The 41,936-nt window shown below is 55.1% G+C and carries 50 protein-coding genes and 4 tRNA genes (1 of these 54 cut by a window edge); 1 reads left to right on the top strand and 53 read right to left on the bottom strand.

What is annotated here, in order from left to right:
- From GIR22_RS18070 to GIR22_RS18080, 3 genes are all read right to left on the bottom strand, one after another.
- Positions 1 to 112 carry the 5' end (the start) of a hypothetical protein gene (locus GIR22_RS18070; protein ID WP_154744662.1) on the bottom strand. 326 nt of this gene lie to the left of the window's left edge, so the window shows 112 of its 438 coding nt (coding positions 1-112); its start codon is at positions 110 to 112; its stop codon lies beyond the left edge, outside the window.
- Between the two features lie 179 nt (positions 113 to 291).
- The gene (locus tag GIR22_RS18075) at positions 292 to 807 is read right to left on the bottom strand and encodes a single-stranded DNA-binding protein (RefSeq protein WP_154744663.1); all 516 of its coding nucleotides are present in this window, start codon (positions 805 to 807) and stop codon (positions 292 to 294) included.
- 9 nt (positions 808 to 816) lie between these two features.
- Positions 817 to 2,211 (bottom strand): MFS transporter, encoded by a 1,395-nt coding sequence (locus tag GIR22_RS18080; RefSeq protein ID WP_154744664.1) that lies wholly within the window; start codon positions 2,209 to 2,211, stop codon positions 817 to 819.
- Between the two features lie 177 nt (positions 2,212 to 2,388).
- On the opposite strand from GIR22_RS18080, the gene uvrA reads away from it, so the two are divergent.
- Entirely contained in the window at positions 2,389 to 5,223 is a 2,835-nt protein-coding gene (gene uvrA, locus GIR22_RS18085; protein ID WP_154744665.1) for an excinuclease ABC subunit UvrA, read from the top strand.
- 64 nt (positions 5,224 to 5,287) lie between these two features.
- On the opposite strand, the gene bfr is transcribed toward uvrA, so the two are convergent.
- The 50 genes from bfr to birA all read right to left on the bottom strand — a co-directional run bounded on the left by bfr (position 5,288) and on the right by birA (position 41,842).
- On the bottom strand, positions 5,288 to 5,752 hold the full coding sequence (gene bfr, locus GIR22_RS18090; RefSeq protein ID WP_154744666.1) for a bacterioferritin: 465 nt from the start codon (positions 5,750 to 5,752) through the stop codon (positions 5,288 to 5,290).
- Between the two features lie 155 nt (positions 5,753 to 5,907).
- Positions 5,908 to 7,356, bottom strand: coding sequence for a catalase (locus GIR22_RS18095; protein ID WP_154744667.1), 1,449 nt, complete (start codon positions 7,354 to 7,356; stop codon positions 5,908 to 5,910).
- A 218-nt stretch (positions 7,357 to 7,574) separates the two neighbouring features.
- Complete coding sequence (gene rplQ, locus GIR22_RS18100) at positions 7,575 to 7,961, bottom strand: 50S ribosomal protein L17 (RefSeq protein ID WP_007918448.1); 387 nt, start codon at positions 7,959 to 7,961, stop codon at positions 7,575 to 7,577.
- 41 nt (positions 7,962 to 8,002) lie between these two features.
- On the bottom strand, positions 8,003 to 9,004 hold the full coding sequence (locus GIR22_RS18105; protein ID WP_003176403.1) for a DNA-directed RNA polymerase subunit alpha: 1,002 nt from the start codon (positions 9,002 to 9,004) through the stop codon (positions 8,003 to 8,005).
- Positions 9,005 to 9,026: 22 nt separating this feature from the next.
- Positions 9,027 to 9,647: a 30S ribosomal protein S4 gene (rpsD, locus tag GIR22_RS18110; RefSeq protein WP_003210056.1), complete on the bottom strand. Its 621-nt coding sequence runs from the start codon at positions 9,645 to 9,647 to the stop codon at positions 9,027 to 9,029.
- A gap of 18 nt (positions 9,648 to 9,665) precedes the next feature.
- Positions 9,666 to 10,055: a 30S ribosomal protein S11 gene (gene rpsK / locus GIR22_RS18115; RefSeq protein ID WP_002555466.1), complete on the bottom strand. Its 390-nt coding sequence runs from the start codon at positions 10,053 to 10,055 to the stop codon at positions 9,666 to 9,668.
- A 30-nt stretch (positions 10,056 to 10,085) separates the two neighbouring features.
- The gene (rpsM, locus tag GIR22_RS18120; protein WP_154744668.1) at positions 10,086 to 10,442 is read right to left on the bottom strand and encodes a 30S ribosomal protein S13; all 357 of its coding nucleotides are present in this window, start codon (positions 10,440 to 10,442) and stop codon (positions 10,086 to 10,088) included.
- A 129-nt stretch (positions 10,443 to 10,571) separates the two neighbouring features.
- Positions 10,572 to 10,688, bottom strand: coding sequence for a 50S ribosomal protein L36 (gene rpmJ, locus GIR22_RS18125; RefSeq protein ID WP_002555468.1), 117 nt, complete (start codon positions 10,686 to 10,688; stop codon positions 10,572 to 10,574).
- A gap of 27 nt (positions 10,689 to 10,715) precedes the next feature.
- The gene (gene secY / locus GIR22_RS18130) at positions 10,716 to 12,044 is read right to left on the bottom strand and encodes a preprotein translocase subunit SecY (protein ID WP_154744669.1); all 1,329 of its coding nucleotides are present in this window, start codon (positions 12,042 to 12,044) and stop codon (positions 10,716 to 10,718) included.
- Complete coding sequence (rplO, locus tag GIR22_RS18135) at positions 12,045 to 12,482, bottom strand: 50S ribosomal protein L15 (protein ID WP_003210066.1); 438 nt, start codon at positions 12,480 to 12,482, stop codon at positions 12,045 to 12,047. It abuts the gene before it with no gap.
- A gap of 3 nt (positions 12,483 to 12,485) precedes the next feature.
- Positions 12,486 to 12,662, bottom strand: coding sequence for a 50S ribosomal protein L30 (rpmD, locus tag GIR22_RS18140; protein WP_028621547.1), 177 nt, complete (start codon positions 12,660 to 12,662; stop codon positions 12,486 to 12,488).
- A 2-nt stretch (positions 12,663 to 12,664) separates the two neighbouring features.
- Positions 12,665 to 13,165, bottom strand: coding sequence for a 30S ribosomal protein S5 (gene rpsE / locus GIR22_RS18145; RefSeq protein WP_003186035.1), 501 nt, complete (start codon positions 13,163 to 13,165; stop codon positions 12,665 to 12,667).
- A 3-nt stretch (positions 13,166 to 13,168) separates the two neighbouring features.
- Positions 13,169 to 13,519: a 50S ribosomal protein L18 gene (rplR, locus tag GIR22_RS18150; protein WP_154744670.1), complete on the bottom strand. Its 351-nt coding sequence runs from the start codon at positions 13,517 to 13,519 to the stop codon at positions 13,169 to 13,171.
- A 10-nt stretch (positions 13,520 to 13,529) separates the two neighbouring features.
- The gene (gene rplF / locus GIR22_RS18155; protein ID WP_003176412.1) at positions 13,530 to 14,063 is read right to left on the bottom strand and encodes a 50S ribosomal protein L6; all 534 of its coding nucleotides are present in this window, start codon (positions 14,061 to 14,063) and stop codon (positions 13,530 to 13,532) included.
- A 12-nt stretch (positions 14,064 to 14,075) separates the two neighbouring features.
- Positions 14,076 to 14,468, bottom strand: coding sequence for a 30S ribosomal protein S8 (rpsH, locus tag GIR22_RS18160; RefSeq protein WP_017848802.1), 393 nt, complete (start codon positions 14,466 to 14,468; stop codon positions 14,076 to 14,078).
- 209 nt (positions 14,469 to 14,677) lie between these two features.
- Positions 14,678 to 14,983 carry a 30S ribosomal protein S14 gene (gene rpsN, locus GIR22_RS18165; RefSeq protein ID WP_003176414.1) on the bottom strand — a complete coding sequence of 102 codons (306 nt, stop codon included), beginning with the start codon at positions 14,981 to 14,983 and terminating at the stop codon, positions 14,678 to 14,680.
- Positions 14,984 to 14,996: 13 nt separating this feature from the next.
- Complete coding sequence (rplE, locus tag GIR22_RS18170) at positions 14,997 to 15,536, bottom strand: 50S ribosomal protein L5 (protein WP_003210069.1); 540 nt, start codon at positions 15,534 to 15,536, stop codon at positions 14,997 to 14,999.
- A gap of 20 nt (positions 15,537 to 15,556) precedes the next feature.
- The gene (gene rplX / locus GIR22_RS18175; RefSeq protein ID WP_007896770.1) at positions 15,557 to 15,871 is read right to left on the bottom strand and encodes a 50S ribosomal protein L24; all 315 of its coding nucleotides are present in this window, start codon (positions 15,869 to 15,871) and stop codon (positions 15,557 to 15,559) included.
- A gap of 11 nt (positions 15,872 to 15,882) precedes the next feature.
- Complete coding sequence (gene rplN / locus GIR22_RS18180; RefSeq protein ID WP_011063774.1) at positions 15,883 to 16,251, bottom strand: 50S ribosomal protein L14; 369 nt, start codon at positions 16,249 to 16,251, stop codon at positions 15,883 to 15,885.
- Positions 16,252 to 16,274: 23 nt separating this feature from the next.
- Entirely contained in the window at positions 16,275 to 16,541 is a 267-nt protein-coding gene (gene rpsQ / locus GIR22_RS18185) for a 30S ribosomal protein S17 (RefSeq protein WP_003176419.1), read from the bottom strand.
- Positions 16,542 to 16,543: 2 nt separating this feature from the next.
- Entirely contained in the window at positions 16,544 to 16,735 is a 192-nt protein-coding gene (rpmC, locus tag GIR22_RS18190) for a 50S ribosomal protein L29 (protein ID WP_002555481.1), read from the bottom strand.
- A complete protein-coding gene (rplP, locus tag GIR22_RS18195; RefSeq protein ID WP_021209374.1) occupies positions 16,735 to 17,148 on the bottom strand; it encodes a 50S ribosomal protein L16 in 414 nt (137 codons plus the stop codon). The genes rpmC and rplP overlap by 1 nt, the downstream gene beginning before the upstream one ends.
- 12 nt (positions 17,149 to 17,160) lie before the next feature.
- Entirely contained in the window at positions 17,161 to 17,847 is a 687-nt protein-coding gene (gene rpsC / locus GIR22_RS18200) for a 30S ribosomal protein S3 (protein WP_003176422.1), read from the bottom strand.
- Between the two features lie 13 nt (positions 17,848 to 17,860).
- Positions 17,861 to 18,193, bottom strand: a complete 333-nt coding sequence (gene rplV / locus GIR22_RS18205; protein ID WP_003103908.1) for a 50S ribosomal protein L22 — start codon at positions 18,191 to 18,193, stop codon at positions 17,861 to 17,863.
- 11 nt (positions 18,194 to 18,204) lie between these two features.
- On the bottom strand, positions 18,205 to 18,480 hold the full coding sequence (gene rpsS, locus GIR22_RS18210; protein WP_002555486.1) for a 30S ribosomal protein S19: 276 nt from the start codon (positions 18,478 to 18,480) through the stop codon (positions 18,205 to 18,207).
- A 16-nt stretch (positions 18,481 to 18,496) separates the two neighbouring features.
- Entirely contained in the window at positions 18,497 to 19,321 is an 825-nt protein-coding gene (gene rplB / locus GIR22_RS18215) for a 50S ribosomal protein L2 (RefSeq protein WP_154744671.1), read from the bottom strand.
- Positions 19,322 to 19,335: 14 nt separating this feature from the next.
- On the bottom strand, positions 19,336 to 19,635 hold the full coding sequence (gene rplW / locus GIR22_RS18220; RefSeq protein WP_002555488.1) for a 50S ribosomal protein L23: 300 nt from the start codon (positions 19,633 to 19,635) through the stop codon (positions 19,336 to 19,338).
- Complete coding sequence (rplD, locus tag GIR22_RS18225; protein ID WP_003210082.1) at positions 19,632 to 20,234, bottom strand: 50S ribosomal protein L4; 603 nt, start codon at positions 20,232 to 20,234, stop codon at positions 19,632 to 19,634. Before rplD ends, rplW begins: the two co-directional genes overlap by 4 nt.
- 12 nt (positions 20,235 to 20,246) lie before the next feature.
- Positions 20,247 to 20,882, bottom strand: a complete 636-nt coding sequence (rplC, locus tag GIR22_RS18230; RefSeq protein WP_003186059.1) for a 50S ribosomal protein L3 — start codon at positions 20,880 to 20,882, stop codon at positions 20,247 to 20,249.
- Positions 20,883 to 20,963: 81 nt separating this feature from the next.
- Positions 20,964 to 21,275: a 30S ribosomal protein S10 gene (gene rpsJ / locus GIR22_RS18235; RefSeq protein ID WP_003186070.1), complete on the bottom strand. Its 312-nt coding sequence runs from the start codon at positions 21,273 to 21,275 to the stop codon at positions 20,964 to 20,966.
- A gap of 141 nt (positions 21,276 to 21,416) precedes the next feature.
- Positions 21,417 to 22,610 carry an elongation factor Tu gene (gene tuf / locus GIR22_RS18240; RefSeq protein ID WP_178122344.1) on the bottom strand — a complete coding sequence of 398 codons (1,194 nt, stop codon included), beginning with the start codon at positions 22,608 to 22,610 and terminating at the stop codon, positions 21,417 to 21,419.
- Positions 22,611 to 22,640: 30 nt separating this feature from the next.
- The gene (gene fusA / locus GIR22_RS18245; protein ID WP_154744672.1) at positions 22,641 to 24,746 is read right to left on the bottom strand and encodes an elongation factor G; all 2,106 of its coding nucleotides are present in this window, start codon (positions 24,744 to 24,746) and stop codon (positions 22,641 to 22,643) included.
- Positions 24,747 to 24,776: 30 nt separating this feature from the next.
- Positions 24,777 to 25,247, bottom strand: a complete 471-nt coding sequence (rpsG, locus tag GIR22_RS18250; protein WP_002555493.1) for a 30S ribosomal protein S7 — start codon at positions 25,245 to 25,247, stop codon at positions 24,777 to 24,779.
- A 118-nt stretch (positions 25,248 to 25,365) separates the two neighbouring features.
- Entirely contained in the window at positions 25,366 to 25,737 is a 372-nt protein-coding gene (gene rpsL, locus GIR22_RS18255) for a 30S ribosomal protein S12 (RefSeq protein ID WP_002555494.1), read from the bottom strand.
- A gap of 216 nt (positions 25,738 to 25,953) precedes the next feature.
- Positions 25,954 to 30,153, bottom strand: a complete 4,200-nt coding sequence (gene rpoC, locus GIR22_RS18260) for a DNA-directed RNA polymerase subunit beta' (RefSeq protein ID WP_154744673.1) — start codon at positions 30,151 to 30,153, stop codon at positions 25,954 to 25,956.
- A gap of 64 nt (positions 30,154 to 30,217) precedes the next feature.
- Complete coding sequence (rpoB, locus tag GIR22_RS18265; RefSeq protein ID WP_154744674.1) at positions 30,218 to 34,291, bottom strand: DNA-directed RNA polymerase subunit beta; 4,074 nt, start codon at positions 34,289 to 34,291, stop codon at positions 30,218 to 30,220.
- A 220-nt stretch (positions 34,292 to 34,511) separates the two neighbouring features.
- Complete coding sequence (gene rplL / locus GIR22_RS18270; protein WP_154744675.1) at positions 34,512 to 34,877, bottom strand: 50S ribosomal protein L7/L12; 366 nt, start codon at positions 34,875 to 34,877, stop codon at positions 34,512 to 34,514.
- Positions 34,878 to 34,955: 78 nt separating this feature from the next.
- Positions 34,956 to 35,456, bottom strand: a complete 501-nt coding sequence (rplJ, locus tag GIR22_RS18275) for a 50S ribosomal protein L10 (protein WP_084379721.1) — start codon at positions 35,454 to 35,456, stop codon at positions 34,956 to 34,958.
- Positions 35,457 to 35,654: 198 nt separating this feature from the next.
- Positions 35,655 to 36,350 carry a 50S ribosomal protein L1 gene (gene rplA / locus GIR22_RS18280; protein WP_154744676.1) on the bottom strand — a complete coding sequence of 232 codons (696 nt, stop codon included), beginning with the start codon at positions 36,348 to 36,350 and terminating at the stop codon, positions 35,655 to 35,657.
- Positions 36,350 to 36,781 (bottom strand): 50S ribosomal protein L11, encoded by a 432-nt coding sequence (gene rplK, locus GIR22_RS18285; protein ID WP_003210097.1) that lies wholly within the window; start codon positions 36,779 to 36,781, stop codon positions 36,350 to 36,352. The genes rplA and rplK overlap by 1 nt, the downstream gene beginning before the upstream one ends.
- Positions 36,782 to 36,898: 117 nt before the next feature.
- Entirely contained in the window at positions 36,899 to 37,432 is a 534-nt protein-coding gene (gene nusG, locus GIR22_RS18290) for a transcription termination/antitermination protein NusG (protein WP_003176436.1), read from the bottom strand.
- 9 nt (positions 37,433 to 37,441) lie between these two features.
- The gene (secE, locus tag GIR22_RS18295) at positions 37,442 to 37,810 is read right to left on the bottom strand and encodes a preprotein translocase subunit SecE (RefSeq protein ID WP_010174463.1); all 369 of its coding nucleotides are present in this window, start codon (positions 37,808 to 37,810) and stop codon (positions 37,442 to 37,444) included.
- Between the two features lie 45 nt (positions 37,811 to 37,855).
- Positions 37,856 to 37,931 (bottom strand) — tRNA-Trp (locus tag GIR22_RS18300).
- A 53-nt stretch (positions 37,932 to 37,984) separates the two neighbouring features.
- The gene (gene tuf / locus GIR22_RS18305) at positions 37,985 to 39,178 is read right to left on the bottom strand and encodes an elongation factor Tu (RefSeq protein WP_154744677.1); all 1,194 of its coding nucleotides are present in this window, start codon (positions 39,176 to 39,178) and stop codon (positions 37,985 to 37,987) included.
- Positions 39,179 to 39,263: 85 nt separating this feature from the next.
- Positions 39,264 to 39,339: transfer RNA gene (locus GIR22_RS18310), tRNA-Thr, on the bottom strand.
- Between the two features lie 26 nt (positions 39,340 to 39,365).
- Positions 39,366 to 39,439: transfer RNA gene (locus tag GIR22_RS18315), tRNA-Gly, on the bottom strand.
- Between the two features lie 23 nt (positions 39,440 to 39,462).
- Positions 39,463 to 39,547, bottom strand: a tRNA-Tyr gene (locus GIR22_RS18320).
- Positions 39,548 to 39,689: 142 nt separating this feature from the next.
- Positions 39,690 to 40,136 carry a hypothetical protein gene (locus GIR22_RS18325; RefSeq protein WP_154744678.1) on the bottom strand — a complete coding sequence of 149 codons (447 nt, stop codon included), beginning with the start codon at positions 40,134 to 40,136 and terminating at the stop codon, positions 39,690 to 39,692.
- Positions 40,137 to 40,143: 7 nt separating this feature from the next.
- Positions 40,144 to 40,893, bottom strand: coding sequence for a pantothenate kinase (locus tag GIR22_RS18330; protein WP_154744679.1), 750 nt, complete (start codon positions 40,891 to 40,893; stop codon positions 40,144 to 40,146).
- Positions 40,883 to 41,842 (bottom strand): bifunctional biotin--[acetyl-CoA-carboxylase] ligase/biotin operon repressor BirA, encoded by a 960-nt coding sequence (birA, locus tag GIR22_RS18335; RefSeq protein WP_154744680.1) that lies wholly within the window; start codon positions 41,840 to 41,842, stop codon positions 40,883 to 40,885. The genes GIR22_RS18330 and birA overlap by 11 nt, the downstream gene beginning before the upstream one ends.
- Positions 41,843 to 41,936 lie beyond the last annotated feature (94 nt).

Here is a 41,936-nt window from a genome sequence, read left to right on the forward strand (position 1 = left end):
GGCCAAGCTCCTCAATTAGGCTGGTCAAGTCAGCCTCGGTAAGTTGTTTACCTGAGCGAATGCGTTCATAGATGTTAAAGCGACGCTTACGCGCCCAACGATGAATGAACATTACTTCATTGGCATTGCGAGAGAGGGTGGCAAAGGCAAGGTGGCGCCGGAGCAGGAGCCATTCACACGCAAAAAAAACCTCCAGTATCCTTTACGAATATTGGAGGTTCTTCTCGTAATAAGCCGTAGCTAATCAGTCAGTTATGGAAAAAACCTTTACATAAAAGACTTTTATCCGGGTTAGAACGGAATATCGTCGTCAAAGCTGTCGAAGTCTGCTGCCGGCTGCGGTGCGGCCTGCTGTGGCGCTGGACGCGACTCACGCTGTGGCTGCTGGTTTGGCTGCGGACGGGACTGCTGTGGGCGCGGTGCCGAGTTGGACATGCCGCCCTGATTCTGTTGATCGCCCTGCGGACGGCCACCCAGCAGTTGCATGGTGCCTTGCATGTCGACCACGATTTCAGTGGTGTAACGCTTGATACCGTCTTTTTCCCACTCGCGGGTCTGCAGTTTGCCTTCGATGTAGACCTGCGAACCTTTGCGCAGGTATTCACCAGCGATCTCTGCAACCTTGCCGAACATCGACACACGGTGCCATTCGGTTTTCTCGACCTTCTGGCCGGTTTGCTTGTCGGTCCACTGCTCGCTGGTCGCCAGACTCAGGTTGGTCACGGCGTTACCGTTCGGCAAGTAGCGAACTTCGGGATCCTGGCCGCAAGTACCGACCAATATGACTTTGTTAACCCCACGGGCCATAACGTTCTCCTAGGCTGGGCGCGCTGTCGGCACTGGGTTGACCAGTTGCTCAAGCGTCGCGCGATCCAATAATTCGGTGTCCAATTTGATGTAGATGGCGGCTTCTTCGGTGACAACCACAGCATCCGTAACCCCAACGACGGCCTTCAGGCGCTCGACCAGACCGGCTTCGCGGATCGCTTCGGGCGACAACGGCAGGCGCAGGCTTGTGACGTATGGAGGTTCGCGCATGGTAACAGCAAAGACCAGCCAAAGTGCAGCCAGCCCGGCGCATCCAAGGAACACAACCGACAAACCGCCATGCTGGAACATCCAGCCACCCATGATGCCGCCCAGTGCAGAACCGAGGAACTGGCTGGTGGAATACACGCCCATCGCCGTGCCTTTGCCGCCGGCCGGTGAAACCTTACTGATCAGCGAAGGCAACGAAGCCTCCAGCAGGTTGAACGCGGTGAAGAACACCACCGTGCCGATCACCAGCGCCCGCAGGCTATCGCCGAACTGCCAGAAGAATAGCTCAGTGAGCATCAGCGTCGCGACGGCGCCGAGCAGAACTCGTTTCATTTTGCGTTTTTTCTCGCCATAGATGATGAACGGGATCATGGCGAAGAACGAAATCAACAGCGCTGTAAGGTAGACCCACCAGTGCTGTTCCTTGGGTAGGCCGGCTTTTTCCACCAGCGCCAGGGGCAAGGCGACGAAGCTGCACATCAGCATTGCGTGCAACACGAAGATACCTAAATCCAGGCGCAGCAGGTCCGGGTGCTTGAGGGTTGGTAGTAATGCTTGCCGAGCCACACCCGATTCACGGTGCTGCAGCGGCCCGGTGGAGTGCGGCACCATAAAGGCAACGATCAGGATACCGAACAGTGCCATCCCGCCGGTGGCCAAAAATAAGCCGTGCAAGCCAAACGCACGAGTAAGCAGCGGGCCAACCACCATGGCCACGGCGAACGACAGGCCAATGGTCATGCCGATCATGGCCATGGCTTTGGTACGGTGCTGCTCGCGAGTCAGATCAGAAAGCAGTGCCATAACCGCTGCAGAAATCGCCCCGGCGCCTTGTAGGACACGTCCGGCGATCACGCCCCAGATCGAATCGGCATTGGCGGCCAATACACTGCCAAGGGCAAAGACGATCAGCCCCAGGTAAATCACCGGTCGGCGGCCAATACGGTCAGAAATGATCCCGAACGGAATCTGGAAAATCGCCTGGGTCAGGCCATAGGCGCCAATGGCCAGGCCGATCAGTGCGGGGGTCGCTCCTGCGAGATCCATTCCATAGGTCGCCAATACCGGCAACACCATAAACATGCCAAGCATACGGAAGGCGAACACCAGTGCCAGACCGCTTGCCGCGCGGGACTCGCTGCCACTCATGCGTTCGCTGTGGGGATCGTGCATGGAAAAACCTCGTGTGAACCGGCCGCGATTCTACCAGTCCCATCGATTGAGAGGGTATATGCGGCGCTTTGCCGCGCAGCTTTCATGTAAGGCTGCACCCGGCATTTTGGCAGTGTATATTCATCCAGTCTTTAGCCGTATACTCCTGCATATTTACGCCCGCCGTGCGAGGCCATCTTGGACAAGATCCTGATTCGTGGGGCTAGAACCCACAACCTGAAGAACATCGACCTGACCCTGCCCCGGGACAAACTGATTGTCATCACCGGCTTGTCGGGGTCCGGCAAGTCGTCCCTGGCATTTGACACGCTGTATGCCGAAGGCCAGCGCCGTTATGTGGAGTCGCTGTCGGCTTACGCCCGGCAATTCCTGTCAATGATGGAAAAGCCTGATGTCGACACCATTGAAGGTCTGTCGCCAGCGATTTCCATCGAGCAGAAATCGACGTCCCACAACCCGCGCTCTACCGTGGGCACCATTACCGAGATCTACGACTACCTGCGCCTGCTGTATGCACGGGTAGGTATTCCGCGTTGCCCTGATCACGACATCCCTCTGGAAGCCCAGACCGTCAGCCAGATGGTCGACCTGGTGCTGACCCAACCGGAAGGCGCCAAGCTGATGCTGCTCGCGCCGGTGATTCGGGAGCGCAAGGGCGAACACCTTTCGGTCTTTGAAGAGTTGCGCGCCCAGGGTTTCGTTCGTGCGCGGATCAACGGCAAGCTCTATGAATTGGACGAAGCGCCCAAGCTCGACAAGCAGAAGAAACACTCCATTGATGTGGTGGTCGATCGTTTCAAGGTACGCGCCGATCTGCAACAGCGCCTGGCGGAGTCGTTCGAAACTGCATTGAAGCTGGCAGACGGTATCGCCCTGGTGGCGCCGATGGACGACGAGCCCGGCGAAGAGATTATCTTCTCCGCACGCTTCGCCTGCCCGATCTGCGGCCACGCCATCAGTGAGCTGGAACCCAAGCTGTTTTCCTTCAACAACCCGGCCGGCGCCTGCCCGACCTGTGATGGCTTGGGGGTGAAGCAGTTCTTCGACATCAAGCGCCTGGTCAACGGCGACCTTACGCTGGCAGAGGGGGCGATACGTGGCTGGGACAGGCGTAACGTCTACTACTTCCAGATGCTCGGGTCCCTGGCCTCGCACTACAAGTTCAGCCTGGAAGTGCCATTCAACGAGCTGCCGGCCGAACAGCAGAAAGTCATCCTGCATGGCAGCGGTTCGCAGAACGTCGATTTCAAGTACCTGAACGATCGCGGCGATATCGTCAAACGCTCCCATCCATTCGAAGGCATCGTGCCGAACCTTGAACGTCGCTACAGGGAAACTGAGTCGGCCAGCGTGCGTGAAGAACTGGCCAAGTTCCTCAGCACCCAGCCATGCCCGGATTGCCGTGGCACCCGCCTGCGGCGCGAGGCGCGTCATGTGTGGGTGGGTGAGAAAACATTGCCGGCGGTGACCAACCTGCCGATTGGCGATGCCTGCGAATACTTCGGTGGGCTGAAGCTGACCGGGCGCCGCGGGGAAATCGCCGACAAGATCCTCAAGGAAATCCGCGAACGCCTGCAGTTCCTGGTCAACGTCGGCCTCGACTATCTATCGCTGGACCGCAGCGCTGACACCCTTTCCGGTGGTGAAGCACAGCGGATTCGCCTGGCCAGCCAGATTGGCGCCGGCCTGGTGGGCGTGCTGTACATCCTTGATGAACCGTCCATTGGTTTGCATCAACGGGACAACGACCGCCTGCTCGGCACACTGAAGCACCTGCGTGATATCGGCAACACGGTGATCGTGGTCGAGCACGATGAAGATGCAATTCGCCTGGCGGACTATGTGGTCGACATCGGCCCAGGTGCGGGCGTGCATGGCGGCCATATCGTGGCTGAGGGCACTCCGGCCGAGGTCATGGCCCATCCTGACTCCTTGACCGGCAAATACCTCTCTGGCCGAGTAAAGATCGCAGTACCGGCCAAGCGGACACCCCGCAACAAGAAGATGGCCCTGCACCTCAAGGGCGCCCGCGGTAACAACTTGCGCAATGTCGACCTGGAGATCCCACTGGGCCTGCTGACCTGCGTGACGGGTGTGTCCGGCTCCGGTAAATCGACACTGATCAACAACACCCTGTACCCCCTCAGCGCCACTGCACTGAACGGTGCAACCACCCTGGAAGCTGCCGCCCACGACAGCATCAAGGGCCTGGAGCACCTGGACAAAGTAGTTGATATCGATCAAAGCCCGATTGGTCGCACGCCGCGCTCCAACCCTGCGACCTATACCGGGCTGTTTACACCGATTCGCGAACTGTTCGCCGGCGTACCGGAGTCGCGCTCCCGTGGCTACGGGCCCGGGCGTTTCTCTTTCAACGTCAAGGGCGGGCGCTGCGAAGCCTGTCAGGGCGATGGTTTGATCAAGGTAGAGATGCACTTTCTGCCGGATATCTACGTGCCGTGCGACGTGTGCAAGAGCAAGCGCTATAACCGCGAAACCCTGGAGATCAAATACAAGGGCAAGAGCATCCACGAAACCCTCGAGATGACCATCGAGGAAGCGCGGGTGTTCTTTGATGCGGTCCCGGCATTGGCGCGCAAACTGCAGACATTGATGGATGTCGGCCTCTCGTACATCAAGCTGGGCCAGTCGGCGACGACACTGTCTGGCGGTGAAGCACAGCGGGTGAAACTGTCTCGCGAGCTATCCAAGCGCGATACGGGCAAGACGCTGTATATTCTCGATGAGCCGACCACCGGCCTGCATTTCGCCGATATCCAACAGTTGCTCGACGTGCTGCATCGCCTGCGCGACCACGGCAATACCGTGGTTGTGATCGAGCACAACCTGGACGTAATCAAGACTGCCGACTGGCTGGTGGACCTTGGCCCCGAAGGCGGCTCCAAGGGCGGGCAGATCATTGCAGTGGGTACTCCGGAACAGGTGTCCGAGATGCCGCAGTCTCACACTGGTTACTACTTGAAACCGTTGCTGGCTCGCGACAAGGCTTGACCCCGGCCCATGAAAAAGCCCCTGTCACCGTTGAGTGACAGGGGCTTTTTTGTAGCCTACGGAATCAGAACTGCGATTGCAGGTAATTCTCCAGGCCAATCAACTTGATCAGGCCCAGCTGCTTTTCCAGCCAATAGGTGTGATCTTCTTCGGTATCGTTCAACTGTACTCGCAAAATTTCCCGGGTGACGAAGTCGCTGTGCTGCTCGCAGAGCTCAATGCCCTTGCATAGCGCGGCGCGAACCTTGTATTCCAGGCGTAAGTCGGCTGCCAGCATGTCAGGTACCGTGGTGCCGACATCGAGGTCTTCGGGACGCATGCGCGGCGTACCTTCGAGCATCAGGATACGGCGCATCAGTGCATCGGCGTGCTGTGCTTCTTCTTCCATTTCGTGGTTGATACGTTCATAAAGCTCGGTAAAGCCCCAGTCTTCGTACATCCGCGAATGAATAAAATATTGGTCACGAGCTGCCAGTTCGCCCGTCAGCAACGTGTTGAGATAATCGATTACGTCGGGGTGACCTTGCATCGCCCTACATCTCCCTGCTTGAAAGACTGTAGTTTGAACCATGATTACCCGGAGGTCACGGGACCAACGGCAGAAAAGTGAAGATTTCCTGAGAAAAGTAGCTTAAATAACGCAAAAACCGCCCAAATGAGGGCGGTTCTGCTTATCGTTTAGAGTTAGTTAAGCGATACACCCAGTGCAGATGCGATCCCTTCTCCATAAGCAGGATCTGCCTTGAAGAAGTACTGCAATTGGCGCTGAACCACATCGCTGGAAACACCCGCCATGGCACCGGCGATGTTATTGATCAGCAGGGTTTTCTGCTCATTATTCATCAGGCGGAACAGCGCACCCGCGTGGCTGAAGTAATCGGTGTCTTCACGGTGATCGTAACGGTCCGCCGCACCGCTCAGGGCCAATGCCGGCTCAGCGTATTGCGGAGCCTGCTTCGGTGCATCGGCATAGCTGTTTGGCTCGTAGTTGGGAGCTGCACCGCCATTACTACCGAATGCCATCGAACCATCACGCTGGTAGCTGCTGACCGGACTGCGTGGCGCGTTCACCGGCAACTGCTGGTGGTTGGTGCCTACGCGGTAGCGGTGAGCATCCGCATAAGCGAATACACGACCTTGCAGCATGCGGTCTGGCGAGAGGCCAACACCGGGAACCATATTGCTTGGGCCGAAAGCCGCCTGCTCAACCTCAGCAAAGTAGTTCAACGGATTGCGGTTGAGCTCCAATTCACCGACTTCGATCAGCGGGAATTCTTTCTGCGACCAAGTCTTGGTCACGTCGAAGGGATTCTCATGGTGAGCGTTAGCCTGCGCCTCGGTCATGACCTGAATGCACACGCGCCATTTCGGGAAGTCACCGCGCTCAATGGCACCAAACAGATCACGCTGGGCGTAGTCAGGATCGGTACCGGCCAGGCGTGCGGCGTCGGCGGGCGTCAGGTTCTTGATGCCCTGCTTGGTTTTGTAATGCCACTTCACCCAATGCCGCTCGCCTTGGGCGCTGAGCAGGCTGTAGGTGTGGCTGCCGAAGCCGTGCATGTGACGGTAACCGTCGGGAATGCCTCGATCCGAAAACAGGATGGTGACCTGGTGCAGCGCCTCTGGAGAGTGCGACCAGAAGTCCCACATCATCTGCGCACTTTTAAGGTTGCTTTGCGGCAGGCGTTTTTGGGTATGGATAAAATCAGGAAACTTCAGCGGATCACGGATGAAGAACACCGGGGTGTTATTACCAACGATGTCCCAGTTGCCTTCTTCGGTGTAAAACTTCAACGCAAAGCCACGCGGGTCGCGCTCGGTATCCGCCGAACCACGCTCGCCACCCACGGTGGAGAAACGCAGAAAGGTCGGGGTCTGCTTGCCCACAGACTCGAACAACTTGGCGCTGGTGTACTGGGTAATATCTTTAGTAACGGTAAATGTACCGTAAGCCCCCGACCCCTTGGCGTGAACACGACGCTCAGGAATATTTTCACGGTTAAAGTGAGCAAGCTTCTCGATCAGGTGAAAATCGTCAAGCAGCAGCGGGCCGCGAGGGCCGGCGGAACGGGAATTCTGATTGTCAGCAACAGGAGCGCCGCTGGCGGTGGTAAGCGTTTTATTCTGGCTCATGCTCAATCTTCCTCAGTCAGTCTTGGAACTGCCGGCTAATCGGCTGAGAAGGAGTATTGACCAGGAAGATGACGTCATCAAATTTATTAAATTACAGGCATCGATAGATAATTACTAACAGCCTTGTCCTGCGGATAACCAAAGCCTAAAAACTTTACTTATCAAACGCCCACAAAAAACCGGGCGCTAGGCCCGGTTCTTCGTTACAGACTATCGTCTTACTCGGCGGATACAGCTTCGCCAGCAGTAGCACGATCAACCAACTCGACGTACGCCATAGGCGCGTTGTCGCCAGTGCGGAAGCCGCACTTGAGGATGCGCAGGTAGCCACCCTCACGGGTAGCGTAACGCTTGCCCAGGTCGTTGAAGAGCTTACCAACGATAGCTTTCGAGCGAGTACGGTCGAAAGCCAGACGGCGGTTAGCCAGGCTGTCTGTCTTGGCCAAAGTGATCAGCGGCTCAGCAACGCGACGCAGTTCTTTGGCTTTCGGCAGTGTAGTTTTGATCAGCTCGTGCTCAAACAGCGACACCGCCATGTTTTGAAACATAGCCTTACGGTGCGAGCTGGTACGGCTCAGGTGACGACCACTTTTACGATGACGCATGGTTCATTCCTTACCAAACTCACGTTCGGTGATTACGACGATCAGGCAGTCGCCTTGTCGTCCTTCTTAAGACTTGCAGGCGGCCAGTTGTCGAGGCGCATGCCGAGGGACAGACCGCGGGAGGCCAGAACGTCCTTGATTTCAGTCAAGGATTTCTTGCCCAGGTTCGGAGTCTTCAACAGTTCTACTTCGGTACGCTGAATCAGGTCGCCGATGTAGTAAATGTTTTCCGCCTTAAGGCAGTTAGCCGAACGTACAGTCAGTTCCAGATCGTCAACCGGGCGAAGCAGGATCGGATCGATCTCGTCTTCTTGCTCGATTACCACTGGTTCGCTGTCACCTTTGAGGTCGACGAACGCAGCCAACTGCTGTTGCAGAATGGTTGCAGCACGGCGGATAGCCTCTTCAGGATCCAGGGTACCGTTGGTTTCCAGATCAATAACCAGCTTGTCCAGGTTAGTACGCTGTTCGACACGGGCGTTTTCCACCACGTATGCGATACGGCGAACCGGGCTGAACGAAGAGTCAAGCTGCAAGCGACCAATGCTGCGGCTTTCATCTTCATCGCTCTGACGCGAGTCGGCCGGTTCATAACCACGACCACGAGCTACGGTGAGCTTCATGTTCAGGGCGCCGTTAGACGCCAGGTTAGCGATTACGTGATCGGGGTTAACGATCTCGACATCATGATCCAGCTGAATATCGGCAGCGGTAACCACCCCCGAACCCTTCTTCGACAAGGTCAGCGTAACTTCGTCACGGCCGTGCAGCTTGATAGCCAGACCTTTAAGGTTTAACAGGATTTCAATTACGTCTTCCTGTACACCTTCGATGGCGCTGTACTCGTGGAGCACACCGTCAATCTCGGCCTCGACTACTGCACAGCCGGGCATTGAGGACAACAGGATGCGGCGCAGCGCGTTGCCCAGGGTGTGGCCAAAACCACGCTCGAGAGGCTCGAGAGTGATTTTGGCGCGGGTTGGACTGACAACCTGCACATCAATGTGGCGGGGTGTCAGGAACTCATTTACCGAAATCTGCATGGATGCACCTATTTTCTAGCCCTTACTTGGAGTAGAGCTCGACAATCAGGCTTTCGTTGATGTCGGCGGACAGATCACTGCGAGCAGGAACGTTCTTGAAAACGCCCGACTTCTTCTCAGTGTCTACTTCTACCCATTCTACGCGGCCACGTTGGGCACACAGATCGAGAGCTTGGACAATGCGAAGTTGGTTTTTTGCTTTCTCGCGAATCGCGACCACGTCACCAGCACGAACCTGGTAGGACGGGACGTTAACGGTTTGGCCGTTTACGCTGACGGATTTGTGCGATACCAGCTGACGGGATTCGGCACGAGTCGAACCAAAGCCCATACGGTATACAACGTTGTCCAGACGGCATTCGAGCAGTTGCAGCAGGTTTTCACCGGTTGCACCTTTCTTGCCAGCAGCTTCTTTGTAGTAGCCGCTGAATTGACGCTCGAGAACGCCGTAGATACGACGGACCTTCTGCTTTTCACGCAGTTGGGTGCCGTAATCGGACTGGCGACCGCGGCGTTGGCCGTGGATACCAGGTGCTGCTTCGATGTTGCACTTCGATTCGATCGCGCGCACGCCGCTCTTCAGAAAGAGATCGGTGCCTTCGCGACGAGCGAGTTTGCATTTTGGACCAATGTAACGAGCCATTCTTTACAATCTCCTGGATTACACGCGGCGCTTCTTCGGCGGACGGCACCCGTTGTGCGGGATTGGCGTCACGTCGGTGATGCTGGCGATCTTATAGCCACAGCCGTTCAAAGCACGGACAGCAGACTCACGACCTGGACCTGGACCTTTGACATTGACGTCGAGGTTTTTCAGGCCATATTCCAGCGCAGCTTGACCAGCACGTTCAGCAGCTACTTGAGCAGCAAACGGGGTGGACTTGCGGGAACCGCGGAAACCCGAACCACCGGAGGTAGCCCAAGAAAGCGCGTTACCTTGACGGTCGGTGATGGTCACGATTGTGTTGTTAAAAGAAGCATGGATGTGGGCGATGCCATCAACCACTGTCTTTTTAACTTTTTTACGAGGACGAGCAGCAGGTTTTGCCATGATAATTTTCCTGTCGATTCGCTGGGGCGATTACTTGCGGATCGGCTTACGCGGACCTTTACGGGTACGCGCGTTAGTCTTGGTACGCTGACCGCGCACTGGAAGACCACGACGATGACGCAGACCGCGATAGCAACCGAGGTCCATCAAACGCTTGATTTTCATGTTGACTTCACGACGCAGGTCACCTTCAGTGGTGAACTTCGCCACTTCGCCACGCAGCTGTTCAATCTGCTCGTCGCTCAGATCCTTGATCTTTGCGGCTGGGTTTACCCCAGCGTCTGCGCAAATTTTCTGCGCAGTAGTGCGACCGACACCAAAGATGTAGGTCAGCGAGATAACAGTGTGCTTGTTATCTGGAATGTTAACGCCTGCAATACGGGCCATTCAGTGGGACTCCAATTGACAGCTACCTACGCCCCGGAAGCCAAGAAATAGGGCGCGAGATAATATCGCTGTAATAACAAATAATCAACCCGGCAGCGCACTAGCTGCCGAGCTTCAAGCGGATCACACTCAGCCTTGGCGCTGTTTGTGACGCGGTTCCGCGCTGCAAATTACTCGAACAACACCTTCGCGGCGAATAATTTTGCAGTTACGGCACAGCTTTTTCACCGATGCACGAACTTTCATCACCAACTCCTCGAACCTTATGGGTACTCAGCGCAACATGCCGCTGCCGTAACCCTTCAGGTTGGCTTTCTTCATCAGGGATTCGTACTGGTGCGAAACGAGGTGCGATTGTACTTGGGACATGAAGTCCATCACAACCACGACCACGATCAGCAACGAGGTCCCGCCAAGGTAGAACGGAACGTTTGCTGCAACCACCAGGAACTGGGGAAGCAGGCACACGGCCGTCATATATAGAGCACCGAACAGAGTCAAGCGAGTCAAAACGCCATCAATATAGCGTGCCGACTGCTCACCTGGACGGATACCCGGAATAAAGGCACCGGACTTCTTCAGGTTTTCCGCTACGTCTTTCGGATTGAACATCAACGCCGTATAGAAGAAGCAGAAGAAAATAATCCCTGCACTAAACAGCAGAATATTCAACGGCTGACCAGGAGCGATCGACTGCGAGAGGTCCTGCAACCAGCCTAGACCATCAGACTGACCGAACCAGGCACCCAACGAAGCCGGGAACAGCAAAATGCTGCTTGCGAAAATAGCCGGAATAACACCAGCCATGTTCACTTTCAGCGGCAAGTGGCTAGTCTGCGCAGCAAAAACCTTACGGCCCTGCTGACGCTTGGCGTAGTGAACAGCAATACGACGCTGACCACGCTCAATGAACACCACAAAACCGATAATCGCTACTGCCAGCAAACCGATGGCAATCAGAGCGAGGATATTGATATCACCCTGACGTGCAGACTCGAAAGACTGCCCGATTGCCCTCGGAAGACCGGCGACGATACCTGCGAAAATCAACATCGAGATACCGTTGCCAACTCCGCGCTCAGTAATCTGCTCACCCAGCCACATCATGAACATCGCGCCAGCCACAAACGTGGATACCGCAACGAAATGGAAGCCAAAGTCACCAGTGAACGCTACGCCCTGCCCTGCCAGGCCAATGGACATACCAATGGCCTGGACAAGAGCAAGAGCGACAGTGAGGTAGCGGGTGTACTGGCTAATCTTGCGACGACCAGCTTCACCTTCCTTCTTCAACTGCTCCAGCTGCGGGCTCACGGCGGTCATCAGCTGCATGATGATCGATGCCGAGATATACGGCATGATCCCCAGTGCAAAGATGCTCATCCGCTCCAGCGCGCCGCCGGAAAACATGTTGAACAAGCTAAGAATGGTCCCCTCATTCTGTCGAAACAGGTCTGCGAGTCGGTCCGGGTTGATACCTGGAACCGGGATGTGTGCGCCTATTCGGTAGACGATAATCGCCAGGAACAGAAAACGCAGACGAGCCCAAAGTTCAGACATACCGCCTTTGCCGAGCGCTGAGAGAGCACCTTGCTTAGCCATTTATTCCTCGAACTTGCCGCCAGCTGCTTCGATAGCCGAACGCGCACCTTTGGTGGCGCCGATTCCCTTGCCGATAGTGACAGCGCGAGTCACTTCACCGGACAGCATGATTTTCACACGCTGTACGTTGACGTTGATCACGTTGGCATCTTTCAGGGTCTGCACGGTAACGATGTCGCCTTCCACTTTAGCCAGCTCGGACAAACGCACTTCTGCGCGATCCATGGCCTTCAGGGAAACGAAACCGAACTTCGGCAGACGACGATGCAGCGGCTGTTGACCGCCTTCAAAGCCTGGAGCGATGGTGCCACCGGAGCGGGAAGACTGACCTTTGTGGCCACGGCCACCGGTCTTGCCCAAACCACTACCGATACCACGGCCCGGACGATGCTTTTCGCGACGGGAACCCGGCGCTGGACTCAGATCATTGAGTTTCATCGATTAACCCTCGACACGCAGCATGTAGTAAGCCTTGTTGATCATCCCGCGATTCTCGGGAGTATCAACTACTTCTACAGTGTGACCGATGCGACGCAGACCCAAGCCCTTAACGCACAATTTGTGGTTAGGGATGCGGCCGGTCATGCTTTTGATCAGCGTTACTTTAACGGTAGCCATGATCAGAAGATCTCCTTGACGCTTTTGCCACGCTTGGCGGCAATGGATTCAGGAGACTGCATAGCCTTCAAACCTTTAAAAGTGGCGTGAACCACGTTTACCGGGTTAGTCGAGCCGTAGCACTTGGCCAGAACGTTCTGAACGCCAGCAACTTCGAGGACAGCACGCATAGCGCCGCCAGCGATGATACCGGTACCTTCAGAAGCAGGCTGCATGTACACCTTCGAAGCGCCATGGGCGGACTTCATTGCGTACTGCAGAGTGGTACCGTTCAGATCAACTTGGATCATGTTGCGACGAGCAGCTTCCATTGCCTTCTGGATCGCGGCAGGCACTTCACGTGACTTACCACGGCCGAAGCCAACACGCCCTTTACCATCACCCACCACGGTCAACGCGGTGAAAGTGAAGATACGGCCGCCTTTAACGGTTTTGGCTACGCGGTTAACTTGAACCAGCTTCTCAATGTAGCCTTCGTCGCGCTTTTGGTCGTTATTTGACATAACTTAGAACTCCAGCCCAGCTTCACGAGCAGCATCAGCCAGCGCCTTGACGCGACCGTGGTACTTGAAGCCAGAGCGGTCGAAAGCCACCTGCGAGACGCCAGCGGCTTTAGCACGCGTAGCGACCAGCTGGCCAACCTTAGTGGCCGCGTCGATGTTGCCAGTGGCAGCATCACGCAGTTCTTTATCCAAAGTCGAGGCGCTTGCCAGGACTTTGTTGCCGTCGGCCGAGATGACCTGGGCGTAGATGTGCTGCGACGAGCGGAACACGCAGAGACGCACGACTTCGAGTTCGTGCATTTTCAGGCGTGCTTTGCGAGCGCGACGCAGTCGAGTAACTTTTTTGTCGGTCATTTGCTATGCCCTACTTCTTCTTGGCTTCTTTACGACGGACGACTTCGTCCGCGTAGCGCACACCTTTGCCTTTGTACGGCTCTGGTGGACGGAAGTCGCGGATCTCAGCAGCCACCTGACCTACCAGTTGCTTATCGATACCCTTGATCAGGATATCGGTCTGGCTTGGGGTCTCAGCGGTGATGCCTTCCGGCAGTTCGTAATCCACTGGGTGCGAGAAGCCAAGGGCCAGGTTCAGCACCGTGCCTTTTGCTTGCGCTTTGTAACCAACACCGACCAGCTGGAGCTTACGCTCGAAGCCTTGGCTTACGCCCTGGACCATGTTGTTTACCAACGCACGAGTGGTACCGGCCATTGCGCGAGTTTGTTGATCGCCATTGCGAGCAGCGAAACGCAGCTCACCAGCTTCTTCAACGATCTCAACGGACGAATGGATGTTCAGTTCCAGAGTGCCCTTGGCACCCTTCACCGAAAGCTGTTGGCCTGCGAATTTGACTTCGACACCGGCTGGCAGCTTAACGGGGTTCTTAGCGACGCGTGACATGCTTATCCCCCCTTAGAACACTGTGCAAAGAACTTCGCCGCCGACACCGGCAGCGCGCGCAGCACGATCCGTCATCACACCTTTGTTGGTGGAGACGATAGACACACCGAGACCGCCACGAACTTTCGGCAGATCTTCGACGGACTTGTACTGACGCAGGCCTGGACGGCTAACGCGCTTCACTTCCTCGATGACCGGACGGCCTTCGAAGTACTTCAGCTCGATGGACAGCAGAGGTTTGATTTCGCTGCTGATCTGATAACCCGCAATGTAGCCTTCGTCTTTCAGGACTTTGGCAACAGCTACCTTCAACGTGGAAGATGGCATGCTTACGACGGACTTTTCAGCCATCTGGGCATTACGGATACGAGTTAGCATGTCCGCTAACGGGTCCTGCATACTCATGGGCTAGACGCTCCTAATACAAAAAAATTAGCCTTGCGGCTACTACGTGTCGCCGAGAATCTCCGAGGATAGAAAACACGGGCTCAGGCGAGCCGCGTATTTTAGACACACTGCAGAAATGAAACAAGCCCCAAAAGGGGCTTGTTCCAGATTCTAGGCCACCGGTGGTCAGTATCTTGCGATCCTGGCCACCTGGACTTCGAAAGTACTTACCAGCTGGCTTTAACCAGACCCGGTACGTCACCACGCATTGCCGCTTCACGCAACTTGTTACGGCCGAGGCCGAACTTGCGGTAAACGCCGTGTGGACGACCGGTCAGGCGGCAGCGGTTACGCATGCGCGAAGCGCTTGCATCACGTGGCTGCTTCTGCAGGGCAACTGTAGCTTCCCAACGTGCTTCTGGACTTGCGTTCAGATCAACGATGATAGCTTTCAGTGCTGCACGCTTCTTGGCGTACTTGGCAACCGTGAGCTGACGTTTCAGCTCGCGGTTTTTCATGCTCATCTTGGCCATGGTCCTACTCCAATCAGTTGCGGAACGGGAATTTGAACGCACGCAGCAGAGCGCGGCCTTCATCATCGTTCTTGGCAGTGGTGGTCAGGGTGATGTCCAGACCGCGGAGAGCATCGATCTTGTCGTAGTCGATTTCCGGGAAGATGATCTGCTCTTTCACGCCCATGCTGTAGTTACCACGACCATCGAAGGACTTGGCATTCAGGCCGCGGAAGTCGCGAACCCGAGGCAGGGAGATCGACAGCAGACGATCCAGGAATTCGTACATACGCTCACGGCGCAGAGTCACTTTGACGCCGATCGGCCAACCTTCACGGACTTTAAAGCCAGCGATGGATTTCCGAGCGTAAGTCACAACGACTTTTTGACCGGTGATCTTTTCCAGGTCAGCAACAGCGTGCTCGATGACTTTTTTGTCGCCGATCGCTTCGCCCAGACCCATGTTCAGGGTGATTTTGGTAACGCGCGGAACTTCCATCACGTTCGAAAGCTTAAGTTCTTCCTTAAGTTTCGGTGCGATTTCCTTCCGGTAAATCTCTTTTAGTCGTGCCATGGTCTTCTACCTAGCAGTGTTCAAGCATCAACCGCTTTTTGGGTCGACTTGAAGACACGAATTTTCTTACCGTCTTCTACTTTGAAACCAACGCGGTCAGCCTTGTTGGTTTCGCCGTTGAAGATGGCGACGTTAGAAGCGTGCAGTGGCGCTTCTTTCTCGACGATACCGCCTTGTACGCCCGACATCGGGTTAGGCTTGGTATGACGCTTGACCAGGTTCAGACCACCAACAACCAGACGGTCGTCAGCGAGAACCTTCAGCACCTTACCGCGCTTACCTTTGTCTTTGCCGGCGATCACGATGATCTCGTCGTCACGACGAATCTTTTGCATGTCGGATCTCCTTACAGCACTTCTGGGGCGAGCGAGACGATCTTCATGAACTTCTCATTACGAAGTTCACGGGTCACTGGCCCAAAGATACGGGTGCCGATCGGCTCTTGCTTGTTGTTCAGAAGAACAGCAGCGTTGCCATCAAAGCGGATAATAGAACCATCTGCACGGCGAACGCCGTGACGAGTGCGGACTACAACAGCAGTCATCACTTGGCCTTTTTTCACCTTACCGCGAGGAATTGCTTCCTTCACGGTAACTTTGATGATGTCACCGATACCAGCGTAACGACGATGGGAGCCACCCAGCACCTTGATGCACATAACGCGGCGTGCACCGCTGTTATCGGCCACATCGAGCATGGATTGAGTCTGAATCATATAATTTCTCCGACCCCTAGTCCTTAGACTTCCACAGCGCGTTCGAGAACATCAACCAGTGCCCAAGACTTAGTCTTGGCCAGGGGACGAGTTTCACGAATAGTGACTTTGTCGCCGATGTGGCACTGATTGGTTTCGTCGTGCGCGTGCAGCTTAGTCGAACGCTTAACATATTTACCGTAGATCGGGTGCTTAACGCGGCGCTCGATCAGAACGGTGATGGTTTTGTCCATCTTGTCGCTGACAACACGGCCAGTCAGCGTACGGACAGTTTTTTCGGCTTCAGCCATGATCACTTACCTGCCTGCTGGTTGAGCACAGTTTTCACGCGAGCGATGTCACGCTTAACTTGCGAGAGCAGATGAGACTGCCCCAACTGGCCAGTTGCTTTCTGCATACGCAGATTGAACTGGTCGCGCAGCAGGCCGAGCAGTTGCTCGTTCAGCTGCTGTGCGGATTTTTCACGAAGTTCATTCGCTTTCATCACATCACCGTCCGTTTAACAAAGGAGGTGGCGAGCGGCAGCTTTGCAGCAGCCAGGGCGAAAGCCTCACGCGCCAGCTCTTCAGAAACACCCTCGATTTCATACAGGACTTTGCCTGGCTGAATCTGGGCAACCCAGTACTCCACGTTACCCTTACCTTTACCCATCCGAACTTCGAGTGGCTTCTTGGTTACAGGCTTGTCCGGGAATACACGGATCCAGATCTTGCCGCCACGTTTAACGTGACGGGTCAGTGCACGACGCGCTGACTCGATCTGACGAGCGGTGAGACGACCACGAGCTACAGACTTCAGCGCGAACTCGCCGAAGCTGACTTTGCTACCGCGCTGAGCCAGACCACGGTTGTGGCCTGTCATCTGCTTGCGGAACTTCGTACGCTTTGGTTGCAACATTTGGCGTACCCCTTACTTAGCAGCTTTTTTACGAGGCGCTGGTGCTTGTGGCTTCAGTTCTTCTTGGCGACCACCAATTACTTCGCCTTTGAAGATCCAAACCTTTACACCGATCACACCGTAAGTGGTGTGAGCTTCGTAGTTGGCATAGTCGATGTCGGCACGCAGGGTGTGCAATGGCACACGACCTTCGCGATACCATTCAGTACGTGCGATTTCAGCACCGCCGAGACGACCGCTCACTTGGATTTTGATGCCTTTGGCACCAATGCGCATGGCGTTCTGTACTGCGCGCTTCATAGCGCGACGGAACATTACGCGACGCTCCAGCTGCTGAGCTACGCTCTGCGCAACCAGCATACCGTCGAGCTCCGGCTTACGGATCTCTTCGATATTGATGTGCACAGGCACACCCATTTGCTTGGTCAGGTCCTGACGCAGTTTCTCAACATCTTCACCTTTCTTCCCGATAACGATACCTGGACGAGCGGTGTGGATGGTGATACGTGCAGTTTGGGCCGGACGATGGATATCGATACGGCTTACGGACGCGCTTTTTAGTTTGTCTTGGAGATACTCGCGCACCTTCAGATCAGCGAACAAATAGTCCGCATAAGTCCGACCGTCTGCGTACCAGACGGAGGTGTGCTCCTTGACGATTCCCAGGCGAATGCCAATGGGATGTACTTTCTGACCCATCTCTTCGACTCCGTTACTTGTCAGCAACCTTGACAGTGATATGGCAAGACCGCTTGACGATGCGATCAGCACGGCCTTTGGCACGCGGCATGATACGCTTCAGCGAACGCCCTTCGTTGACGAAAACAGTGCTGACCTTCAGGTCATCAACGTCTGCGCCTTCGTTATGCTCGGCGTTGGCTACGGCCGACTCCAGCACTTTCTTCATGATCTCGGCGGCTTTCTTACTGCTGAAAGCCAACAGGTTGAGCGCTTCGCCCACCTTCTTCCCGCGGATCTGGTCGGCGACCAAGCGGGCTTTCTGGGCGGAGATTCGAGCGCCCGACAACTTAGCGGCTACTTCCATTTCCTAACCCCTTAACGCTTGGCTTTCTTGTCTGCCACGTGCCCACGATAAGTGCGGGTACCGGCAAACTCGCCTAGTTTGTGGCCGACCATGTCTTCGTTAACGAGAACCGGGACGTGTTGGCGACCGTTGTGTACAGCGATGGTCAAACCGACCATTTGTGGCAGGATCATCGAACGACGCGACCAGGTTTTAACTGGTTTGCGATCATTCTTTTCCGCCGCCACTTCGATCTTCTTCAGTAGGTGAAGATCAATAAAAGGACCTTTTTTCAGAGAACGTGGCACTGTCGTATCCCTCTATTTACTTGCGACGACGGACGATCATTTTGTCGGTACGCTTATTACCACGAGTCTTCGCGCCCTTAGTCGGGAAGCCCCATGGCGATACCGGATGACGACCACCAGAGGTACGACCTTCACCACCACCGTGTGGGTGGTCAACCGGGTTCATGGCAACACCACGAACGGTTGGGCGAACGCCACGCCAGCGTTTGGCACCAGCTTTACCCAGCGAACGCAGGCTGTGCTCGGAGTTCGAGACTTCGCCCAAGGTCGCACGGCATTCAGCCAATACTTTACGCATCTCACCAGAGCGCAGACGCAGGGTCACGTAGACACCATCACGAGCGATCAACTGAGCCGAAGCACCAGCGGAACGAGCGATTTGCGCGCCTTTACCCGGCTTCAACTCGATGCCGTGTACGGTGCTACCAACTGGAATGTTACGCAGCTGCAGAGCGTTGCCCGGCTTGATCGGCGCCAAAGCACCTGCGATCAGCTGGTCACCAGCACTCACGCCTTTAGGGGCGATAATGTAGCGACGCTCGCCATCTGCGTACAGCAGCAAAGCGATGTGAGCAGTACGGTTTGGATCGTATTCGATACGCTCGACAGTGGCAGCGATGCCATCTTTGTCGTTACGACGGAAGTCGACCAGACGATAATGCTGCTTATGGCCACCACCGATGTGACGAGTGGTAATACGACCATTGTTGTTACGACCACCAGTCTTCGATTTCTTCTCGAGCAGCGGTGCGTGAGGAGCGCCTTTATGCAGCTCCTGGTTGACCACCTTGACCACAAAACGGCGGCCAGGGGAAGTCGGTTTGCATTTAACGATTGCCATGATGCACCCCTTCCTTACTCAGCACTGCTGCTGAAATCGAGATCTTGGCCTGGCTGAAGGGAGATAACCGCCTTCTTCCAGTCATTACGCTTGCCCAGACCGCGAGCAGTGCGCTTGCTCTTACCCAGAACATTCAGGGTAGTAACACGCTCTACTTTCACGCTGAACAGGCTTTCGACGGCCTTCTTGATTTCCAGCTTGGTTGCGTCAGTTGCAACCTTGAAAACGAACTGGCCTTTCTTGTCAGCCAAAACCGTAGCCTTTTCGGAAACGTGCGGGCCAAGCAGAACTTTAAATACGCGTTCCTGGTTCATCCCAGCAGCTCCTCGAATTTCTTCACGGCCGACACGGTGATCAACACCTTGTCGTATGCGATCAGACTAACTGGATCGGAACCTTGCACGTCACGTACATCAACGTGTGGCAGGTTGCGAGCAGCCAGGTACAGGTTCTGATCAACAGCTTCAGACACGATCAGGACGTCAGTCAGGCCCATGCCATTCAGCTTGTTCAGCAGATCTTTGGTTTTCGGTGCTTCAACAGCGAAGTCCTGAACCACGACCAGACGATCAGTACGCACCAGTTCAGCAAGGATGGAGCGCAGTGCTGCGCGATACATCTTCTTGTTGAGCTTCTGAGTGTGATCCTGTGGACGAGCTGCGAAAGTGGTACCGCCGCCACGCCAGATTGGGCTACGGATAGTACCGGCACGAGCACGGCCAGTACCTTTCTGACGCCAAGGGCGCTTACCGCCACCACGAACGTCGGAACGGGTCTTTTGCTGCTTGCTACCTTGACGGCCGCCGGCCATGTAGGCCACGACTGCTTGGTGAACCAGCGTCTCGTTGAATTCGCCGCCAAATGTCAGTTCGGAAACTTCGATCGCTTGAGCGTCATTTACATTTAATTGCATGTCAGCTTCCCCTTAACCGCGAGCCTTGGCCGCTGGACGTACAACCAGGTTGCCGCCAGTAGCGCCAGGAACAGCACCCTTGACCAACAACAGATTGCGTTCAGCGTCGACGCGCACTACTTCGAGGGACTGCACGGTCACGCGCTCAGCGCCCATATGACCGGACATTTTTTTGCCCTTGAATACACGACCAGGAGTCTGGCACTGGCCAATAGAGCCCGGGACGCGGTGGGAAACGGAGTTACCGTGAGTGTTGTCTTGACCACGGAAATTCCAACGCTTGATCGTACCCTGGAAGCCTTTACCCTTGGACTGACCGGTTACATCAACCAGTTGACCAGCGGCGAAGATTTCAGCGTTGATCAGATCGCCGGCCTGGTACTCGCCTTCTTCAAGGCGGAATTCCATTACGGTACGACCAGCTGCAACGTTTGCTTTAGCGAAGTGACCTGCTTGAGCAGCAGTCACGCGCGAAGCACGACGCTCGCCGACAGTGACTTGCACTGCACGATAGCCATCGGTCTCTTCAGTTTTAAACTGGGTGACGCGATTCGGTTCGATCTCAATGACCGTGACCGGAATGGAGACACCTTCTTCGGTGAAAATACGGGTCATACCGCATTTACGACCGACTACACCAATAGTCATGTTGTAAACCTCATGAGTGTACGGGGCTTTCACCCGCTATGGCCGCCCATTTCAGAGCGTTACACGACTAAGACCCAAGTCTTAGCCGAGGCTGATCTGCACTTCCACACCGGCCGCCAGATCAAGCTTCATAAGTGCATCAACGGTTTTATCCGTTGGCTGGACGATGTCCAGTACGCGCTTATGAGTACGGATCTCGTACTGGTCACGCGCGTCTTTGTTGACGTGCGGGGAGACCAGAACGGTGAACCGCTCTTTACGGGTAGGCAGTGGAATTGGACCACGCACTTGAGCACCAGTACGTTTCGCGGTTTCCACGATTTCCTGGGTGGATTGGTCGATCAGGCGATGGTCAAAAGCCTTCAACCTGATACGGATTTGCTGATTTTGCATTGGATTTCAGACTCCGGCTGCTATTCCCACCGGACGCAATGCGCCCGTTAAAAGGAGGCGCAATTCTATAGACGCCCAAGATAGGTGTCAACCCAATAAAAAAGCCCCCGCTAGGCGGGGGCTTTTTCAAGTCATCGCTTATTAAGCGATGATTTTGGCTACGACGCCAGCGCCGACGGTACGACCGCCTTCACGGATAGCGAAACGCAGACCATCTTCCATTGCGATGGTTTTGATCAGGGTGACAACCATTTTGATGTTGTCGCCCGGCATTACCATTTCAACGCCTTCCGGCAGTTCGCAGTTACCGGTCACGTCAGTGGTCCGGAAGTAGAACTGTGGACGGTAGCCTTTGAAGAACGGAGTATGACGACCGCCTTCTTCTTTGCTCAACACGTACACTTCGGCTTCGAAGGTAGTGTGCGGCTTGACCGAACCTGGCTTGACCAGAACCTGGCCACGCTCAACGTCGTCACGCTTGGTACCGCGCAGCAGAACGCCGCAGTTCTCGCCTGCACGACCTTCGTCCAGCAGTTTACGGAACATTTCAACACCGGTGCAGGTGGTGACGGTAGTGTCACGCAGACCAACGATTTCCAGTGGATCTTGAACCTTAACGATACCGCGCTCGATACGGCCAGTCACAACAGTACCGCGACCGGAGATCGAGAATACGTCTTCGATTGGCATCAGGAACGGCTTGTCGATAACACGAACTGGATCTGGGATGTAGCTGTCCAGAGTCTCAACCAGTTTACGAACGGACGTGGTGCCCATTTCGTTATCGTCTTTACCTTCCAGAGCCATACGAGCAGAACCGATGATGATCGGAGTGTCGTCGCCCGGGAAGTCGTAAGTACTCAGCAGATCGCGCACTTCCATCTCAACCAGTTCCAGCAGCTCAGCGTCGTCTACCAGGTCAGCCTTGTTCAGGTAAACCACGATGTACGGAACGCCAACCTGACGGGACAGCAGGATGTGCTCACGGGTTTGTGGCATCGGACCATCAGCGGCCGAACAAACCAGGATCGCGCCGTCCATCTGGGCAGCACCAGTGATCATGTTCTTCACATAGTCAGCGTGACCTGGGCAGTCAACGTGAGCGTAGTGACGAATGTGCGAGTTGTATTCAACGTGCGCAGTGTTGATGGTGATACCACGAGCTTTTTCTTCTGGCGCGCTGTCGATCTTGTCGAAGTCAACGATAGCCGAACCGAAAATTTCGGAGCAAACACGAGTCAGAGCAGCAGTCAGCGTAGTTTTACCATGGTCAACGTGACCGATGGTGCCAACGTTGACGTGCGGTAGGGAACGATCAAATTTTTCTTTAGCCACGACAATTAACTCCTTGCCTAAAGGACTGAATCAGCCTTGTTTTTTAGTAACAGCTTCGGCGACGTGCGACGGAGCGGTATCGTATTTTTTGAATTCCATAGAGTAGCTTGCGCGACCCTGGGACATGGAACGAACGTCGGTCGCATAACCGAACATCTCACCCAGCGGAACTTCGGCACGAATTACTTTGCCGGAGACCGTGTCTTCCATACCCTGGATCATGCCGCGACGACGGTTAAGGTCGCCCATCACATCACCCATATAGTCTTCAGGCGTAACAACTTCTACCGCCATGATCGGCTCAAGCAACTCACCACCGCCCTTCTGGGCCAGTTGCTTGGTAGCCATGGAAGCAGCCACCTTAAACGCCATCTCGTTGGAGTCGACGTCGTGGTAAGAACCATCAAAAACGGTTGCCTTCAGGCCGATCAGCGGATAGCCGGCAACAACACCGTTCTTCATCTGCTCTTCGATACCCTTCTGGATAGCCGGGATGTATTCCTTAGGAACCACACCACCCACTACTTCGTTCACGAACTGCAGACCTTCCTGACCTTCGTCAGCAGGAGCAAAACGAATCCAGCAATGGCCGAACTGGCCACGACCGCCGGATTGGCGAACGAACTTGCCTTCGATTTCACAGCTCTTCGTGATGCGCTCACGATAGGAAACCTGAGGCTTACCGATGTTGGCTTCGACGTTGAACTCACGGCGCATCCGGTCAACCAGGATGTCCAGGTGCAACTCGCCCATGCCAGAGATGATCGTTTGACCAGTCTCTTCATCAGTTTTGACGCGGAAAGATGGATCTTCCTGAGCAAGCTTACCCAGAGCGATACCCATTTTTTCCTGGTCATCCTTGGTCTTAGGCTCAACGGCAACCGAAATAACCGGCTCCGGGAAGTCCATGCGAACCAGGATGATTGGCTTGTCAGCGTTGCACAAGGTTTCACCAGTGGTGACATCCTTCATGCCAATCAAGGCCGCGATGTCACCAGCGCGTACTTCCTTGATCTCTTCACGGGCGTTTGCGTGCATTTGCACCATACGACCCACGCGCTCTTTCTTGCCCTTAACCGAGTTGATTACGCCGTCGCCGGAGTTCAACACGCCCGAGTAAACACGGACGAAGGTCAAGGTACCCACGAATGGGTCGGTAGCGATCTTGAACGCCAGAGCCGAAAACGGCTCGTTGTCGTCCGCATGACGCTCCAGCTCGATAGTCTCGTCATCCGGGTCAGTACCCTTGATGGCAGGAATATCAACTGGTGCCGGCAGGTAGTCGATCACAGCATCGAGAACCAGGGGAACGCCCTTGTTCTTGAACGAGGAACCGCAAACAGCCAAGACGATCTCACCAGCGATAGTACGCTGACGCAGAGCGGCCTTGATTTCCACGTTGGTGAGTTCTTCACCTTCGAGGTACTTGTTCATCAGCTCTTCGTTGGCTTCGGCCGCAGCTTCAACCATGTTGTTGCGCCACTCGTCAGCCAGCTCCTGCAGTTCAGCAGGGATAGGCTTGCGAACAGGAATCATGCCTTTGTCAGCATCGTTCCAGTAAACAGCTTCCATGGCCAGCAGATCGATCTGCCCCTGGAAATTGTCTTCGGAACCGATAGCCAACTGGATTGGCACTGGAGTGTGACCCAGACGCTTCTTGATCTGCTCGATCACACGTAGGAAGTTCGCACCAGCACGGTCCATCTTGTTTACATAAACAAGACGCGGAACGCCGTATTTGTTGGCCTGACGCCATACGGTTTCCGACTGAGGCTCAACGCCCGAAGTGCCGCAGAACACAACAACAGCGCCGTCGAGTACGCGCAGGGAACGCTCAACTTCAATGGTGAAGTCTACGTGGCCCGGGGTATCGATGACGTTGAAGCGGTGCTCGTCCTTGTACTGCTTCTCGGAACCTTTCCAGAAGGCGGTAATAGCAGCAGAAGTAATGGTAATACCACGCTCCTGCTCCTGCACCATCCAGTCTGTGGTCGCGGCGCCGTCATGCACCTCGCCCATCTTGTGGCTTTTGCCGGTGTAAAAAAGGACGCGCTCGGTGGTGGTGGTTTTACCAGCATCCACGTGAGCGACGATACCGATGTTACGGTAGCGACTAATCGGAGTAGTACGAGCCATAAAGCCCTCGCAAAATTAGTGAAGCTGAAATTAGAAGCGGTAGTGCGAGAAAGCTTTGTTAGCTTCGGCCATACGGTGCACGTCTTCACGCTTCTTAACAGCAGCACCCTTACCTTCAGCAGCGTCCAACAGCTCGCCGGCCAAACGCAGGGCCATAGACTTCTCGCCGCGCTTACGGGCGAAGTCTACCAACCAGCGCATTGCCAGGGCGTTACGACGGGACGGGCGAACTTCAACCGGAACCTGGTAAGTAGCACCGCCTACACGGCGCGACTTCACTTCGACCAGCGGAGCGATGGCGTCGAGAGCTTTCTCGAAGATTTCCAGGGGGTCGCTGTTCTTGCGTTCTTTAACCTTTTCCAGCGCGCCATAAACGATACGCTCGGCAACGGCTTTCTTGCCGCTTTCCATCACGTGGTTCATGAACTTGGCCAGAATTTGGCTTCCGTATTTTGGATCGTCAAGCACTTCGCGCTTGGCTGCTACGCGTCTTCTTGGCATGGATAAGCCCTCAAACGGTCTTCAGGTTCGTTCGGAATCGGTGCCCTTGCGGGACGCCTCCGACCTTACTCTTATCGACTCAGAAAATAAGATGATTCAGTTTTACAAAAAGCCGCTACTACTTAGGCTTCTTGGTACCGTACTTCGAACGACCCTGGTTACGACCTTTAACGCCGGAAGTATCCAAGGAGCCGCGTACGGTGTGGTAACGAACACCTGGCAAGTCTTTTACACGACCGCCACGGATCAGTACCACGCTGTGCTCTTGCAGGTTGTGACCTTCACCACCGATGTACGAGGAAACCTCGAAACCGTTGGTCAGGCGCACACGGCATACTTTACGCAGTGCCGAGTTAGGTTTTTTCGGCGTAGTGGTATACACACGAGTGCATACGCCACGACGTTGCGGGCAGTTCTGCAGCGCAGGTACGTCGGATTTCTCGACGATACGCTTACGCGGCTGACGTACCAGCTGGTTGATAGTTGCCATCTACTAGCTCCACTGTTGTCTTGCGACGCTATTGTCTTGCAAGAAAAGCAAAATGGCAGGAACGAATTCCCGCCAAATTTAGGGGTACAAGAGTCTAAAGAGGATCTTGTCCCCAGTCAAGACAAGGCCCCGACCTCCCCTTCCATCGAACCGGGACAAAACTGTCTCGATCCGACGAACGGGGCTGCCAGGGCCCGGACTTATTTATCGCAGAACTCAGTTACCGCTTGAGTTCAGCGCTTCGGTCAGTGCAGCTTCCACTTCACTGGCGCTTACGCGCAGCGGCTTGTCAGCATCACGGCGACGCTTGCGCTCGCTGTGGTAAGCCAAACCAGTACCGGCCGGGATCAGACGACCCACAACCACGTTTTCTTTCAGGCCACGCAGGTAATCGCGCTTGCCGGTTACCGCTGCTTCGGTCAGTACGCGAGTGGTCTCCTGGAAGGAGGCCGCCGAGATGAACGACTCAGTGGACAACGACGCCTTGGTGATACCCAGCAGTACACGAGTGAACTTGGAAACGAATTTCTCGTCGCCGGCCAGACGCTCGTTCTCTACCAATACGTGAGTCAGTTCCATCTGGTCGCCCTTGATGAAACTGGAATCGCCGGATTCAGCGATTTCAACTTTACGCAACATCTGACGCAGGATGGTCTCGATGTGCTTATCGTTGATCTTCACGCCTTGCAGACGGTAAACGTCCTGGATCTCGTTAACGATGTACTTGGCCAGCGCACTCACACCCAGCAGACGCAGGATGTCGTGTGGATCGCTCGGGCCGTCGGAGATAACTTCGCCGCGGTTCACTTGCTCGCCTTCGAAGACGTTCAGGTGACGCCACTTCGGAATCAGCTCTTCGTACGGATCGGTACCATCGTTCGGAGTGATGACCAGGCGGCGCTTGCCTTTGGTCTCTTTACCGAACGCGATGGTGCCGCTGACTTCAGCCAGAATCGACGCTTCTTTCGGACGACGAGCTTCGAACAAGTCGGCAACACGCGGCAGACCACCGGTGATGTCACGAGTCTTCGAAGTTTCTTGCGGGATACGAGCGATAACATCACCGATCGCAATCTTCGCGCCATCCGCTACACCGACCAGGGCGTTGGCTGGCAGGAAGTACTGAGCGATTACGTCAGTGCCTGGCAGCAACAGATCCTTGCCGTTGTCGTCGACCATCTTCACGGCAGGACGGATGTCCTTACCGGCAGCTGGACGATCTTTAGCGTCGAGTACTTCAATGTTGGTCATACCGGTCAATTCGTCAGTCTGACGCTTGATCGTGATGCCTTCTTCCATGCCCACGTAGGTCACGGTACCTTTCATTTCGGTAACGATTGGGTGAGTGTGCGGATCCCACTTGGCCACGATTGCGCCAGCGTCGACCTTGTCACCCTCTTTAACCGAAATCACAGCACCGTACGGCAGCTTGTAGCGCTCACGCTCACGACCGTAGTCGTCAGCAATGGCCAGCTCACCGGAACGGGACACAGCAACCAGGCAACCATCCACTCGCTCAACATGCTTGAGGTTGTGCAGGCGGACGGTACCGCCATTTTTCACCTGAACGCTGTCGGCTGCGGAGGTCCGGCTTGCCGCACCACCGATGTGGAACGTACGCATGGTCAGCTGGGTACCCGGCTCACCGATGGACTGGGCAGCGATAACGCCGACCGCTTCACCGATGTTCACCTGGTGACCACGAGCCAAGTCACGGCCGTAGCATTTGGCGCAGATGCCGTAGCGGGTTTCACAGCTGATCGGCGAGCGAACAATCACTTCGTCGATGCTGTTGAGTTCAATGAACTCGACCCACTTCTCGTCTACCAGAGTGCCGGCAGGAACGATGATTTCCTCGGTACCCGGCTTGAATACGTCACGGGCGATTACTCGACCCAGTACGCGTTCACCCAACGGCTCTACAACGTCGCCGCCTTCGATGTGCGGAGTCATCAGCAGACCGTGTTCGGTACCGCAGTCAACTTCAGTCACAACCAAGTCTTGCGCAACGTCTACCAGACGACGAGTCAGGTAACCGGAGTTCGCGGTTTTCAACGCGGTATCCGCCAGACCTTTACGAGCACCGTGAGTCGAGATGAAGTACTGAAGTACGCTCAAACCTTCACGGAAGTTCGCAGTAATCGGCGTTTCAATGATGGAACCGTCCGGCTTGGCCATCAGGCCACGCATACCGGCGAGCTGACGGATCTGCGCAGCAGAACCCCGTGCGCCCGAGTCGGCCATCATGTACATCGAGTTAAACGACTCTTGATCGACTTCTACGCCATGACGGTCGATAACTTTCTCTTTCGAGAGGTTAGCCATCATCGCCTTCGACACTTCGTCGTTGGCCTTGGACCAAAGGTCGATCACTTTGTTGTACTTCTCGCCCTGGGTTACCAGGCCGGAGGCGTACTGGCTTTCGATTTCTTTCACTTCATCAGTAGCAGCACTGATGATCTGAGCTTTTTCATCCGGGATAACGAAGTCGTTAACACCGATGGAAACGCCGGAAATGGTCGAATAAGCAAAACCGGTGTACATCAACTGGTCAGCGAAGATAACGGTCTCTTTCAAACCAACCACGCGGTAGCACTGGTTGATCAGCTTGGAGATCGCCTTTTTCTTCATCGGCAGGTTGACGACGTCATACGACAGACCTTTTGGCACAACCTGATACAGCAGTGCACGGCCGACAGTGGTGTCGACGATACGGGTGCCGCTCACGCTGCCACCGTCACGGTCGTTAACGGTTTCGTTGATCCGCACTTTAACCTTGGCGTGCAGTGCGGCTTCGCCGGCACGGAACACACGGTCAACTTCTTGCAGGTCAGCGAACACACGACCTTCGCCTTTGGCGTTGATCGCTTCACGCGTCATGTAGTACAGACCCAATACAACGTCCTGCGACGGAACGATGATTGGCTCACCGTTGGCTGGCGACAGAATGTTGTTGGTCGACATCATCAACGCACGCGCTTCCAACTGGGCTTCCAGTGTCAGCGGTACGTGCACGGCCATTTGGTCGCCGTCGAAGTCGGCGTTGTACGCAGCACAGACCAGAGGGTGCAGCTGGATAGCCTTACCTTCGATCAGTACCGGTTCAAACGCCTGGATACCCAGACGGTGAAGGGTCGGTGCACGGTTGAGGAGAACCGGGTGTTCGCGGATCACTTCAGCGAGAACGTCCCAAACCTCTGGCAGTTCGCGCTCGACCATTTTCTTGGCCGCTTTGATGGTGGTCGCGAGACCGCGCATTTCCAGCTTGCCGAAAATGAATGGCTTGAACAGCTCAAGTGCCATCTTCTTAGGCAGACCGCACTGGTGCAGACGCAGGGTTGGGCCTACGGTAATTACCGAACGACCGGAGTAGTCAACACGTTTACCGAGCAAGTTCTGACGGAAACGACCTTGCTTACCCTTGATCATGTCAGCCAAGGATTTCAGAGGACGCTTGTTCGAACCGGTGATAGCGCGGCCACGACGACCGTTGTCGAGCAGGGCATCGACAGCTTCTTGCAACATACGCTTTTCGTTGCGCACGATGATGTCCGGAGCGGACAGATCAAGCAGGCGCTTCAAGCGGTTGTTACGGTTGATCACGCGTCGGTACAGGTCGTTGAGGTCGGACGTCGCGAAACGACCACCGTCCAACGGTACCAGCGGACGCAGGTCTGGCGGCAGAACCGGCAGAACGGTCAGCACCATCCACTCTGGCAAGTTGCCGGAACCCTGGAAGGCCTCCATCAACTTCAGACGCTTGGACAGCTTCTTGATCTTGGTTTCGGAGTTGGTTTGCGGAATTTCTTCACGCAGACGGCCAATCTCGTGTTCCAGGTCGATAGCGTGCAGCAGTTCACGGACAGCTTCGGCACCCATGCGGGCATCGAAATCGTCGCCAAACTCTTCCAGCGCTTCGAAGTACTGCTCGTCGTTCAGCAGCTGACCTTTTTCAAGGGTGGTCATGCCTGGATCGATAACGACATAGCTCTCGAAGTAGAGAACGCGTTCGATATCACGCAGGGTCATGTCCATCAGCAAGCCGATACGGGACGGCAGCGATTTCAGGAACCAGATGTGGGCAACCGGCGAAGCCAGTTCGATGTGCGCCATGCGCTCACGACGAACCTTGGCCAGTGCAACTTCAACGCCGCACTTCTCGCAGATCACACCACGGTGCTTCAAGCGCTTGTACTTACCGCACAGGCACTCGTAATCCTTTACTGGGCCAAAGATCTTGGCGCAGAACAGACCGTCACGCTCAGGTTTGAACGTACGGTAGTTGATGGTTTCCGGCTTTTTAACTTCACCGAACGACCACGAACGGATCATCTCAGGCGAGGCCAATCCAATACGGATGGCGTCGAACTCTTCGACTTGACCCTGGTTTTTCAGCAAATTCAGTAGGTCTTTCAAGGCCTTTCCTCCTGGCGGAGCAGAGAGCGGGCATCACTGCCACGCTCTCGATTCGCGTCACGTGTTATTCGGTTTCCAGATCGATATCGATGCCGAGGGAACGAATTTCTTTGATCAACACGTTGAAAGACTCGGGCATGCCCGGCTCCATACGGTGATCGCCGTCCACGATGTTTTTGTACATCTTGGTCCGGCCGTTCACATCGTCCGACTTCACTGTGAGCATTTCTTGCAGAGTGTAAGCAGCACCGTATGCTTCCAGTGCCCAGACCTCCATCTCCCCGAAACGCTGACCACCGAACTGAGCCTTACCACCCAGCGGCTGCTGGGTAACCAGGCTGTAAGAACCGGTAGAACGAGCGTGCATCTTGTCGTCTACCAAGTGGTTCAGCTTCAGCATGTACATGTAGCCAACAGTAACCGGGCGCTCGAACTTGTTGCCGGTACGACCGTCGAACAGCTGCATCTGGCCGCTTTCTGGCAGGTCTGCCAGTTTCAGCATGGCCTTGATTTCGCTTTCCTTGGCACCGTCGAACACCGGGGTAGCCATTGGAACGCCGCCGCGCAGGTTCTTCGCCAGATCCAGGATTTCCTGGTCGGTGAAGGTGTCCAGCTCTTCGTTACGGCCGCCGATCTCGTTGTAGATCTCATGCAGGAACTTACGCAGGTCAGCGACCTTGCGCTGCTCTTCGATCATACGATTGATCTTCTCGCCCAGACCTTTGGCCGCGAGGCCCAGGTGGGTTTCAAGGATCTGACCAACGTTCATACGCGAAGGTACGCCCAACGGGTTGAGGACGACATCGACCGGGGTGCCATTGGCATCGTGCGGCATGTCTTCAACCGGCATGATCACGGAGACCACACCTTTGTTACCGTGACGACCGGCCATCTTGTCGCCCGGCTGGATGCGACGACGGATTGCCAGGTAAACCTTGACGATTTTCAGCACGCCTGGAGCCAGGTCATCGCCCTGCTGCAGTTTGCGCTTCTTGTCTTCGAACTTGTCGTCCAGCAGACGGCGACGATCAACGATGTAGGCCTGGGCCTTCTCGAGCTGCTCGTTCAGAGCATCTTCAGCCATGCGCAGCTTGAACCACTGACCATGCTCAAGACCGTCGAGGATTTCGTCGGTGATTTCCTGACCTTTCTTCAGGCCTGCGCCGCCTTCAGCCTTATGGCCTACCAAAGCGGAACGCAGACGCTCGAAGGTCGCGCCTTCAACGATACGGAACTCTTCGTTCAAGTCCTTGCGGATCTCGTCGAGTTGAGTCTTCTCGATGGACAGTGCACGAGCATCACGCTCAACGCCGTCACGGGTGAAGACCTGTACGTCGATGACAGTACCCTTGGTACCGGTAGGCACACGCAGGGAAGTGTCTTTAACGTCGCTGGCTTTTTCACCAAAGATTGCACGCAACAGCTTCTCTTCCGGAGTCAGCTGGGTCTCGCCTTTCGGAGTGACCTTGCCCACCAGGATGTCGCCTGCGCCAACTTCAGCACCTACGTAAACGATACCGGCTTCGTCCAGCTTGTTCAGTGCAGCTTCACCCACGTTCGGGATGTCTGCAGTGATTTCCTCTGGCCCAAGCTTGGTGTCACGCGCCACACAGGTCAGTTCCTGAATGTGGATCGTGGTGAAGCGATCTTCCTGAACCACACGCTCGGACAGGCAGATGGAGTCTTCGAAGTTGTAACCGTTCCAGGCCATGAACGCGATACGCATGTTCTGACCCAGTGCCAGCTCACCCATATCGGTGGAAGGACCGTCTGCCATGATGTCGCTGCGCTGAACCCGATCACCCTTGCTCACCAGCGGACGCTGGTTGATGCAGGTGTTCTGGTTCGAGCGGGTGTATTTGGTCAGGTTGTAGATGTCGACACCGGCTTCGCCAGTTTCAACTTCGTCATCAGCAACACGAACCACGATACGGCTGGCATCAACGGAGTCAATCACGCCGCCACGACGAGCCACGACGCAAACGCCGGAGTCACGGGCTACGTTACGCTCCATGCCGGTACCTACCAGCGGCTTGTCAGCGCGCAGGGTTGGTACAGCTTGACGCTGCATGTTGGAACCCATCAACGCACGGTTGGCGTCATCGTGCTCCAGGAACGGGATCAGCGACGCTGCAACCGAAACTACCTGCTTCGGTGACACGTCCATCAAGGTGACGTCTTCCGGCGCCTTGACAGTGAACTCGTTCAAGTGACGAACAGCTACCAGCTCGTCGATCAGCATTTTCTTGTCGTTCATCGTGGCCGAGGCCTGAGCGATCACGTGATCAGCTTCTTCGATGGCGGACAAGAATACGATCTCGTCGGTGACCAGGGCGTCTTTCACCACACGGTACGGGCTCTCGAGGAAACCGTACTGGTTGGTGCGCGCATAAGCGGCCAGGGAGTTGATCAGGCCGATGTTCGGACCTTCCGGCGTTTCAATCGGGCATACACGACCGTAGTGAGTCGGGTGTACGTCACGAACTTCAAAGCCTGCACGCTCACGGGTCAGACCGCCCGGGCCCAGTGCAGAAACACGGCGCTTGTGGGTGATCTCGGAGAGCGGGTTGTTCTGGTCCATGAACTGCGAAAGCTGGCTGGAACCGAAGAACTCTTTCACCGCCGCAGCCACTGGCTTGGCGTTGATCAGGTCTTGCGGCATCAGGCCTTCGCTTTCGGCCATCGACAGACGCTCTTTGACCGCACGCTCAACACGCACCAGGCCAACGCGGAACTGGTTCTCGGCCATTTCGCCTACGCAGCGAACACGACGGTTACCCAAGTGGTCGATGTCATCGACGATGCCTTTGCCGTTACGGATGTCGACCAAGGTCTTCAGAACGGCAACGATGTCTTCCTTGCACAACACGCCCGAACCTTCGATCTCGGTACGACCGATACGACGGTTGAACTTCATCCGGCCGACCGCAGACAGGTCATAGCGCTCAGGGCTGAAGAACAGGTTGTTGAACAGCGTCTCGGCAGCATCTTTGGTTGGTGGCTCGCCAGGACGCATCATGCGATAGATCTCGACCAGCGCTTCCAATTGGTTGCTGGTGGAGTCGATCTTCAATGTGTCGGAGACGAACGGACCGCAGTCGATGTCGTTGGTGTACAGGGTCTCGATGCGAACAACCTGGGACTTGGCAATTTTTGCCAGGATCTCGGTGTTCAGTTCGGTGTTGCATTCAGCCAGGATTTCGCCGGTAGCTGGGTGCACGATGACCTTGGCGGTGGTACGGCCCAGGACGTAGTCCAGAGGAACGTCCAGCGTCTTGATACCGGCTTTTTCGATCTGGTTGATGTGGCGCGCAGTAATACGACGGCCAGCTTCAACGATGATCTTGCCCTTCTCGTCCTGGATGTCCAGAACAGCAATCTCACCACGCAGGCGCTGAGGCACCAGTTCCAGGCTGAGGGTTTCGCCGCTCAGGTGGAAAACGTTGGTGGTGTAGAAAGCGTCAAGCACTTGCTCGGTGGTATAGCCAAGCGCGCGCAGCAGTACCGAGGCCGGCAGCTTGCGGCGACGGTCGATACGCACGAACACGCAGTCTTTCGGGTCGAACTCGAAGTCCAACCACGAACCACGGTACGGAATGATCCGCGCGGAGTACAGAAGCTTGCCGGAGCTGTGCGTCTTGCCGCGGTCGTGGTCGAAGAACACGCCCGGGGAACGGTGCAACTGGGAAACAATAACACGCTCGGTACCGTTGATAACGAAGGTACCGTTCTCAGTCATCAGGGGGATTTCACCCATGTAGACTTCTTGCTCTTTGATGTCCTTGATCGCTTTGTTCGACGATTCTTTGTCGAAAATGATCAGACGGACTTTTACCCGCAAAGGTACGGCGTACGTAACACCGCGCAACACGCATTCTTTGACATCAAATGCCGGTTCGCCCAGGCGATAACCGACGTACTCCAGCGCAGCATTGCCGGAGTAGCTGATGATCGGGAAAACGGATTTGAAGGCCGCATGCAGGCCCACGTCGCGGAACTGATCTTTGGTCGCTCCCGCCTGCAAGAATTCACGATACGAATCCAGCTGGATAGCCAGAAGGTACGGGACATCCATGACGTCCGGCAACTTGCTAAAGTCCTTGCGGATACGTTTTTTCTCAGTATATGAGTAAGCCATCAGCGTTCCCCAGCTTGGTCACCTGCTTGTTTGGCCCCTCCCGACGGGAGCAGCCAGAAAATCTCGCAAACCCCATGGTTTGCACCACCGCATCGGGTGGCTACAGCGCGTTAATGGCGGCGACCGAGTCGACAGCCAAGAACGGAAAAAGGCCGGTGGCAAGAGCCACCAGCCATCAGCCTTCAGCTTAACGCTTGGGCTGGAGACGCAAGGTCGATGCTTACTTCAGCTCGACTTTAGCGCCTGCTTCTTCCAAGGTAGCCTTGGCTTTGTCAGCTGCGTCTTTCGACACTGCTTCCAGAACCTGGGCTGGAGCGCCGTCAACGACTGCCTTGGCTTCTTTCAGGCCCAGACCGGTCAGTTCACGTACTGCCTTGATCACGTTTACTTTCTTCTCGCCAGCTTCCAGCAGCATGACGTTGAATTCGGTTTGCTCTTCAGCAACAGCAGCAGCAGCGGCTGGGCCGGCGGAAGCAGCGGCAGCGGAAACACCGAATTTTTCTTCGAAAGCTTTGATCAGCTCAACAACCTGCAGAACCGACATTTCAGCTACGGCGTTGAGGATATCGTCTTGGGAGATAGACATTGCTGTAATTCCTGAATTGGGGGACGGCCTACGCGGCCATCGAAATAAACAAAAATACGCGAGAGAAAATGCTCAGCCTTAGGCTGCAGCAGCTTCTTTTTGCTCGCGAACTGCGGCCAGAGTACGAGCCAACTTGCTGGTAGCGCCTTGAATCACGCTCATCAGCTGAGAAATAGCTTCGTTACGGGTCGGCAGTGTTGCCAGTACGTCGATTTGGTTAGCTGCGAGGAACTTGCCCTCGAACGCAGCTGCCTTGATCTCGAACTTATCCTGACCCTTGGCGAATTCCTTGAACAACCGGGCAGCAGCGCCAGGATGTTCGTTGGAGAATGCAACCAGGGTCGGGCCAGTGAACACGTCGTTGAGCACATCATATTGAGTGCCAGCAACGGCGCGCTTGAGCAGGGTGTTACGTACAACACGTACGTATACGCCAGCTTCACGAGCCTCTTTACGGAGTCCGGTCATAGCGCCTACTGTCACACCACGGGCATCAGCCACGACAGCGGACAGAGCAGCTTTGGCAGCCTCGTTGACTTCAGCGACGATGGCCTTCTTGTCTTCGAGATTAATTGCCACGGGTTTAACTCCTGCTTGTTACCGTTTCATCCAGCCGAAGCCAGATGTCGTTTTGGTGTCTGATTCGGTAAGGAACCGGGAGCACCATCTGCGTAGGCTTGAGGTTTAAGGCTTGCGCCGCCTACGGTCTTGGATAGCCCCCGCCAGGCAGGGACCCCAATCTTTCAATTGACGCGATCTCTCGCGCCAACGTGTGTCTTATACGTCCAGCGAGCCTTGGTCGATGACCAGGCCTGGGCCCATAGTGGTGCTCAGGGTAACGCGCTTGACGTAGATACCTTTCGAGGAAGCTGGCTTGATACGCTTCAGGTCAGCGATCAGGGCTTCAACGTTTTCCTTCAGCTTGACGGCATCAAAGCCGACTTTGCCAACGGAGGTGTGAATGATGCCGTTTTTGTCGGTGCGATAACGAACCTGACCAGCCTTGGCGTTTTTAACCGCAGTAGCTACGTCTGGAGTTACGGTGCCAACTTTAGGGTTAGGCATCAGGCCACGTGGACCAAGGATCTGACCCAACTGACCTACAACGCGCATTGCATCCGGGGAAGCAATAACGACGTCATAGTTCAGGTCGCCGCCTTTCATTTCGGCAGCCAGGTCGTCCATGCCAACGCGATCGGCGCCGGCGGCCAGAGCAGCTTCAGCTGCAGGGCCTTGGGTGAAGACAGCAACACGTACAGTCTTGCCAGTACCGTGTGGCAGCACAGTTGCGCTACGAACGACCTGGTCGGATTTACGTGGGTCAACACCCAGGTTTACAGCAACGTCAACGGACTCGCTGAACTTGACAGTCGACAGCTCGGTCAGCAGAGCAGCAGCGTCTACAAAGTTGTAGGCCTTGCCCGCTTCGATTTTGCCAGCGATAGTCTTTTGGCGCTTGGTCAGCTTAGCCATTACACACCCTCCACGTTAAGGCCCATGCTACGAGCAGAACCGGCGATGGTACGCACGGCTGCATCCATATCAGCTGCAGTCAGATCCGCGTTTTTGGTTTTCGCGATTTCTTCCAGCTGAGCACGAGTTACGGTGCCAACCTTAACGGTGTTCGGACGAGCGGAACCGCTAGTCAGACCAGCAGCTTTCTTCAGCAAAACCGAAGCCGGGGTCGACTTGGTTTCGAAAGTGAAGCTACGGTCGCTGTATACAGTGATGATCACTGGAGTCGGCAGACCTGGCTCAATACCCTGAGTACGGGCGTTGAAGGCCTTGCAGAACTCCATGATGTTCACGCCGTGCTGACCCAGAGCTGGGCCGACGGGTGGGCTTGGGTTGGCCTGAGCGGCCTTCACTTGCAGCTTGATGTAAGCGGTAATCTTCTTGGCCATGAGGCACTCCAATTACGGGTTCGAACGCCTCGAAAGGCTCCCCGGTTACTTGCGCGTTTATCCCAGTGACGACAAAACCCCACAGCCTAGGGCTGCGGGGTTGGGATGCTTGTTCAGCTAGACCTTTTCGACCTGACTGAACTCTAGCTCTACCGGAGTAGAGCGACCGAAAATGAGCACTGCCACTTGGATCCGGCTCTTTTCGTAGTTAACTTCTTCGACCGTGCCATTAAAGTCAGCAAACGGACCATCGGTGACACGAACAACCTCACCTGGCTCGAACAACGTCTTCGGCTTAGGCTTGTCGCTACCATCAGCAACACGACGCAGAATTGCTTCCGCCTCTTTGTCGGTGATTGGAGCAGGCTTATCAGCGGTACCGCCAATGAAACCCATGACGCGAGGAGTGTCCTTGACCAAGTGCCAAGTACCCTCATTCATGTCCATCTGAACCAGCACATATCCAGGAAAGAACTTGCGCTCGCTTTTGCGTTTCTGGCCATTACGCATCTCCACCACTTCTTCAGTGGGGACCAGAATTTCGCCGAAGCCATCTTCCATGCCTGCCAGTTTTACGCGCTCTAGCAAAGAGCGCATGACATGCTTCTCGTAACCCGAGTAAGCATGCACAACGTACCAACGCTTAGCCACGGGACACCCTTAGCCAACAATCAAGGAAACAAGCCAGCCGAGCAGGGAATCAAGACCCCACAACAGCAACGCCATAACCAGAACAACAGCCACCACAATCAACGTGGTCTGCGTGGTTTCTTGGCGAGTCGGCCAAACGACTTTACGTATCTCGGTGCGAGCTTCCTTAACCAGTACAGCGAAAGACTTGCCTTTAGCAGTCTGCAGGCCAACAAAGGCAGCTACAGCAGCAAGGGCGAGCAAAGCGAGTACACGGTACAGGATCGGCGAAGCAGAATAATACTGGTTGCCAACAACGCCCACGACCACTATAGCGACTACTACAAGCCACTTGAGCAGATCGAAGCGAGAGCCTTGAGCTTCAGCCTTAGGAGTCATCTATGAAGATCCTGTGAAAAGAAAGCCAGACACACCAAGTGAATCTGGCAGGTCAGGAGGGAATCGAACCCCCAACCTACGGTTTTGGAGACCGTCGCTCTGCCAATTGAGCTACTGACCTAAAACAAAATCAGGCCGACCATTATGCCGGCCCGAAAAAGACATTACAACAACTTACTCGATGACTTTAGCCACGACGCCCGCACCGACGGTACGACCGCCTTCACGAATGGCGAAACGCAGGCCATCTTCCATCGCGATGGTTTTGATCAGGGTAACGGTCATTTGAACGTTATCCCCAGGCATAACCATTTCAACACCTTCAGGCAATTCGCAGTTACCGGTCACATCCGTAGTACGGAAGTAGAACTGTGGACGATAACCCTTGAAGAATGGCGTATGACGACCACCCTCCTCCTTGCCCAGCACATAAACTTCAGCGACAAACTTAGTGTGCGGCCTAACGGTACCTGGCTTGACCAGAACCTGACCACGCTCAACATCATCACGCTTGGTGCCACGCAGCAAAACGCCACAATTCTCACCAGCACGACCCTCGTCGAGCAACTTGCGGAACATCTCGACACCTGTACAGGTAGTCTTGACAGTTGGACGCAAGCCAACAATTTCTACCTCTTCCTGAATACGTACAATGCCACGCTCAACGCGACCAGTTACAACAGTACCGCGACCCGAGATTGAAAATACATCTTCGATCGGCATCAGGAACGGCTTATCGATAGCACGCTCAGGCTGTGGTATGTACGAATCCAGCGTCTCAACCAACCTCTTGACGGCAGTAGTGCCCATCTCGTTGTCGTCTTGACCGTTCAGCGCCATCAGCGCAGAACCAATAATAATCGGCGTATCGTCGCCTGGGAAATCATAGGTGCTGAGCAGATCACGCACCTCCATCTCAACCAGCTCCAGCAACTCGGCATCATCAACCATGTCAGCCTTGTTCAGGAAGACAACGATATAAGGAACACCTACCTGACGGGACAACAAGATGTGCTCACGAGTCTGCGGCATAGGGCCGTCAGCTGCAGAGCAAACCAGAATCGCGCCATCCATCTGCGCAGCACCGGTAATCATGTTTTTTACATAATCGGCATGACCAGGGCAATCTACGTGAGCGTAGTGACGAACCGCCGAGTCATATTCAACGTGCGCAGTATTAATCGTAATACCACGAGCTTTTTCTTCTGGCGCGCTATCGATCTTGTCGAAGTCAACCTTCGCACTACCGAAAACCTCGGAACAAACGCGAGTCAGCGCAGCGGTCAATGTCGTCTTGCCATGGTCTACATGACCAATAGTACCGACGTTAACATGCGGCTTATTACGTTCAAATTTTTCCTTAGCCATCACAATCACCCTTTCGGAGAAGAATTGAGCTAGTCAAACCAACCATTAAAACAAAGGCAGATATTTTCATATCTGCCTTGTTATATGGAGCTCTTGAGCGGATTTGAACCGCTGACCTCACCCTTACCAAGGGTGTGCTCTACCAACTGAGCTACAAGAGCAAAACAACCTGCACAACCTGCAAACTTGGAGCGGGTAGCGGGAATCGAACCCGCATCATCAGCTTGGAAGGCTGAGGTTCTACCACTAAACTATACCCGCAGAGCTTGCAGCTCACGCTAAAATGGTGGAGGGGGAAGGATTCGAACCTTCGAAGTCGTAGACGTCAGATTTACAGTCTGATCCCTTTGGCCGCTCGGGAACCCCTCCTAAGCGAGCCGGCATTCTACATCATGCCAGCCTTCTGTCAAGCATTTCCTCATTAAAAACCTGAGGTTAGCTGCGTTGACCTTTGCCTCACCTTGCTGACCTCAGAGGTCTTCACTGCGAAGCGGGCGCCATTCTATGCAAACTATTCGACAGTTGCAATGCCTTCGCACGGCATTATTTTATGTTTTAACTCATTGAATTCATTGGCAAGGTTTTCAAAGGGCAAATCATCCGCCAGACGCCGACTTTCGGGCGCGACCCGCAGCCAATATCCAGAGGCATCGGGCAGGCTCAGCGACTGAAGCCTGACCTTGATGTCCAGACTGGTAAGGCGCTGCTCAACAGCCAGGGCTTCTTTCTGGTAGGTAAATCCGCCAATGTAGAGGCAGGCATTCTGCGCGCCAGGAGCCTTTGCCCTATCGCGCCGAACCATGGCGTCCGCCGATTCGCTCAACAGACGAATATCTTTCTGCGCGTCGCGAGACAAAGCCAACGGGGTCACATCCTTGGCCCTTAGCGGCGCTTCCTGTTGATGCCAGATGTAATAGAAGACATTGAGGACCAGCAACAGTAAAAACAGCCAACGCATAAAAACCTCAAGACAAGGGGCACGCCATAGCCAAGCCGATAAAAATCAGGTCCGGGACAAGTCGCGCACCTGGCACAGCATCAGAAATCAGCTCGGCATCACCCCCCGTAAGAAACACGGAGAAATCGCTCCCCCAATAACTTCGCGCCAACTCGAGCTGAGTCAAGACGAACCCCCTCAACATGAGAGTACAGCCGCGCTCGACCGCCTCCACCGTAGTACGACCAGGTACGAAGCTTTCCAAGGCACGCTCGGCGGAAGCATCGTCGTAGCGGATCTTTCGAGTGTGCGTTCGCAGTTGGTTGCGCATCAATGGCATACCGGGACAAATAAAGCCTCCCAGGTGCTCGCCGTCGGCAGCAATAAAGTCTGCAGTAGCTGCCGTACCAAAATCGAGTATCAGACAAGCACCCGATGCCAACCGAAAGCCGCCCAGCATCGCCAGCCAACGATCAAGCCCCAGCCGCTCGAAGTCTTCGTAGCCATTTCGCACTCCTGCCATATGGCGAGAGGGTGCAGCGCACGTTACGGCGATACCAAAATTGTCGACCAAGGCCGCTACCAGCGCACTCGTCTCCTCTGAGGCACGCACACTCACCAGACGGCAATGCTTCAATGCAAGAGTTACGAACGACCGAAGACCATTGATCAACGCAGCATCAGAGTCGACAACACCTTCCGCGAAAACACGTACCTTATCCGACTCAAGCACTCGCCATTTGATAAAGCTATTACCGCAGTCGAGCTCAAGAATCATCACGCAACCTCAGACTTAGCTCACCGCCACTGTATGTTTTCTCGACACCGTCCACACTCAGACGCAATGCACCTTGCCCGTCGACCCCCAATACCACCCCATCGATCTGACTAACGCCTGCAATCAGCGATACAGGCTTACCCTGCCAAAGGTGGCTCTGCTCCCACTCCGCCTGCATAGCACAAAACCCTCCTCCCTGATGACGATGCAGATAGGCTTGCAACTGCAGTCCCAAACACGCGACCAGGTAGTTACGATCAATGGCACGACCTGTCTCCAGCTGTACGGAGGTCCATTGCTGATCGACTTCTGCTGCCTTGCGCATATTCACGTTAACCCCCACGCCAAGGACCACATGACAGATATCAGCAGGGTCACCAACCAACTCCAACAGGATGCCGGCGATTTTTTTTTGCCCCACCAAGACGTCGTTTGGCCATTTCAAACCGGCACCTTTCACACCGACCTCTCGCAGGGCCTGCATAACAGCCAGTCCGACAACCAGGCTAAGCCCTTCCAGCTGCCGTAGACCACCATCGATTCTCAACACAAGGCTGTAATAGACATTTTGAGCAAAAGGGCTAACCCACTTGCGCCCTCGCCTACCTCTGCCGGCAGTCTGCTGCTCCGAGAGAACAAGGAACGGAGCAACCTGCCCCATCTCGACAAGACGCAATGCCTCTGCGTTGGTGGAGTCAGTTGAATCGGAAATGTAGACTGGCCAAGCAGAAGATGGAGCATTTGCCGAGATTTCATCTGCGCACAACAACACCAGGGGCTCAGCCAACTGATACCCCCTGCCACGAACCTTATGTATAGATAGATTCAATTCCGCCTCAAGATGCTGAAGCTGCTTCCATACAGCGCTGCGACTGACCCCCAGGGCGGCACCTAATGCTTCCCCGGAATGGAACCGGCCATCTTTTAGAAGTTTCAACAACGTCAGCATGCAGGTCTCGCCTCACAATGAGGCACGCATGATAGCTATGCGCAGGGCCATTGCATAGAAAGCCGCGACTTTAGGCCAGCAAGACCTTGCCAAT

Origin of the sequence: Pseudomonas karstica, from assembly GCF_009707515.1 — a bacterium.
Lineage (GTDB): Bacteria > Pseudomonadota > Gammaproteobacteria > Pseudomonadales > Pseudomonadaceae > Aquipseudomonas > Aquipseudomonas karstica.

What these genes read in the sequence shown, in the direction of transcription:
- GIR22_RS18075 (WP_154744663.1), bottom strand. Translation starts at nt 807, where the DNA reads ATGGCCCGTGGGGTTAACAAAGTCATATTGGTCGGTACTTGCGGCCAG.
- GIR22_RS18080 (WP_154744664.1), bottom strand. Translation starts at nt 2,211, where the DNA reads ATGCACGATCCCCACAGCGAACGCATGAGTGGCAGCGAGTCCCGCGCG.
- bfr (WP_154744666.1), bottom strand. Translation starts at nt 5,752, where the DNA reads ATGCAAGGTCACCCCGACGTAATCGATTATCTCAACACGTTGCTGACG.
- GIR22_RS18095 (WP_154744667.1), bottom strand. Translation starts at nt 7,356, where the DNA reads ATGAGCCAGAATAAAACGCTTACCACCGCCAGCGGCGCTCCTGTTGCT.
- rplQ (WP_007918448.1), bottom strand. Translation starts at nt 7,961, where the DNA reads ATGCGTCATCGTAAAAGTGGTCGTCACCTGAGCCGTACCAGCTCGCAC.
- GIR22_RS18105 (WP_003176403.1), bottom strand. Translation starts at nt 9,004, where the DNA reads ATGCAGATTTCGGTAAATGAGTTCCTGACACCCCGCCACATTGATGTG.
- rpsD (WP_003210056.1), bottom strand. Translation starts at nt 9,647, where the DNA reads ATGGCTCGTTACATTGGTCCAAAATGCAAACTCGCTCGTCGCGAAGGC.
- rpsK (WP_002555466.1), bottom strand. Translation starts at nt 10,055, where the DNA reads ATGGCAAAACCTGCTGCTCGTCCTCGTAAAAAAGTTAAAAAGACAGTG.
- rpsM (WP_154744668.1), bottom strand. Translation starts at nt 10,442, where the DNA reads ATGGCCCGTATTGCAGGCGTTAACATTCCAGATAACAAGCACACTGTT.
- rpmJ (WP_002555468.1), bottom strand. Translation starts at nt 10,688, where the DNA reads ATGAAAGTTCGTGCATCGGTGAAAAAGCTGTGCCGTAACTGCAAAATT.
- secY (WP_154744669.1), bottom strand. Translation starts at nt 12,044, where the DNA reads ATGGCTAAGCAAGGTGCTCTCTCAGCGCTCGGCAAAGGCGGTATGTCT.
- rplO (WP_003210066.1), bottom strand. Translation starts at nt 12,482, where the DNA reads ATGAAACTCAATGATCTGAGTCCAGCGCCGGGTTCCCGTCGCGAAAAG.
- rpmD (WP_028621547.1), bottom strand. Translation starts at nt 12,662, where the DNA reads ATGGCTACCGTTAAAGTAACGCTGATCAAAAGCATGACCGGCCGCATC.
- rpsE (WP_003186035.1), bottom strand. Translation starts at nt 13,165, where the DNA reads ATGTCAAATAACGACCAAAAGCGCGACGAAGGCTACATTGAGAAGCTG.
- rplR (WP_154744670.1), bottom strand. Translation starts at nt 13,519, where the DNA reads ATGACCGACAAAAAAGTTACTCGACTGCGTCGCGCTCGCAAAGCACGC.
- rplF (WP_003176412.1), bottom strand. Translation starts at nt 14,063, where the DNA reads ATGTCACGCGTCGCTAAGAACCCCGTTAAGCTGCCAGCCGGTGTCGAA.
- rpsH (WP_017848802.1), bottom strand. Translation starts at nt 14,468, where the DNA reads ATGAGTATGCAGGACCCGTTAGCGGACATGCTAACTCGTATCCGTAAT.
- rpsN (WP_003176414.1), bottom strand. Translation starts at nt 14,983, where the DNA reads ATGGCCAAGATGAGCATGAAAAACCGCGAGCTGAAACGTCAGCTCACG.
- rplE (WP_003210069.1), bottom strand. Translation starts at nt 15,536, where the DNA reads ATGGCACGACTAAAAGAGATTTACCGGAAGGAAATCGCACCGAAACTT.
- rplX (WP_007896770.1), bottom strand. Translation starts at nt 15,871, where the DNA reads ATGCAAAAGATTCGTCGTGACGACGAGATCATCGTGATCGCCGGCAAA.
- rplN (WP_011063774.1), bottom strand. Translation starts at nt 16,251, where the DNA reads ATGATTCAGACTCAATCCATGCTCGATGTGGCCGATAACAGCGGTGCA.
- rpsQ (WP_003176419.1), bottom strand. Translation starts at nt 16,541, where the DNA reads ATGGCTGAAGCCGAAAAAACTGTCCGTACGCTGACTGGCCGTGTTGTC.
- rpmC (WP_002555481.1), bottom strand. Translation starts at nt 16,735, where the DNA reads ATGAAAGCGAATGAACTTCGTGAAAAATCCGCACAGCAGCTGAACGAG.
- rplP (WP_021209374.1), bottom strand. Translation starts at nt 17,148, where the DNA reads ATGTTGCAACCAAAGCGTACGAAGTTCCGCAAGCAGATGACAGGCCAC.
- rpsC (WP_003176422.1), bottom strand. Translation starts at nt 17,847, where the DNA reads ATGGGTCAGAAAGTACATCCCATTGGCATTCGCCTGGGAATCGTCAAG.
- rplV (WP_003103908.1), bottom strand. Translation starts at nt 18,193, where the DNA reads ATGGAAGTAGCCGCTAAGTTGTCGGGCGCTCGAATCTCCGCCCAGAAA.
- rplB (WP_154744671.1), bottom strand. Translation starts at nt 19,321, where the DNA reads ATGGCAATCGTTAAATGCAAACCGACTTCCCCTGGCCGCCGTTTTGTG.
- rplW (WP_002555488.1), bottom strand. Translation starts at nt 19,635, where the DNA reads ATGAACCAGGAACGCGTATTTAAAGTTCTGCTTGGCCCGCACGTTTCC.
- rplD (WP_003210082.1), bottom strand. Translation starts at nt 20,234, where the DNA reads ATGCAATTAAATGTAAATGACGCTCAAGCGATCGAAGTTTCCGAACTG.
- rplC (WP_003186059.1), bottom strand. Translation starts at nt 20,882, where the DNA reads ATGACTATTGGTGTAGTCGGTCGTAAATGCGGTATGACCCGTATTTTC.
- rpsJ (WP_003186070.1), bottom strand. Translation starts at nt 21,275, where the DNA reads ATGCAAAATCAGCAAATCCGTATCAGGTTGAAGGCTTTTGACCATCGC.
- fusA (WP_154744672.1), bottom strand. Translation starts at nt 24,746, where the DNA reads ATGGCTCGTACTACTCCGATTAGTCGCTACCGTAACATCGGTATCGTC.
- rpsG (WP_002555493.1), bottom strand. Translation starts at nt 25,247, where the DNA reads ATGCCAAGAAGACGCGTAGCAGCCAAGCGCGAAGTGCTTGACGATCCA.
- rpsL (WP_002555494.1), bottom strand. Translation starts at nt 25,737, where the DNA reads ATGGCAACTATCAACCAGCTGGTACGTCAGCCGCGTAAGCGTATCGTC.
- rpoB (WP_154744674.1), bottom strand. Translation starts at nt 34,291, where the DNA reads ATGGCTTACTCATATACTGAGAAAAAACGTATCCGCAAGGACTTTAGC.
- rplL (WP_154744675.1), bottom strand. Translation starts at nt 34,877, where the DNA reads ATGTCTATCTCCCAAGACGATATCCTCAACGCCGTAGCTGAAATGTCG.
- rplA (WP_154744676.1), bottom strand. Translation starts at nt 36,350, where the DNA reads ATGGCTAAGCTGACCAAGCGCCAAAAGACTATCGCTGGCAAAATCGAA.
- rplK (WP_003210097.1), bottom strand. Translation starts at nt 36,781, where the DNA reads ATGGCCAAGAAGATTACCGCTTACATCAAGCTGCAAGTGAAGGCCGCT.
- secE (WP_010174463.1), bottom strand. Translation starts at nt 37,810, where the DNA reads ATGACTCCTAAGGCTGAAGCTCAAGGCTCTCGCTTCGATCTGCTCAAG.
- tuf (WP_154744677.1), bottom strand. Translation starts at nt 39,178, where the DNA reads ATGGCTAAGGAAAAATTTGAACGTAATAAGCCGCATGTTAACGTCGGT.
- GIR22_RS18325 (WP_154744678.1), bottom strand. Translation starts at nt 40,136, where the DNA reads ATGCGTTGGCTGTTTTTACTGTTGCTGGTCCTCAATGTCTTCTATTAC.
- GIR22_RS18330 (WP_154744679.1), bottom strand. Translation starts at nt 40,893, where the DNA reads ATGATTCTTGAGCTCGACTGCGGTAATAGCTTTATCAAATGGCGAGTG.
- birA (WP_154744680.1), bottom strand. Translation starts at nt 41,842, where the DNA reads ATGCTGACGTTGTTGAAACTTCTAAAAGATGGCCGGTTCCATTCCGGG.